The organism is Methylicorpusculum oleiharenae, from assembly GCF_009828925.2.
GTDB classification, from domain to species: domain Bacteria; phylum Pseudomonadota; class Gammaproteobacteria; order Methylococcales; family Methylomonadaceae; genus Methylicorpusculum; species Methylicorpusculum oleiharenae.
The window spans coordinates 5,015,933-5,073,603 of sequence record NZ_WUTY02000001.1 but is presented as its reverse complement, the minus strand read 5'-3'; the positions used below and the strand labels follow the sequence as shown (position 1 = coordinate 5,073,603).

57 protein-coding genes and 1 pseudogene (2 of these 58 running past the window's edge) are annotated in these 57,671 nt (G+C 47.1%); 40 read left to right on the top strand and 18 right to left on the bottom strand.

The genetic code is table 11. The annotated features are described in order from the left end of the window. Nucleotides 1-1,137, bottom strand: partial view of a cysteine--tRNA ligase gene (gene cysS / locus GO003_RS22655; RefSeq protein ID WP_159652365.1) — the 5' portion only. It extends 255 nt beyond the left edge of the window; the window shows 1,137 of its 1,392 coding nt (coding positions 1-1,137); it begins with the start codon at nt 1,135-1,137; the stop codon falls past the left edge of the window. 244 nt (nt 1,138-1,381) lie between these two features. On the opposite strand from cysS, the gene GO003_RS22650 reads away from it, so the two are divergent. The 15 genes from GO003_RS22650 to GO003_RS22580 all read left to right on the top strand — a co-directional run bounded on the left by GO003_RS22650 (nt 1,382) and on the right by GO003_RS22580 (nt 13,669). Then, nucleotides 1,382-1,963 carry a peptidylprolyl isomerase gene (locus GO003_RS22650; protein WP_159652363.1) on the top strand — a complete coding sequence of 194 codons (582 nt, stop codon included), beginning with the start codon at nt 1,382-1,384 and terminating at the stop codon, nt 1,961-1,963. A 459-nt stretch (nt 1,964-2,422) separates the two neighbouring features. Continuing rightward, nucleotides 2,423-3,043, top strand: a complete 621-nt coding sequence (gene ccmA, locus GO003_RS22645; protein WP_159652360.1) for a cytochrome c biogenesis heme-transporting ATPase CcmA — start codon at nt 2,423-2,425, stop codon at nt 3,041-3,043. Between the two features lie 2 nt (nt 3,044-3,045). Further along, complete coding sequence (gene ccmB, locus GO003_RS22640; protein ID WP_159652358.1) at nt 3,046-3,729, top strand: heme exporter protein CcmB; 684 nt, start codon at nt 3,046-3,048, stop codon at nt 3,727-3,729. Nucleotides 3,730-3,734: 5 nt separating this feature from the next. After that, entirely contained in the window at nt 3,735-4,475 is a 741-nt protein-coding gene (locus tag GO003_RS22635; protein WP_269144450.1) for a heme ABC transporter permease, read from the top strand. Continuing rightward, nucleotides 4,472-4,642: a heme exporter protein CcmD gene (ccmD, locus tag GO003_RS22630; protein ID WP_159652356.1), complete on the top strand. Its 171-nt coding sequence runs from the start codon at nt 4,472-4,474 to the stop codon at nt 4,640-4,642. The genes GO003_RS22635 and ccmD overlap by 4 nt, the downstream gene beginning before the upstream one ends. Next, nucleotides 4,639-5,082, top strand: coding sequence for a cytochrome c maturation protein CcmE (gene ccmE / locus GO003_RS22625; protein ID WP_159652354.1), 444 nt, complete (start codon nt 4,639-4,641; stop codon nt 5,080-5,082). The genes ccmD and ccmE overlap by 4 nt, the downstream gene beginning before the upstream one ends. Then, nucleotides 5,082-7,028: a heme lyase CcmF/NrfE family subunit gene (locus tag GO003_RS22620; RefSeq protein WP_159652418.1), complete on the top strand. Its 1,947-nt coding sequence runs from the start codon at nt 5,082-5,084 to the stop codon at nt 7,026-7,028. The genes ccmE and GO003_RS22620 overlap by 1 nt, the downstream gene beginning before the upstream one ends. Beyond that, complete coding sequence (locus GO003_RS22615) at nt 7,028-7,558, top strand: DsbE family thiol:disulfide interchange protein (protein ID WP_269144448.1); 531 nt, start codon at nt 7,028-7,030, stop codon at nt 7,556-7,558. The genes GO003_RS22620 and GO003_RS22615 overlap by 1 nt, the downstream gene beginning before the upstream one ends. After that, on the top strand, nt 7,558-8,010 hold the full coding sequence (locus GO003_RS22610) for a cytochrome c-type biogenesis protein (RefSeq protein WP_159652352.1): 453 nt from the start codon (nt 7,558-7,560) through the stop codon (nt 8,008-8,010). Before GO003_RS22615 ends, GO003_RS22610 begins: the two co-directional genes overlap by 1 nt. Continuing rightward, nucleotides 8,007-9,263, top strand: coding sequence for a c-type cytochrome biogenesis protein CcmI (ccmI, locus tag GO003_RS22605; protein WP_159652350.1), 1,257 nt, complete (start codon nt 8,007-8,009; stop codon nt 9,261-9,263). Before GO003_RS22610 ends, ccmI begins: the two co-directional genes overlap by 4 nt. Nucleotides 9,264-9,892: 629 nt before the next feature. Next, nucleotides 9,893-10,564, top strand: coding sequence for a hypothetical protein (locus tag GO003_RS22600; RefSeq protein ID WP_159652348.1), 672 nt, complete (start codon nt 9,893-9,895; stop codon nt 10,562-10,564). A 167-nt stretch (nt 10,565-10,731) separates the two neighbouring features. Then, the gene (locus GO003_RS22595; protein ID WP_159652346.1) at nt 10,732-11,970 is read left to right on the top strand and encodes an AAA family ATPase; all 1,239 of its coding nucleotides are present in this window, start codon (nt 10,732-10,734) and stop codon (nt 11,968-11,970) included. A gap of 107 nt (nt 11,971-12,077) precedes the next feature. Next, nucleotides 12,078-13,031, top strand: a complete 954-nt coding sequence (locus GO003_RS22590) for a hypothetical protein (protein ID WP_159652344.1) — start codon at nt 12,078-12,080, stop codon at nt 13,029-13,031. A gap of 207 nt (nt 13,032-13,238) precedes the next feature. Then, nucleotides 13,239-13,388 (top strand): type II toxin-antitoxin system HicA family toxin, encoded by a 150-nt coding sequence (locus GO003_RS22585; RefSeq protein WP_159652343.1) that lies wholly within the window; start codon nt 13,239-13,241, stop codon nt 13,386-13,388. Nucleotides 13,389-13,429: 41 nt separating this feature from the next. Next, nucleotides 13,430-13,669, top strand: coding sequence for a hypothetical protein (locus GO003_RS22580; protein WP_159652342.1), 240 nt, complete (start codon nt 13,430-13,432; stop codon nt 13,667-13,669). 89 nt (nt 13,670-13,758) lie between these two features. Here the strand turns inward: GO003_RS22580 and GO003_RS22575 are convergent, their stop codons facing one another. Continuing rightward, a complete protein-coding gene (locus tag GO003_RS22575) occupies nt 13,759-14,007 on the bottom strand; it encodes a hypothetical protein (RefSeq protein WP_159652341.1) in 249 nt (82 codons plus the stop codon). Between the two features lie 452 nt (nt 14,008-14,459). Between GO003_RS22575 and cysM the strand changes: the two genes are divergently transcribed. The 6 genes from cysM (at nt 14,460) to truA (ending at nt 20,934) form a co-directional block, all read left to right on the top strand. Next, nucleotides 14,460-15,350, top strand: a complete 891-nt coding sequence (gene cysM / locus GO003_RS22570; protein WP_159652340.1) for a cysteine synthase CysM — start codon at nt 14,460-14,462, stop codon at nt 15,348-15,350. Nucleotides 15,351-15,477: 127 nt separating this feature from the next. Further along, nucleotides 15,478-17,514, top strand: a complete 2,037-nt coding sequence (locus GO003_RS22565; RefSeq protein ID WP_231089156.1) for a YdbH domain-containing protein — start codon at nt 15,478-15,480, stop codon at nt 17,512-17,514. Nucleotides 17,515-17,526: 12 nt separating this feature from the next. After that, entirely contained in the window at nt 17,527-18,108 is a 582-nt protein-coding gene (locus GO003_RS22560) for a YdbL family protein (protein WP_159653423.1), read from the top strand. 2 nt (nt 18,109-18,110) lie between these two features. Further along, nucleotides 18,111-19,448 carry a 23S rRNA (uracil(1939)-C(5))-methyltransferase RlmD gene (gene rlmD / locus GO003_RS22555; RefSeq protein ID WP_159653421.1) on the top strand — a complete coding sequence of 446 codons (1,338 nt, stop codon included), beginning with the start codon at nt 18,111-18,113 and terminating at the stop codon, nt 19,446-19,448. 95 nt (nt 19,449-19,543) lie between these two features. Further along, the gene (locus GO003_RS22550) at nt 19,544-20,020 is read left to right on the top strand and encodes a L,D-transpeptidase (RefSeq protein WP_159653419.1); all 477 of its coding nucleotides are present in this window, start codon (nt 19,544-19,546) and stop codon (nt 20,018-20,020) included. 59 nt (nt 20,021-20,079) lie between these two features. Further along, on the top strand, nt 20,080-20,934 hold the full coding sequence (gene truA, locus GO003_RS22545; RefSeq protein ID WP_159653417.1) for a tRNA pseudouridine(38-40) synthase TruA: 855 nt from the start codon (nt 20,080-20,082) through the stop codon (nt 20,932-20,934). Nucleotides 20,935-21,268: 334 nt separating this feature from the next. On the opposite strand, the gene GO003_RS22540 is transcribed toward truA, so the two are convergent. The 6 genes from GO003_RS22540 to GO003_RS22515 form a co-directional block, all read right to left on the bottom strand. Continuing rightward, nucleotides 21,269-22,039, bottom strand: a complete 771-nt coding sequence (locus GO003_RS22540; RefSeq protein WP_159653415.1) for a helix-turn-helix domain-containing protein — start codon at nt 22,037-22,039, stop codon at nt 21,269-21,271. A gap of 173 nt (nt 22,040-22,212) precedes the next feature. Beyond that, a complete protein-coding gene (locus GO003_RS22535) occupies nt 22,213-22,476 on the bottom strand; it encodes an RNA recognition motif domain-containing protein (RefSeq protein ID WP_159653413.1) in 264 nt (87 codons plus the stop codon). A gap of 715 nt (nt 22,477-23,191) precedes the next feature. Beyond that, nucleotides 23,192-23,509, bottom strand: coding sequence for a hypothetical protein (locus tag GO003_RS22530; protein WP_159653411.1), 318 nt, complete (start codon nt 23,507-23,509; stop codon nt 23,192-23,194). Between the two features lie 149 nt (nt 23,510-23,658). Beyond that, nucleotides 23,659-25,113: a TrkH family potassium uptake protein gene (locus tag GO003_RS22525; RefSeq protein ID WP_159653409.1), complete on the bottom strand. Its 1,455-nt coding sequence runs from the start codon at nt 25,111-25,113 to the stop codon at nt 23,659-23,661. A 12-nt stretch (nt 25,114-25,125) separates the two neighbouring features. Beyond that, entirely contained in the window at nt 25,126-26,487 is a 1,362-nt protein-coding gene (gene trkA, locus GO003_RS22520; RefSeq protein ID WP_159653407.1) for a Trk system potassium transporter TrkA, read from the bottom strand. 383 nt (nt 26,488-26,870) lie between these two features. After that, complete coding sequence (locus GO003_RS22515) at nt 26,871-28,964, bottom strand: amidase (protein WP_159653405.1); 2,094 nt, start codon at nt 28,962-28,964, stop codon at nt 26,871-26,873. A 934-nt stretch (nt 28,965-29,898) separates the two neighbouring features. On the opposite strand from GO003_RS22515, the pseudogene GO003_RS26715 reads away from it, so the two are divergent. The 6 genes and pseudogenes from GO003_RS26715 to GO003_RS22490 form a co-directional block, all read left to right on the top strand. After that, nucleotides 29,899-30,849 (top strand): annotated as a pseudogene (locus GO003_RS26715) (amidase family protein); the annotation flags it as partial. Nucleotides 30,850-31,035: 186 nt separating this feature from the next. Beyond that, nucleotides 31,036-33,240, top strand: coding sequence for an amidase family protein (locus tag GO003_RS22510; RefSeq protein WP_231089155.1), 2,205 nt, complete (start codon nt 31,036-31,038; stop codon nt 33,238-33,240). Between the two features lie 411 nt (nt 33,241-33,651). Continuing rightward, nucleotides 33,652-33,834, top strand: coding sequence for a CsbD family protein (locus tag GO003_RS22505; RefSeq protein ID WP_159653401.1), 183 nt, complete (start codon nt 33,652-33,654; stop codon nt 33,832-33,834). Nucleotides 33,835-34,054: 220 nt separating this feature from the next. Beyond that, nucleotides 34,055-34,318 carry a CsbD family protein gene (locus GO003_RS22500; protein ID WP_159653399.1) on the top strand — a complete coding sequence of 88 codons (264 nt, stop codon included), beginning with the start codon at nt 34,055-34,057 and terminating at the stop codon, nt 34,316-34,318. Nucleotides 34,319-34,417: 99 nt separating this feature from the next. Continuing rightward, a complete protein-coding gene (locus GO003_RS22495; RefSeq protein WP_159653397.1) occupies nt 34,418-34,567 on the top strand; it encodes a lmo0937 family membrane protein in 150 nt (49 codons plus the stop codon). A gap of 388 nt (nt 34,568-34,955) precedes the next feature. After that, the gene (locus tag GO003_RS22490; protein WP_159653396.1) at nt 34,956-36,272 is read left to right on the top strand and encodes a PQQ-dependent sugar dehydrogenase; all 1,317 of its coding nucleotides are present in this window, start codon (nt 34,956-34,958) and stop codon (nt 36,270-36,272) included. Nucleotides 36,273-36,439: 167 nt separating this feature from the next. Here the strand turns inward: GO003_RS22490 and GO003_RS22485 are convergent, their stop codons facing one another. Next, complete coding sequence (locus GO003_RS22485; protein ID WP_159653394.1) at nt 36,440-36,808, bottom strand: EF-hand domain-containing protein; 369 nt, start codon at nt 36,806-36,808, stop codon at nt 36,440-36,442. Nucleotides 36,809-37,358: 550 nt separating this feature from the next. Here GO003_RS22485 and GO003_RS22480 point away from each other — a divergent pair. From GO003_RS22480 to GO003_RS22470, 3 genes are all read left to right on the top strand, one after another. Further along, nucleotides 37,359-40,256, top strand: a complete 2,898-nt coding sequence (locus GO003_RS22480; RefSeq protein ID WP_159653392.1) for a chemotaxis protein CheB — start codon at nt 37,359-37,361, stop codon at nt 40,254-40,256. Beyond that, entirely contained in the window at nt 40,253-42,124 is a 1,872-nt protein-coding gene (locus tag GO003_RS22475) for a putative bifunctional diguanylate cyclase/phosphodiesterase (RefSeq protein ID WP_159653390.1), read from the top strand. The genes GO003_RS22480 and GO003_RS22475 overlap by 4 nt, the downstream gene beginning before the upstream one ends. 182 nt (nt 42,125-42,306) lie before the next feature. Continuing rightward, nucleotides 42,307-42,591 carry a hypothetical protein gene (locus GO003_RS22470; RefSeq protein WP_159653388.1) on the top strand — a complete coding sequence of 95 codons (285 nt, stop codon included), beginning with the start codon at nt 42,307-42,309 and terminating at the stop codon, nt 42,589-42,591. Nucleotides 42,592-42,755: 164 nt separating this feature from the next. On the opposite strand, the gene GO003_RS22465 is transcribed toward GO003_RS22470, so the two are convergent. The 8 genes from GO003_RS22465 to GO003_RS22430 form a co-directional block, all read right to left on the bottom strand. Further along, nucleotides 42,756-43,718: a hypothetical protein gene (locus GO003_RS22465; RefSeq protein ID WP_159653386.1), complete on the bottom strand. Its 963-nt coding sequence runs from the start codon at nt 43,716-43,718 to the stop codon at nt 42,756-42,758. Between the two features lie 393 nt (nt 43,719-44,111). Continuing rightward, the gene (locus GO003_RS22460) at nt 44,112-44,492 is read right to left on the bottom strand and encodes an EF-hand domain-containing protein (protein ID WP_159653384.1); all 381 of its coding nucleotides are present in this window, start codon (nt 44,490-44,492) and stop codon (nt 44,112-44,114) included. A 250-nt stretch (nt 44,493-44,742) separates the two neighbouring features. After that, nucleotides 44,743-44,994 carry a ferritin family protein gene (locus GO003_RS26475; RefSeq protein WP_331001652.1) on the bottom strand — a complete coding sequence of 84 codons (252 nt, stop codon included), beginning with the start codon at nt 44,992-44,994 and terminating at the stop codon, nt 44,743-44,745. 100 nt (nt 44,995-45,094) lie between these two features. Beyond that, nucleotides 45,095-45,610: a hypothetical protein gene (locus GO003_RS22450; protein ID WP_159653382.1), complete on the bottom strand. Its 516-nt coding sequence runs from the start codon at nt 45,608-45,610 to the stop codon at nt 45,095-45,097. Nucleotides 45,611-45,627: 17 nt separating this feature from the next. Beyond that, complete coding sequence (locus GO003_RS22445; protein ID WP_159653380.1) at nt 45,628-46,005, bottom strand: BON domain-containing protein; 378 nt, start codon at nt 46,003-46,005, stop codon at nt 45,628-45,630. A 415-nt stretch (nt 46,006-46,420) separates the two neighbouring features. Continuing rightward, nucleotides 46,421-47,245, bottom strand: a complete 825-nt coding sequence (locus GO003_RS22440; protein ID WP_159653378.1) for an alpha/beta fold hydrolase — start codon at nt 47,243-47,245, stop codon at nt 46,421-46,423. A gap of 145 nt (nt 47,246-47,390) precedes the next feature. Further along, a complete protein-coding gene (locus GO003_RS22435) occupies nt 47,391-48,743 on the bottom strand; it encodes a PQQ-dependent sugar dehydrogenase (RefSeq protein WP_231089154.1) in 1,353 nt (450 codons plus the stop codon). Between the two features lie 2 nt (nt 48,744-48,745). Continuing rightward, nucleotides 48,746-49,108, bottom strand: coding sequence for a four-helix bundle copper-binding protein (locus tag GO003_RS22430; RefSeq protein ID WP_231089153.1), 363 nt, complete (start codon nt 49,106-49,108; stop codon nt 48,746-48,748). Nucleotides 49,109-49,603: 495 nt separating this feature from the next. On the opposite strand from GO003_RS22430, the gene dusA reads away from it, so the two are divergent. The 6 genes from dusA to GO003_RS22400 all read left to right on the top strand — a co-directional run bounded on the left by dusA (nt 49,604) and on the right by GO003_RS22400 (nt 54,904). Next, a complete protein-coding gene (dusA, locus tag GO003_RS22425; protein ID WP_269144446.1) occupies nt 49,604-50,617 on the top strand; it encodes a tRNA dihydrouridine(20/20a) synthase DusA in 1,014 nt (337 codons plus the stop codon). Nucleotides 50,618-50,656: 39 nt separating this feature from the next. After that, nucleotides 50,657-51,199, top strand: coding sequence for a GTP cyclohydrolase I FolE (gene folE / locus GO003_RS22420; RefSeq protein ID WP_159653374.1), 543 nt, complete (start codon nt 50,657-50,659; stop codon nt 51,197-51,199). Nucleotides 51,200-51,488: 289 nt separating this feature from the next. Continuing rightward, nucleotides 51,489-51,677: a hypothetical protein gene (locus GO003_RS22415; RefSeq protein ID WP_159653372.1), complete on the top strand. Its 189-nt coding sequence runs from the start codon at nt 51,489-51,491 to the stop codon at nt 51,675-51,677. Between the two features lie 4 nt (nt 51,678-51,681). Then, nucleotides 51,682-53,283 (top strand): MutS-related protein, encoded by a 1,602-nt coding sequence (locus tag GO003_RS22410; RefSeq protein ID WP_159653370.1) that lies wholly within the window; start codon nt 51,682-51,684, stop codon nt 53,281-53,283. 183 nt (nt 53,284-53,466) lie between these two features. After that, nucleotides 53,467-54,036, top strand: coding sequence for a transglycosylase SLT domain-containing protein (locus tag GO003_RS22405; RefSeq protein WP_159653368.1), 570 nt, complete (start codon nt 53,467-53,469; stop codon nt 54,034-54,036). A 4-nt stretch (nt 54,037-54,040) separates the two neighbouring features. Then, entirely contained in the window at nt 54,041-54,904 is an 864-nt protein-coding gene (locus GO003_RS22400; RefSeq protein WP_159653366.1) for an HDOD domain-containing protein, read from the top strand. Between the two features lie 29 nt (nt 54,905-54,933). On the opposite strand, the gene GO003_RS22395 is transcribed toward GO003_RS22400, so the two are convergent. Beyond that, on the bottom strand, nt 54,934-55,533 hold the full coding sequence (locus tag GO003_RS22395) for a Maf family protein (protein ID WP_159653364.1): 600 nt from the start codon (nt 55,531-55,533) through the stop codon (nt 54,934-54,936). A gap of 42 nt (nt 55,534-55,575) precedes the next feature. Between GO003_RS22395 and GO003_RS22390 the strand changes: the two genes are divergently transcribed. From GO003_RS22390 to GO003_RS22375, 4 genes are all read left to right on the top strand, one after another. Beyond that, nucleotides 55,576-56,088, top strand: a complete 513-nt coding sequence (locus tag GO003_RS22390; protein WP_159653362.1) for a YceD family protein — start codon at nt 55,576-55,578, stop codon at nt 56,086-56,088. Between the two features lie 15 nt (nt 56,089-56,103). Further along, on the top strand, nt 56,104-56,286 hold the full coding sequence (rpmF, locus tag GO003_RS22385) for a 50S ribosomal protein L32 (RefSeq protein WP_159653360.1): 183 nt from the start codon (nt 56,104-56,106) through the stop codon (nt 56,284-56,286). Nucleotides 56,287-56,380: 94 nt separating this feature from the next. Beyond that, on the top strand, nt 56,381-57,409 hold the full coding sequence (gene plsX, locus GO003_RS22380) for a phosphate acyltransferase PlsX (protein WP_159653358.1): 1,029 nt from the start codon (nt 56,381-56,383) through the stop codon (nt 57,407-57,409). Continuing rightward, nucleotides 57,406-57,671, top strand: partial view of a beta-ketoacyl-ACP synthase III gene (locus GO003_RS22375; RefSeq protein ID WP_159653356.1) — the 5' end (the start) only. Its footprint extends 703 nt past the window's final position; the window shows 266 of its 969 coding nt (coding positions 1-266); its start codon is at nt 57,406-57,408; its stop codon lies off the right edge, out of view. Before plsX ends, GO003_RS22375 begins: the two co-directional genes overlap by 4 nt.

The window sequence follows — 57,671 nt, the reverse complement described above, 5'->3', positions numbered from 1 at the left end:
CAGGGCTTTCGCTTGCTGTAGATCGGCATCTTTGGCTTTATTCAGTTCCCGGGCCAGATCGAATAAAACGGCCAAGGCTACAGGCGTATTGAAATCATCATCCATGGCTTGTTCAAATCGATGCTGATACGTTTCCAGCAGATCTGTTTCTGTGGCGTCAACGCCGCGTAAAGCATTATAGATCCGGGTCAAAGCCGTTCCCGCTTCATCCAGATGTTCATCCGAATAGTTCAACGGACTGCGGTAATGACTGGAAAGAATAAAAAAACGAATCACTTCCGGCCGATAGCTTTTCAGCACTTCTTTGACGGTAAAAAAGTTGCCCAGGGATTTGGACATTTTTTCTTCATTGATACGGACAAAGCCGTTATGCATCCAGTAATTAACAAATTTTTCACCGGTAGCGCCTTCGGATTGTGCGATTTCGTTTTCATGATGCGGGAACTGCAGGTCCATGCCTCCGCCGTGAATATCAAAATGGTTACCCAGGCAGCAGGTCGACATGGCCGAACATTCAATGTGCCATCCGGGTCTTCCCAATCCCCAAGGCGAGGGCCATGCGGGTTCGGTGGGTTTTGCCATTTTCCATAAGACAAAGTCCAGCGGATCCTGTTTGGCTGCATCAACGTCAACTCGTTCCCCGGCCTGGAGATCGGCCAGGTTTTTACCCGATAATTGACCGTAATTTTCGAATTTGGCAACCGAATAAAATACATCGCCATTCTGTCCGACATAGGCCAAACCCTTGTCCAGCAGTTTTTCAATCATGGCGATAATGTCGCTAATGGATTGAGTGGCGCGGGGTTCATGGTCGGGCGGAAGTACAGAAAGAGCGAGTTCATCCTCATGCATCGCGTCAATGTAACGCTGGGTCAGTTCGGCAAAGTCCTCATTGTTTTCCTGGGCACGTTTAATGATTTTGTCGTCAATGTCGGTGATGTTTCTTACATAAGTCAATTCATACCCGCTGTGACGAAGGTAGCGGGCTACCGTGTCAAAAACCACCATCACTCTGGCATGACCGACATGGCAATAGTCATAAACCGTCATGCCGCAGACGTACATGCCGACTTTTCCGGGTTCACGAGGTTTGAATTCTTCTTTTTGACGTGTGAGCGTGTTGTGAATTTTTATCATGAGCGTGATTGAGTTAGAGGTGCAGTCCTGGCCGAAATTTTAAAGCAGTTTAAGTGTTTCAAGGCCTTGGGTCGATACAAAATAATTGAACCACCCGCTTTTTGGGTCATCGGAGTTACCGATATTCAGGCTTTAATGACAGGTTTCAGGCTGTAAATCCAAGCAATTTACCAAGCGGCTACTTCTCTTTCAAGCTAAAAACACATAGAATCGCCCGTTTATCATCCTAATTTGAAGGAAAAAAATGCGTATATTACTCGCTTTTGCGTTGCTTCTTTCTATCACATCAACCCCTTTTGCACAGGAAAAACAGATGTCTCAAACCCAGTCCAAAGTTAAATTAACAACCACGCTTGGCGAAATCACCATTCAATTGAATACAGAAAAAGCGCCGGTTTCATCTGAGAATTTCCTGGCATACGTCAAAGAAGGTTTTTACAACGGAACGATTTTTCATCGCGTAATTCCAAGCTTTATGGCCCAGGGCGGCGGTTTCGATGCAGCGTTTGAGCAGAAAACCACCCATGCACCGATTAAAAATGAGGCCGATAACGGACTTTTGAATAAAAAAGGCACGTTAGCCATGGCTAGAACGTCAGATCCTCATTCTGCTACCGCGCAATTTTTTATCAACCTGAAAGATAACTCATTTCTGGACTATTCAAGCCCGACACAAAATGGCTGGGGTTATGCCGTGTTCGGTGAAGTCATCGAAGGTATGGACGTCGTTGAAGCCATGGCCACGCAACCTACCGGCAATAAAGGCATGCATCAGGACGTGCCCAAAACGGATATCGTGATTGAAAAAGCAGAGCTTGTTGAGTAAACACGGGATAACGCTCGCTCGCTTCGAATTGAGGGGGTATAGGTGATTGATTTCAATCAACCACCTACACCCAATAAAATTACTGGGGGAGAGCAGATACACGGTAGAACACTTGTTATGTCCTCCAGAGCCGCATAACTCTGTTTTGCCAAGGATTGCCATAGCCAAAGTTTCTGGGTGCCGGATCATTAAACCCATAAAGTACCTTTAAGTTTGCCCGTGTCAGTTTGCCGGTTTCTTGAAAAAGCCTTGCTTCGATGCGGGAACTTTGCGCTGTGTCACTGGTCTTCTATGCTCGCTTACCAAGCCTTTTGGGATCATGTGTTTGCCCTGTTCTCAGGTTGTTACAATATCCCTTTACCGTTTGTTTTAAGTTATACTTCCCGCCCCTGTTGTTCATTAACGATTAATTCAGCAGGTTTAGACTCGTTACCAGCTGATTGATCCCTGTCTTAGAATATGAAATCCAATTCAATTGTCTTTGAAGCCCGCCAACTCTCTTGTGTTAGAGATGATCGGGTCTTGTTTGCCGATTTGGATTTTCGGGTCACCGGAGGACAGGTTTTGTTGATTGAAGGCCCCAATGGCAGCGGCAAAACATCGTTACTGAGAATTTTAACCGGTTTACGCCTGCCCGATGAGGGTGAGCTTTTCTGGTGCGGGTCATCACTTGAAGAGCTGGACTCGGCTTTTTATCAGCATATTGCCTATGTCAGTCATGGTAACGGCTTGAAAGATGACCTGAGTGTCGAAGAGAATTTGCGTTATGCCAGAGCGTTTGGAGAATCCACGCTGACGATAGATCAAGCATTGGAAAAAGTCGGTTTGATGGGGTATCAGGATACGCCGGTCCGGTATTTATCGGCGGGTCAACGCCGCCGACTGGCTTTGGCCCGCTTACTCTGCATGAAAAAAAGTTTATGGATACTCGACGAACCGTTTACTTCTCTGGATAAAAAAAGTATCGCCACCTTTGAGCAATTCATTCAATCCCATGTTGCCGATAATGGTCTGGTTGTCATGACGTCTCATCACGATACCGGTTTGCCCGCCGAAATCGTTCAGAAAATAGAATTATAACCATGACCGATTCCTCCACTTTAAACGCGTTTGTCGCGATTGTGCGCCGCGATTTGCTATTGGCTTATCGCCACAGGGCCGAGCTTATCAATCCGCTGGCTTTTTTCGTGTTGGTCGTGACATTGTTTCCGCTGGGTGTGGGGGCTGAAGTCGAGCTGTTGAAACGCATTGCCCCCGGCGTGATCTGGGTTGCTGCGTTGCTGGCATCATTGCTGACCATGGATTCCTTATTCCGCTCGGATTTTGAAGACGGCAGCCTGGAGCTGATGGTGATGTCGCCGCACCCGCTGTCAGTGCTGGTATTGGGTAAGGTTACCGCGCACTGGTTATTATCCGGCGCACCGCTTTCTTTGGTAGCGCCGCTGTTGGCGATGATGTTCAACATGGAAACTGATGCCATCAAAATTTTATTACTGACCTTATTGCTGGGTACGCCGGTTTTAAGTTTGATCGGCGCGATAGCCGTTGCTTTGACTGTGGGGCTTCGAAAGGGCGGCGTATTGCTGGCCATTCTGGTTCTCCCCTTGTATGTGCCGGTTTTGATTTTTGCCAGTAACGCCGTTGATGCAGCTATGGCCGGTTTTCCGGTTTCCGGACAACTGTATATGATGTCTGCCATGTTGTTTCTGGCTATTACTTTGACGCCATGGCCGACTGCGGCCGCATTAAAAATGAGTTTGAGTTAATTATTATGATAATGAGATTCCTGCATAAATTTTCTTCGCCGCCTTACTTTTATTGGTTGAGCGGCAAGATGTTGCCCTGGTTGACAGCATTGTTGATCATCTTGCTTGCCTATGGCCTTTATGGCGGTTTAGTCCTCGCTCCCGCCGATTATCAGCAAGGCGACAGTTTTCGCATCATTTACATTCATGTGCCCAGCGCCTGGATGTCGCTATTTGTTTACGTGGTCATGGCAATCAGCGGTGCTATCGGTTTGATCTGGCATATCAAGCTGGCCGAAATTGTGTCGATCAGCAGTGCTTCCATAGGCGCGGCTTTTACATTTTTAGCGCTGATTACCGGCTCGCTGTGGGGTAAACCGATGTGGGGCACCTGGTGGGTTTGGGATGCCAGACTGACTTCGGAACTTATCCTGCTGTTTTTGTATCTAGGCGTGATCGGTCTTTATGGGGCGATTGAAGATAAAAGAACGGCGGCGCGGGCGGTGGCTATTTTGGCCCTGGTCGGAGTGGTCAATATTCCCATCATTCATTATTCGGTTGAATGGTGGAATACACTGCATCAAGGTGCGACGGTAACGAAATTTGATAAGCCGTCTATTCATCCCGATATGTTGATTCCCTTATTGGTGATGGCCGTTGCGTTTAAGGTTTACTATGGGATTGCATTATTAATGCGTTGCCGCAATGAATTGCTGCAACGTGAACAGAACAACCGCTGGGTTGATGAAATATTGGAGAAACTATGAGCGATTTCTGGCATATGGGCGGCTACGCCTTTTATGTGTGGACTTCCTACGGTATCGGTTTTTTGGTGCTGATGATCGGCGTAATCAAGCCTTTGATGCTGCAAAAAAAAATCTTGCGTGAGCTGGTCCTCAAGCGTCAACGTAATCAAAGAGTCTCAAAATCATGAAACCCATTCGTAGAAAACGTTTATACCTTATTTTATTGATGGTCAGCGGCGTGGCTGTTGGTGCCTGGTTTGGCCTGAAAGCCTTCAATGAAAATCTGATGTATTTTTACTCCACATCCGATGTGATTGACGGTAAGGCGCCTAAAGACCATTTGTTCAGACTCGGCGGCATGGTCGTGGATGGCAGCGTCCAGCGTCCCGGAGACGGCATGACGGTCAAGTTTACCCTGACCGATATGGCGAAACAGGTTGAAGTTGAATACACCGGGATTTTGCCCGATCTGTTCAGAGAAGGGCAGGGCATTGTTGCGAACGGCAAGCTGGGTGCCAACGGCGTTTTTGTTGCCCAGGAAGTGTTGGCTAAACACGATGAAAACTACATGCCGCCTGAAGTTGAAGGCAGCATGAAGAAACCCTATAAAAAGGAGAATGCCCAATGATCGTTCCTGAAATTGGGCATTTCTCACTGATTTTGGCCTTATCCATGGCGCTGATATTGGCCTTTGTTCCTATCATCGGTGTTCAATGCCGCATCGCCAGCTGGATTGCAGTTGCCCGGCCGGTTGCCTGCGGTCAGTTACTGTTTGTCGCACTGGCTTATTACTGTTTGACCTATGCCTTTGTCACACATGATTTTTCTGTCGCCTATGTTGCGGCCAACTCCAACAGTCAATTGCCTTATGTATACCGGATTGCCGCTGTATGGGGCTCTCATGAAGGCTCCTTACTGTTGTGGATATTGATTCTTTCGCTTTGGACAGCGGCCGTTGCCCTGTTCAGTAAAACCTTGCCTGTTGAATTAATCGGCCGGGTTTTAGGCGTTTTAGGCATTGTCAATATCGGGTTTTTAACCTTTGTATTGTTTACGTCTAATCCGTTTTTGAGGCAATTTCCGATTCCACTCGACGGCCGGGATTTAAATCCGTTGCTGCAAGACCCCGGTATGGCGATACATCCGCCTATGCTTTACATGGGGTATGTCGGTTTTTCAGTAGCCTTCGCTTTTGCTATCGCCGCGTTAATGAACGGCAAACTGGACACCGCCTGGGCCCGCTGGACCCGGCCGTGGACCAATATGGCCTGGATGTTTTTGACAACCGGTATTGTCTTGGGCAGTTGGTGGGCTTATTACGAACTGGGTTGGGGCGGTTGGTGGTTCTGGGATCCGGTCGAAAATGCCTCATTCATGCCGTGGCTGGTCGGTACCGCGTTGATTCATTCATTGGCCGCAACAGAAAAGCGAGGCATGTTTAAAAGCTGGACCATTTTACTGTCCGTCTTTGCCTTTTCATTGAGTTTATTAGGCACATTCCTGGTCCGTTCCGGTGTCTTGACCTCCGTTCATGCGTTCGCCAGCGATCCGACCCGAGGCATATTTATCCTGGTTTTTCTGGGCATTGTCGTCGGTGGTTCACTCACCTTGTTTGCGATCAGAGCGCCCAAAATTAAAAGTGAGGGCAGTTTTGATCTTATTTCGAAAGACGCTTTCCTGCTCATCAACAATGTATTGCTGGTTGCGGCCGCTGCGACCATTTTATTGGGCACCTTGTATCCCCTGGTCATCGATGCATTGGGTATGGGCAAAATTTCAGTGGGTCCTCCTTATTTCAACAGCGTATTCATTCCTATAACGGCTCCCTTGGCGGCATTCGTGGGTGTTGGTATTTTGGCCCGCTGGCGGCAGGATAATCTGGCGCGTCTGGCAACGTTAGTCGCTTTACCGTTTGCCTGCTGTGCGTTTGCGGGCCTTATCCTGGCTTTTTTACAAGAATCATTCAGCTGGGGCGCTTTGATCGGCCTGACGTTAGCGGTATGGACCGTTGTTTCATCGGGTATGGCCATTCAAGCCCGCTTACGTAACAAGAGCGACAAATTAGCCGCTTTTTTTCAGATTCCGGCCAGCGTTTGGGCAATGACCGTTGCGCATGTCGGTATTGGTGTTTTTATTGTCGGCATCACCTTAACTTCGAATTACTCGGTAGAGAAGGACATCAGGCTGACATCGGGTGAATCAGTGAGTTTGGCGGGTTATGATTTTCTGTTTCACGGCGTTCAAAGTAAAGCCGGTCCTAACTATGATGCGAGTGAAGGCCGGGTAACGATTTCAAAGGAGGGTAAAGCCGTGAGTGAGCTTTATCCTGAAAAACGGATTTATAGGGCGTCAGGCATGCCTATGACGGAAGCCGGTATTGATGCCGGCGTTACCCGTGATTTATTTGTGGCTTTGGGTGAACCTCTGGACAGAGCCGGGGCCTGGGCTGTTCGCGTTTATTACAAACCGTATATCCGCTGGATCTGGATGGGCGGATTATTCATGGCTTTCGGCGGCTTGATCGGCGCTATGGATAAACGCTATCGAATCCCGGTAAGAACAGGAGAGGCATAATGCGCTTTCTTATTCCGTTAGGTATTTTTTTCGTGTTGGTGATTTTTTTAGGTATAGGCCTGAAACTGAACCCAAGGGAAGTGCCGTCGCCTTTAATCGGCAAGCCCGTTCCCCATTTTCAGCTGGCACAGCTGCATGCTCCCGATCAAACCTTTTCGCCTGAACAAATGAAGGGCAAAGTCTGGCTTTTGAATGTCTGGGCTTCCTGGTGTGTGTCTTGCCGCGCCGAACATCCGGTGCTCAACGAGTTTGCCCGCACCGGTCAGGTTGAAATTATCGGTCTTAACTATAAAGACGAGCCTGCCGATGCCCGTCAATGGTTAGCTCAATTAGGTAACCCTTACACTATCAGTGTGATGGATACAGAAGGTATGGCCGGGCTGGATTGGGGTGTTTACGGTGTGCCGGAAACGTTTGTCATCGATAAAAAAGGCTTGGTGCGGTTTAAGCTGACAGGGCCTGTCGATCCGAATAATCTGCAAACCGAGATCATGCCTTTGCTGCAAATACTTAATGGAGAGGCGGGGTAATGAAAATCCTTTTTTTAGTGGTGCTGCTATTTAGTCAATGGGCCCAGGCGACCATTGAGATCTATGAATTTCAGGATCCTGCTCATGAGCAACGTTACCGGGCGCTCACCGAAGAACTGCGTTGTCTGGTTTGTCAAAATCAGAATATTGCCGACTCTCACGCCGAGCTGGCACAGGATTTACGGCGAAAGGTTTATGAAATGATAAATGCCGGCCAATCCGACGATCAAATTGTCCAATTCATGATTGATCGCTACGGTGATTTTGTTTTGTACCGTCCGCCGCTCAATCCCAAAACCATGATTTTATGGCTGGCGCCGGTATTGACGGTAACTGCAGGGCTATTGGGTTTTTGGTTTTTACTTAAACGCCGCCGTCAAAACGATCAACAACCCAGCGATGCAGATTTGCAGCGGATTAGAGACTTGTTAAAAAAGAGCGACAATCAATGATTCAATTTGGAATTTTTGCAGCTTTGCTGCTGCTGGTGGCCTTATGTCTGATTTTGATCCCTCTTTTGTTGACCCGGGAACTGGAATTCAAAGGCGATGATCAAGCCAATATAGAGCTGGCCAAAAAGAAGTTAAAAGACGTTGAGGACGATTTTGCTGCCGGAATACTGAATCAACAGCAATTTGATCAGGCAAAACGGGAACTTGAAGTCGGGCTTTATCTCGATCTGGATGGCAAGCAATCCGCCAAAGTTTCGGCAAAAAGCGGGCGCTGGCTGGCTATTCCGTTGCTATTTGCGGTACCTCTGGTCTCGTTTTCCTTGTACACCGTGCTCGGCGATTTACGTGTCTTCGACAAAGATGCCTTGAATGCTTTGGCGTCTCCGCCAGAAGCCAGTCATGCTGCCAAGCTGGAAGACATCAAGTCCATGGTCGACAAATTGGCGGCCAAAATGGATAAGGAACCCAACGATGTCGAAGGCTGGATGATGTTGAGCCGCTCTTATAAAGTATTGGAGCGCTATCAGGATGCGGCTAACGCCATGAGAAAAGCCTATGCGCTGGTTGGCGATCAACCCGATGTATTATTGCAAATGGCAGATGCCCTGGCGATGGCGAATGGCGGAACGTTGAAAGGCGAACCCACTGCATTGGTTGAAAAAGCGTTAGTGTTGGAGCCCGGTAATCAAATGGGCTTGTGGTTGATGGGGATGGCCTATGCCGAGAACGATCAATTTCAAAAGGCGGTGGATAGCTGGCAGGAACTGCTGAAAGGTTATTCGCCGGAACAAAACGGATACCAGGAAGTAGTGAAGCTGATCAATCAAGCCAATGCCCGGTTGGGTAAGCCGCCTGTGCAGGCAGAAGCGCCGTCAGTTGTGCCGGGTTCCGATGTTAAACCGGCAAGCCGCAGTGTTTCGGTTAAAGTGACGCTGGATGACAGCTTCAAAGACAAAGTGAATCCCGAAGACACCTTGTTCATCTATGCCCAGGCCGCAACAGGACCTAAAGCGCCATTGGCCATTGTGAAACACCAGGTCAAAGATTTACCGATTCAAGTCACGTTGGATGACAGCCAGGCAATGATGCCGACCATGACGATATCGTCAGTCGATCATATCAAAATCACTGCTCGCATCAGTGCGGCAGGCGGCGCAACGCCTCAAAGCGGCGAGCCATTTGGAATGATTGAAGTTAAAGGCGATGCAGGGACCGACCTCAAAACCATCGTGATTAATAATTCAATCAGGTAAAAGGTCAAGCAATCGAAACCCAACGACCGTTCCTGCTCAGCATTAAGGCTCTGCAGGAACGGCACATATCGCATTCGAAGGCGCTTTTCTAAAAAAGGAAAATGTACAGCGTTCAGCGGAACAACCAAACAAAGGTTATGCACCGGGTAGGTTGTGGTTGACGTTAGCCAACCCAACATTTCAAGACCATGGCGCTATTTATGGCGCTGTTCGCGTTAAAAGTGGGTGTCGCCCGACATGCGACCCACGCGCTAGGGATTTGATAACCTTCATTCCCTGGATTTCATTGCATCCTGGTCAAGTCGGCTATTTTTCCCGAGTTTTCGAATTTGGCGCGCATCAGGTTTCGGTACGGTTAACAAGCCAATCAAGTAATATCATTGGGCAGCAGTCATTGGAAACTAGAACGTCTGATCGGTAGTTGATGAGCCCTTGCGATCTATCGCTCCATCTGTTTCAATGGCTGAAAGTTGATCATGACCGGCCTTTATTACTTATCACCGATGATATACAGAAAAGAAAAATCATATGCTAATCAATAAACTATCGTATAGAAATGCATTTTCAGGTAGATATGCGATTAACTATTTAACTCATTGTTATGCTTTAAAACACCAAGGTGATAAAAAATGGAAACCATTATAATTAGCCTTCTTTTGGCATTCGTGCTTTCAGGGATATCCCAAGTAATGAAGGATCTTGGTGAGTCGCCAATAAATCGTCCCGGCTGGGCAATGCGACCGACCGTTGGCGGAGCGTTTATGGTTGCCATAAGCTGGTTCTCTCGTCCCTTCATAGATGCCTTTTACTCAAATGGACAATTAGGTAGAGCTATTGCGTCCGGGTTATTAGGTGTACTCACGCAATTATCCGTATTAACGATTTTTTTCTGGGGAGCAATAACATTAACCGGCAATTATATTGATTCAACTATTTTGCAGGTCATTGTGGTTGGAGCCATATTGGTATTTGGGGCACCAATTATCTTGCCTATAGCGAGCATTCTTATTATTCCAATAACCTTGATAGTAGCGTTTCCAATTGATTTTGTTTTTCCCCTGAAAGAGTCTAAAGAAGCAAAAGAAGTCGTATGGTGCAAGAATTGCAAACACCATAAAAAATCAAAAAAGTTTGAAGACACTATTTCTGGGCTTTGGCGCTCTGAAGAAATGCCAGATGAGGAGTTACTGCCATGTGAAATTGCATGTGAAGCAGCTGATACATGGAGTGATTATTTTGAAACAACTCCTTCAAACAGAAGTCTTTACCCAAAAGACTGTGAATATTTTGAAAGAAAATAGCATAACAATGGGCTCCAAGGGACGCTCCGCTTCGCGGAACCATCGGGTCAGATAAGGAGCTTGAGCATGTCAAAACGATATACGGTATCAAACGTAACACCATCAATCAGATCAAGCAGGCGCTTAGGCGCTCCTTATCTGACCCTAGCTACTTAAACCAGACACCTATGGATGAAATCTGCAAGACAATCGTTGGTCACTATCTGCAATCAGACCGCTTCAACGGAACTCCTATTGATGATCCATGGGATCGATATGTAATTCGGTGGCACATTGAAGAGGGAAAACTCGAAATCGTTGGCCCAGGAATTTTCCCTAATCCGCATATCAAGCCATTCTCCCATGTCCCTGTAGAACGGCAGATAGAGGAATTTGACTCCAATGCCGATGATTGTTGTTTGTACCCTGGGACACCTCTTTTAGAAGAGGCTGTAAAAGATAGCGATTATGAGGGGCGGCCTTACACCAAGCGGGTTGCTTTAGGTGGAGGGCAATTAGATGGTGTTTATTTTGATATTTCGGTCTTGGAGCAATACCGGAACGACCCTCGATATTATTATTGGGCTGATGACATCAATGGCCAGATATGTATAAAAGATGAACATTACGAATCAAACGAAGTTGACGTACGAGATAAGGTTCTACTCGAAACGTTTGGGTTTGGGTTTAATGATTCATATGAGCGTTGCGTCGTTTCGTTGCTCTGGTACATCTCTACCTTAAGCAAGGAACATCAACAAATCTGGGCGGCGAAAGAACTGCTTGATGGTGATTTTAAGATGCACCCAGATTACTACAGAAACAACATAGTTGGTGGCTGGGGCGAGCGCTTGCCAATCTGCGAAGCATTCGTCATGGAGTTGTCAGTTATCAACGATATGGCCAATAAGATTAAGGCGGAGAACCTATTTAGGAAAGATTACTCTGGAGCAAGGCCTAAGGAGTTCGCCTTCCTCATTCGGCCAACACTTTCTGCTTTTAATTCGTTCGTACTACTTCTAGATCAGATGATGTCAGACAATATCAATAAAAAGTTTTTCGCGGGTGAAATTGTGGACAAATATGATCATGTAAGAGATGACGGAAAGATTGAGGTCCGTAAAAAAGGGACAATAGCAATTCTTGAGGAATGGATTGATCGTTACTTTCGGCCACAAGATGATGGGCCGATTAAGGAAATGAAAGCGGCCTTCAGAAAAGTTCGAAAGTTACGGCAGAAGCCCGCTCATAATTTTCAAGAAGATGTTTTTGATCAAAAGTACATAAAGGATCAACGACAACTGATTCTAGATGCATACGGAGCGGTTCGTACATTACGGCAAATACTAGCCAATCATCCAAAAGTAAAGGCCAACCCTCCTGATATTAACGAACAGCTCTGGAAAGGGGAAATATGGGAAATGTAGCTAACAAGGCCGTCAACTCGGACGCATTTTTCGTTCGCTGCGCTCACTGCAAATGCGCCGGTTACGGCTGGCGTTAGCAAGTCCGGGGCAAGGTAAAAGGAATCCATTTGAGTAACGAACTTGGAAAAGAGTTAGCGGATTCAGTGAAGCGATTTCTGGAGGTGGGCGGCCCATTAGGCGCAGTAATTGTGCTTTCTTACTGCTTTAAAATCGGATATTTTCCGCAAGGGATGACGGTAGGCGATACACTGAGTTTCGTTATTGTCGCTCTTATGTATGGGTTCCTTTTTGCGCTGATAAGCCTATCCTTGTTCTCTGTCGGAAAGCTAATTTTACATTTAATCGGAGCGTTGCTTGGTTTTGTTCTTAAAGACCGGGCTGCCTCTGTGTGGCACCATATTACTGTGATTTGCGGATTTATTCCGCTGCTACCTACATTAATATTTGCCCTGATCGGCGTCTTATACATAGCGATGTATTGGAAAGATAAAGGCCCAAGTGCTATTTGGCTTGCAGTGCCGGTCCTTATCTTGCTCTTCCTGGTCGGTGGGTACGTAATCATGGACCGCAAGCTGGCTTCAGAAGGCGAACGGTTAAAGAACTTTGTTGAGATAGTAGGAGGAGAGAAAAGAATTGAGTCGGAAGCGAGATTGAAACGCTTAAAGGTGCTGCGAGCCTTATTTGTATGGATCATAATCTTATGGCCGATAATCCTTGGCTTAATTTCAGAGCCGTTTATAAATGGTGCGATTCGGTTGAGTCACCTCAGGATTGATGAAGCCGAAGTGTACGTAAAGCAGCCATATTGCGAAATTGCTACTGTGTACTTTGCAAAAGCAAAGCAAAGTGAAAGCGAGAAATTCTGTAAGTTCACCGGTATGGCTGTTTTGTTTCACGGTATCGGCACAAACACGTTATTGGCGACAATGAGTGATCAAGACAACTATCTTGCGGTTCCGTCAAAAGAAGTTGTGGTTAAATCTGTTGCTAACAAGCCGCCGAACCCGAAGCCGGAAAGCGAACAGCCGCTTCGCAGAAGCGCAAATGGCGGCGCGGTTTAGCGGGTCGTTATATTGCATAGGCATGTTGCTACGGGATAGAAAGCTCTTGTGGATTGGGCTGATTCTTTCAGTTAGATTGAGCGAGCAACGCGAACCACGATCTTAGCCGGTTGTTGGACAAGCCCTGTGGTGGCAGTTTGGTAGGCCGGGCAACAGCTTTTTGTTGCCCGACATTTCAGTCTCAAAGTAAATAATTGGAATATAAAAATGCCGCCCAAGATTAAAGAACTTATTCGTGCTTTAGAATTGGCTGGTTTTGTTAATAGAGGTGGCAAAGGAAGTCATAGAAACTATGAACATCCAAACGGTAGTCGCATCACTATTTCTGGGCAACTCTCAGATGATGCTAAACCCTAACAAATTCGCGAGACAAAGAAACTGATTGTGAAGTTAAAATAATGAAAGAAAGTGGCCGTTATATCAAAATTGTTGTGTGGTCTGATGAAGATGGCTGTTTTGTTGGTTCTTGTCCTGGAATAATTGATACTTGCTGTCATGGAGATGATGAGATTCAAGTTTATACCGAGCTTTGTCAGATCGTGAATGAATGGGTTGAAACTATCAAAAATGATGGAAAGTCTTTGCCATCTCCTACGGTGAGCAGGAATTTAGCAAGTAAATTATTGAATGTAGCCTAACCCAATGCTCCTGTGGAACTTCGTTACCATTTAAATAATTGGGTCATAGTAAAACCTGATTCTGAGCCTTGGCAGTCTTATTCTCAAATTCATAGACGAAAATCTCTATCCGCATTTGTTTTTCTGTTTTCGTCAAAAGTTTGCGTATCAACATCAATATCTTCAGTTTTATATTTATTTAAAAATGCTGTTAAAGCCATTCCTGTATTATCTTTTGGTTCTGAAAATTCATAAATAATCGCCACTTTAGCTTTGCCTGCTGGAATGTCATCAGGCAACGATAAATTGAGTTGGTGATTTTTTGGAATTTCAGTTTCTATTTCATAGTAGGCTTGCATGGTTATTCCCTGGATAATTGGGTTTAAAGTCCCTAGGTAAGCACAGTGTGACTTACACGATAAATGTGGCCTTGTTCAATAAATTCAAATAAGGACGACTCAGTTTCATTTTTTTTAATCGCTATGCGTATTTTGATTAATTTAAACACTGATTCTGGACGAACTTGAACACCTAAAACCTAACTCATCGCTCGACGTGAATTATTACTCCAAGTGTTCATCTTGAGTCAAGGAATTCATTCGTTTCACAGATGCAGGAACAATTGAAGGGAAAAACAACGATGTCAATTTTCCAAAAGCACAAAGAAGAATAATTAGTGTCAGAGTAAATTAACCTTTCTCTGTCCTCGGTTATTCCGTATTAAAAGCACAAAAAATTAATCCACCTTTGGGGGCAGGCTAAAGATGTTTTGTGTGATAATGCCTTAACTCCATTGTTATTGGCTGACATCATGAATTATCCAACCATTGAAGCATTTGTGGGCAATACGCCTTTAGTCAAATTACAGCGCTTACCCGGAAATACCAGCAATACCATTCTGGTTAAACTGGAAGGTAATAATCCTGCGGGTTCGGTTAAAGATCGGCCTGCGTTGAGCATGATCAAGCATGCTGAAGAGCGGGGCGAAATCAAACCCGGCGATCGTTTGATTGAAGCAACCAGCGGCAATACCGGTATTGCCTTGGCTATGGCGGCGGCGATTAAGGGTTATAAAATGACCTTGATCATGCCCGATAATATGAGTGCTGAACGGCGCGCATCGATGAAAGCCTATGGCGCTGAAATTATTTTGACTCCGGCCGCCGGCAGCATGGAATCTGCGATTGACTTGGCCAGGCAAATGGAAGCTGAAGGCAAGGGTCGTATTCTTGATCAATTCGCCAATCCCGACAATCCTCGTGCCCATTATGAAGGCACCGGTCCTGAAATTTGGCGCGACACACACGGCGAGGTTACCCATTTTGTCAGTTCGATGGGAACCACCGGCACCATTATGGGGACCTCCACCTATTTGAAAGAGCAGAACCCGGCGATTCAAATTATCGGCGTTCAACCGGAAGGTGAATCCAAAATTCCGGGAATCAGGCGCTGGCCTGAAGCTTATCTGCCCAAAATTTACGAGAAATCACGGGTTGACCGGATCATTGACATTGATCAGCAAACGGCAGAGCAAACCATGCGAGCCCTTGCTACCGAAGAGGGTATATTTGCCGGGGTTTCATCAGGCGGCGGCGTTGCGGTTGCCTTGCGCTTATCGGCTGAATTGGAAAATGCCGTCATTGTTGCCATCGTCTGCGATAGAGGCGACCGCTATTTGTCGACGGGTGTTTTTCCCGGTTAATCTTCATTACTCTTCAAGTGACTGTCGTTAATCATCGAACCCAATGGCTTGGGGGCATCCATGCGGCTCTTTGTTGTTAACAGGTCTGCCGGCATCACGGCTAATTGAAGCTCTGCCAATCAGACAGATGGTTCTCCTTACTCTGATAGTGCTTTTGTTTTTATCGCCTTCCATGACTTACGCGCTTGATAATGTCACCCTCAAACTGGATAGCATTGAACAACAGGGCTGGTCGTTTGAAGGTGTCACGTTGTCATTGTCCGATTTGTCAGAAGCGACTCAACAGCTCAGGTCAACTATTCAATATCTCCGTCTGCCCGAGCCTTTCGATCACATTAAGCTCTTTGATTTACAGTGTTCCGATTTTAGTTGGGGCAATGATGAAATCCATTGCCGAAAAGGTCAGCTATCCATTCAATCATCATCGTTGCCATTAAACGCAGTAGCGGTGTCCTTTCATATTGACCAAGATTCAAGTCAGATCGCGTTGGATGATATGCCGGTCGCGGGCGGCAGGTTGTCCGTTTCTGCAGTAATCAAGCAGGATAACTGGTCGCTTGTAGCTAAAGGTACGGGACTTGATATTAAAACCATCGCCAAATTACAACCCGACGTGGGTTCAGCCATTCAAAGCGGTACCCTGTCTTTTTCGATGACTTCAAGCGGGCAAGGCGGTGAAGTAAAGACGTTAAGCCTCAATACAGCCCTAGAACGATTATCCGCGCAAAGCCAGGATGGTCGTTTTGCTCTGGAAAACCTGAGTTTGAACATGAGCCTCAAAGCAGAACCCGGAGATGAAGCCTGGCGGTGGCTGAGTCAATTGAACTTAACCGGCGGTGCGCTCTACTCCGATCCGCTTTATCTGGATTTTACGGAGCAACCGGCTACTGTTGCGGCGGCCGGTTTTTGGCAACAGGCCAAGCAGCAAATTTTGCTGGATTATCTGCTGATTCAACAGCCGGGTGTGGCTGAATTAAGAGCCGATGCGCGGATCAGTTATCGTAATGCTTGGTCGATTGAATACGCGCAGCTTTTTCTGTCAACTCAAAACCTGGAAAGCCTGTCCGCTATTTATTTAAGCCCCTATTTTGCCGGGACTGCGCTAGAGGGGCTTTCAATAAAGGGGCATATGGATGCGGATGTGGTCCTAAAAGATCAGTCCATAGAATCTGTCCGGGTTAAAAGTGACTCGCTGGGACTCGATGATACGAAACAGCGGCTTAGTATCAAAAAGGGGCAGGGCACTTTTCATTGGACCACCCGAGAAGAGGCGCATCTGCCTTCATGGTTTTCCTGGGAACAGCTTACTATTTACCGGCTACCGATGGGGCCTGCCAAGCTCATTTTTGAAGCCCGCACCAACGCTATAGAATTGTTGACGAAAACCCGTTTTCCTTTGCTGGATGGGTATTTGCGGGTCGACAAGTTCAAATGGCTTACCAAAGAGAATGATGAACCTGATTTTTACTTTGAAGGTGCGGTGCGCAATGTATCGCTGGCGCAATTGTCGGAAGCGTTGGATTGGGCCCCGTTATCCGGCACATTGAGCGGAAACATCCCCGGTGTCGATTATATAAACGGAAAATTGACCGTCGACGGAGAATTGCTGATCCGCGTATTCGATGGAGAGGTGCGTCTTAAAGATCTGGCTGCCTCGGGATTTTTGACCGATTTTCCGCAAGTTTATGCACAATTGGAGTTTGATCGGCTGGATTTGGGGCAACTGACTCAAACGTTTAAAACCGGAATGATAGAGGGTCGTTTATCCGGTTTTGTGCGCGATTTATATCTTGAAAACTGGAAACCAGTCAGTTTTTATGCCTGGCTGGGCACTCCGGAAAATGATGATTCCCGGCATAGAATCAGTCAGAAAGCGGTCGAAAACCTGACCACTTTCGGCGGTGGTGCTACCGACATTGTTTCAAAAACTTTTCTACAACTTTTTGAAACGTTCAGCTATGAGAAGCTGGGTATCGGTTGCTACCTGTCTGACGGCGTCTGCCAGGTGATGGCGCTGGAAGCGACTGAACAAGGTTATTACATTGTTAAAGGCGGCGGTCTGCCGCGAATCGATGTGATGGGATATAATCCCCGGATTGACTGGAACGTCTTGTTGGAAAGGCTGCAGCGGATTTCCGCTACTGACGATGTAGTAATTGAGTAACTGGAGACATCAATGAAACAATTATCTTTTTTAAGCATAGTGCTGTTAACCGCCTGTGTGACCATAAATATCTATTTTCCGGCCGCTGCTGCTGAAAAAGCCGCTGATGAAATTATCAAGGACATCCAAACGACGCTACCGCAAGAAGAGCCTAAGAGTGAGTTGAATGATTGGCAGCACTCTTTTTATAAATCGGTGGATGCCGTTTTAAGTGCTTTCATATCATCGGCCCACGCGCAAGAGGCCAATTTATCGATTGATTCTCCGGAAATCCGCAGATTGACGGCACAGATGCAAAGCCGATTTCCTGGGTTGAAAAGTTATTATGATGCCGGTTTTATAGGTATCGCTTCATCCGGTTTGCTGACGGTAAGAGATGCCGCCAGTATTCCTTTAAAAGACCGGAATCAGGTAAATCGTCTGGTCGCTGCTGAAAACGCCGATAGAGAAAATTTGTATAAGGCTATTGCCAATGCCAATGGTCATCCTGAATGGGCTGCACAAATCAAGTCCACGTTTGCCGCGCGGTGGGTGAGTAACGCGAATTCCGGTTGGTGGTATCAAACGGCCAATGGCAGCTGGAAGCAGAAATAAATATGGCACGTAGACGACCAGCAAGAAAAGTGATGCCGGCAACGCCGGTTAAAACAACGATTGAGTCTATGACTCATGACGGACGCGGCGTTGCGCATGTCGACGGTAAAGCGGTTTTTATCGATGAAGGCCTGCCGGGCGAAGAGCTTGAGTTTGTCTATACCGATATCCGTAAGGATTATGCCGAAGGCAGGCTGGTGAATCTGCTGAGCAGATCGGCGTTTCGAGTTGATGCCGAATGCCCGCACTACTCGATGTGCGGCGGGTGTAGTTTTCAGCATGTGGACTCCGCCAAGCAGATACAAATCAAGCAGGAATTGCTGGAAGAGCAGTTTAAACGGATAGGCAAGCTCGAAATTCCTCAGGTTTGGGAGGCCTTGGATGGTCCGCACTGGGGGTACCGCCGTAAAGCGCGAATGGGCGTCAAGTATGTTGCTAAAAAAGGCCGGGTATTGGTGGGGTTTAGAGAAAAACGCCAGCCTTATTTAGCCGAAATTGAAAGCTGCAAAGTCATGCATCCTCGCGTCGGTATGAATCTGATGGTTTTATCGGAAATGATCGGAGGCTTGACGATCAAGGACAAAATTCCGCAGATTGAAGTGGCCATCGGCGATGACGACTGTGTGCTTTCCATTCGCGTGATGGAGCCGCCGACCTTGGAAGATAAGGAACGCATGCGCCAATTCGCCCATCAGCTGGGCATGAGTATTTGTTTGCAGCCTAAAGGCCCCGATACCATCGTGCCGATAGACGGCGAGCCCGAAGTGATGCCGACTTATGCGTTGCCCGAGCATGATATTGTTTTTAAATTCAGGCCGGCGATGTTTACGCAGGTTAATTATGAAATTAACCGGCTTATGGTGAGCCGGGTAATTGAAGCCTTGCATTTAACCCAGGATGATCACGTGCTGGATTTGTTTTGCGGTTTGGGCAATTTTACGCTGCCCATGGCGCGCAGAGCCGTACATGTTACCGGTATCGAAGGTGACTTGCCTTTGATCAAACATGCCAGAGAAAATGCCCTGTTTAACGGCATTACCAACGCTGAATTTCATGCGGCTGATTTAACCAAAGACATCAGTGAATTCCCTTGGGCCAATCGCCGATACAATAAGATTCTGCTGGATCCGTCCCGAGCCGGTGCGTCCGATGTGTTGCAGCATTTCAAACAATGGCAGCCGGAAACCATTGTTTATGTGTCCTGCAATCCTTCCACGCTAGCGCGCGATGCCGGAATTCTGGTCAATGAGCTGGGTTATAAGCTGATCAAAGCAGGGGTCATGAACATGTTTCCTCAAACCGCCCATGTCGAGTCCATTGCCTTGTTTGAAAAGGGTTAAATAGACAGTAAAAGGCCAGTGCGGTAGTTTTATCCGACATTGGCCCGGAAAATGACAGTATCCCTCTCATGGTAATAACGGCAATCTGATTCATCATGCGTCTTGAGATATCCATCAGCAATCAACAGCTTTACGTGATCGACAACGGCAAAATCCAGTCATCCTACCCGGTTTCAACCGCCAAAAACGGGCCGGGTGAGTTGATGGGCAGTGAATGTACGCCCATCGGAAAACACAAAGTCCGCGCAAAAATCGGTTCCGGTTTACCCTTGAATGCGGTTTTTAAAGCACGCAGGCCTACCGGGGAAATTTATTCACCGGAATTGGCCCGGCAGTTTCCGGAACGTGACTGGATATTAACCCGCATTCTTTGGCTGGGAGGTCTCGAGCCTGGAAAAAACCGATACGGCCAGGTGGATACGGCGTGGCGTTACATTTATATACACGGTTCGCCCGACGAGTTAATGGACGGAATTGCGCGCTCACACGGCTGTATTCGGATGCTGAATGCTGATATTGCAGAATTGTTTGATCTTATACCGCAGGGTATAGAGGTTACTATTTGCGCTTAGCTAGGGCGAATGATGCTGTAATCAATCCACTTATTTGAAATAAAAAAGACGAGGAAGTAATGGTCCGGATGGTTTTGGGCATTGAATATGACGGCAGCGATTTTTTTGGTTGGCAATGGCAGAAAAATGGCCGTTCTGTTCAGTTGGAATTGGAAAAAGCCCTTTCGGCTGTCGCGAATGAACCCATTACTGTGCAATGTGCGGGACGCACCGATTCAGGTGTTCATGCCCTGGAGCAGGTGGTTCATTTCGATACGCATGCCGAACGCGAGATGCGCGCATGGGTGATGGGTGTCAATTGCAATTTGCCTCCCGATGTTCGGGTTTTATGGGCCAAAGTCGCGGTTGACGGATTCAACGCCCGCTACAGTGCAATTGCGCGATTTTATCGTTATGTCATCCTCAATCGTCCGATGAAATCCGCTTTATTGCGCAGCCAGGTGACCTGGTGTTATTCGCCCCTGGATGCTGAAAAAATGCATGAAGCAGCCCAGCATTTGATAGGTAGCCATGATTTTTCAACGTTTAGGGCGCAAGCTTGCCAATCCAAAAGTCCTTGTCGCATCATGCATTTTATTGATGTTTACCGCGAACAGGATCGGGTCATTATCGATATTTCAGCGAATGCCTTTTTACATCATATGGTCAGAAATATTGCCGGTGTGCTGATGACTATCGGCATGGGTAAACAGCCTGTCGAATGGACACGGGAACTGTTGGACATAAAAAAAAGAGAATGTGGCGGCGTCACTGCGCCTCCTTTCGGGCTCTATCTGGGCGGTGTTTATTATCCGGAAGTCTACGGAATTGCAAAACATCCGATATTTTCCAAGTTGCCGGATAATTGCTCGCGTTTTGAGCATGGGAAACCGGCCATTGCTGAATCGGGAAGGGAAGAAGTCCGTGCAGGATAATATGGTTGCACTGTATTGGTGCTGTTTTCGGGTGAATTGCGTCAGAAATGATTCAATATATGGCAGATTTGTGTTCAATTATCCACAGTATGTATGCGATTTACTACTGAAGTGGTCGGGGGATGCCTGTTATGAACGCTAATATCAAGGGCTTTTACTAATTGGCACGGTAACTGCTTTATTGTAATTAAACGTTAAGAAATTGGCGTTGGTTACCTCCTCAGTTGTGATTGTTAGTTAAGGCGTTTGGCGCTTTATCCTTAACCAGGATAAAGCGCTTTTTTTTGTCTGTTGAAATCGCACCACAGATTTCAAACTCAAGTTCATGCCGTGCTTAGCCAACAGGTTCTTCCAAAACGGCTAGACGAATACGGCTGGAAATCGGGCGGCGCATCTGGATGACCGGGCCCAGAATTTCCAGTGACTTAAGTTCGTCACCGGTAAAACTCGGATAATCGGGGTGTAGCGAGATGAGTTCATAATCAATGCCGGAACCGGATTGCGACAAGACACGGTATTTGCTTAGATTGAGCCGCCCGGCACCCGGTTTAAATACGATGACGGGATCGCTGGGTTGAATGGGTGCATCAGGGTCGATGACCAATTGGTCGCCGGGGCGAAATTCAGGCTGAAACGCTTCATCACTCAATCCTAATTTCAAGGCAAACAAGCGAGGTCCCGATTCCGCAAAGGGCAGGGAATAGTCCATGGCCACCCATTTTCCGCTGGGCGAAGGCACTGACTGGTTATTAAGGTAAGTATGAACCAAGTCGCAGTCCCGCGTGGAAAATAGTGGAACCCGTCGAGTGCTGGCCATCAATAGCGGGCGTTCAGTCTTGACGTGAGGGGGGTGTTCGCTACCGAACAGCAAGGTATCGAAATCGGCGCCCAGCTCTTTGGCAATCAGCGGTAAAAAAGTGCTTTTTCTAATTTTTCCTGATTCCAGGCTTTGAATGGTTTGCTGTGCTGCACCAACACGCAAGGCCAATTCATCCTGGCTTAAACCGAGGCGTTCCCGATAGTAACGGACACGCAGGCCTACTGAATCCAAATTTTCTACAGATGAGTCTTGTATGATGGAGTCTATCGGGGATTGGGAAGGCATCCGGGATGATCTTTTCATGTTCTTAAACAGGTCAATAACTACAATTTACAATTCTAATGGTAGTTTGAACTCAAGTACGATAAGCGGCCTTCGACGCGTGAGCTGTGTTGCCTCTGCAACTGCAGCAGAACTAGTTGTCCTTTCACGCGTCTGTTTTGATAGTCCGGTCTGGGTTAACGCCGGCCTCGTCCTGTCTTGGGGCCTTTATCCAGGGCGACATAAATCGTCTTGCCCTCAATGTCGCGGCCATCCAGACCTGCAATGGCCGCGCGAGCTTCGTGCCCTTCCATTTCAACGGTTGCGAAACCACGAGCCTGGCCCGAGAACAGATCCCTACTGACTTCCAGGTCGAATACCTTGCCGTATTCACTAAACAATATACTTAGGCTGGATTCGGTAGTGGCGGGTGGTAAACCGCGAACAAAAAGCTTTACCATGGGCTTGAACTCCTAACTGAAAAAATAACGTTACACAGGAATGATACGCAGACCCGCTTGCGAATATAAAAAACGCAGGGTCAGGTTGGTAATGACGCTATTAAAATATGAAAACCATGTATTTCAAATCATTCTGCCCGGAATTGTACGGGAGAAAATACTATTTTAATAGTAAAAAATAGTTAAAAGAGAATATTGATTGGCGGTAGCGGGTGGATTGGTATTTATTGTGTTATGGAGGTGAAAGGCGAGCAGTATTTCTAAAATTATTTTTATAACTGAAGTTGCTCAGTTTTTATAGGGTTGTCCAGGTTTGTTAGAGAATTTAGTTTGCATTAATAGTTGACGTCGTTCCGGCAATCCCTGCCGGGATGACGCCTCTCCCAAACCTTCAAAGCCTCACGCGAACAGTGCTTTATTGAATGGGTTTGGCACCGGTTACGTAGATCCTATCGATAATTCCAGCAGTCAAGCATAATGGCAGTCCGTTTTTCAAATTATTGGGAAACTTCGGTTTTATAACTATTTAACGTAGGTTGCATGTTTTTTTGCGAGCCAACAATTAACGCTTTGGCCTTGAAATGTTGGGTTGGCTATTGCCAACCGCGACCTTCACGGGCATAACTTTTGTCTTGTTACTTTGCTGAATAGTAACGATTTTTTTGGTGTAAGAATTCGAATTTTGAAATAGCGGGGACTGGTCTTAAGGAATGATCTAGAAAAAGAAAGGCGGCATGGGTCTTGCGCTATTGACTTTCATTTGCGCGTGTTTAAGTGATTCTTTAAAGGCGGCCAGCGATTTTTTGACTGAGTCACAATAATACCGGCTCATTTCGTCACTTTCGGCTTTTTTCAGATGACTTAATGATGTCTCAACCTGCTGTTTGCACCGCTGCAAAATAGTGATATTTTGCTCATAAACGAGGCGGGCGGTCAGATTGTCCTGGCGTGATTTTTGGCTAAATGTATCGAATTCTCGGCAAATGGCAGCGAAGTTTTGGCTTAGAGTGTCTACTTCATTGTTATCGGCCATGTTGGCTTTCCCCCGCATTCATCTGTGTTGAAGCTTGACCGCGAGCATACACCAACGCTCGGAGATTCCCAATTTAAAATATTATGAAAACCTTTTTACTGTAAAAGTGCACGATTATAAGAGAGTGCGTATGCTCGTCAGGCAGCAAACTAATACCGCCAGTACCGTGGTGACAGCAAAACTAGAATCGTAAAAATTTCCAAACGGCCAAGTAACATGGCAAAACAACCCAGCCATTTGACGCCGTCACTCACCGTTTTAAAGCTGGTAGAAACGTCGCCCAGACCGGGCCCCACGTTATTGATGCAGGCGGCAACCGCGGAAAATGCAGTGACTTGGTCTAGTCCAAATTCCATCATCAATAACATGATGATGACAAAGGACACCACATAAAGCCCAAAAAAACCCCAGACCGCACTAATAACCCGGTCCTGTTGAACTTCTTTGCCGACTTTGACCGGAATATGGGCGTTGGGATGAATCAGGTTGAGTATTTCCCTTTGCCCTTGTTTGTAAAGCAGCATCACTCGGATAACTTTAAGTCCGCCGGCTGTTGAACCTGCACAGCCACCGACAAAACCGATAAACACCAGTAAAATAGGGCTGACACCGGGCCATTCGAAAAAATTGGTGGAAATAAATCCGGACGTGGTCATGAATGAAACAATCTGAAACATGCCGTGGAGCATCGCTTCAGATAATGAAAAACCTGAGGTTGAGTCATAATAAAGATGTGCGCCAACCACCAAACCGCTGATTATCATCAATCCTAAATAGCAGCGAGTTTCACTATCCAGTCTGTAAACTTTTAATGAGCCTCTTTGTAAAGCAGCAAAATGTATTGCGAAATTCATACCCGAGATAGCCATAAAAAAAATGGCTATCATATCGAGTGCAGGGCTGTTGAAATAACCAAAACTGGCATCGTGAGTAGAGTAGCCGCCATTAGCGGTGGTTGCAAAAGAGTGACCCACCGCATCGAACCAGTCCATGCCTGCCAAACGATAACTGATAGCACAGGCAATTGTGATGCCCAAATAAATAGACCATAAAGCTTTGGCTGTCCCGGCAATTCGGGGCGTTAATTTGGAGTCTTTAATGGGGCCGGGCACTTCTGCCTTAAATAACTGCATACCCCCGATGCCCAATACCGGCAGCACGGCCAACGCCAATACGACAACACCCATGCCGCCAAGCCATTGCAATTGTTGCCGGTACATCAAAATAGACTTGGGCATATTATCCAGGCCCTCCAAAACGGTTGCTCCCGTAGTGGTAAAGCCGGAGACGGCTTCGAATACAGCATCAGTAAATGTCATATTGGGGGTTTCTGCCATATACAAAGGCACAGCACCCATAGTGCCTAAAATGGCCCAAAACAAGGCAACAATCAAAAAGCCGTCACGATGATAAAGCTGGCGTTTTTCATGACGGAGTGGAAACCACAACAGAACGCCTGATGCAAGGATGATAAAAAAGCTTTTCCAGAAAGTCAGTGTGGCACCGTCCTGGTAAACATAGGAGATGAGCAAAGGGAAAAACAACGTGGTGCTGAACATCATCAGCAACAGACCGATACTTCTCAGAACGACTTTAGTCTGCATAGTGATGAGCCATTAAATGCGATGAAAGTAACTTTCGATGTTCTTGACCAGTTTCTTATCGAGCGCAAACATCACTATATGATCATTTTCTTCAAAGACCGTATTGTGATGGATGGGGATGACTTCCTTGTTTCTAATCAGGGCGCCCAGCACAACGCCGGTGGGCAGTTTAATCTCGTCAACTCTCTGGCCGACTACAGACAAGCCTTTGCTATCTTTATGCGCAATCGCTTCAATGGCTTCCGCACTGCCGCCGCATAATGAACTGACGCGGGCGACATCGCCTTTTCGGACATGTTTAAGAATACTGCCCAGAGTTTCCTGATTTGGCAGTACGACCACGTCAATTTCACTGCCGGCAAGGAGTTTGACATAAGAGCTGTGGTTGAGCAGGCAGATGGTTTTCTTGACGCCCAGTTTTTTTGCCAATGCGGCTGCGATGATATTGGCGCCGTCATTATTGGTAATTGCGCAGAATAGATCGGTTTTGCCGATTAATTCATCGACCAGCAATGTTTCATCTGCGCAGTCACCCTGTAACACGGTCGTGTTTTCAAGTTCATTGGCAATTTTTCTGACTCGGACCGGGTTGAACTCAATCACCTTGACTTGATGATTGTTTTCCAGTGCCATGGCAAGCCGTTTACCAACATGGCCGCCGCCCGCGATCATAATGCTTTTGATAGGGGCTTCAAGCGTGTGAAGTTCACTTAGAACCTTGCGAATTTTGTGTCGTGGTGATACGAAAAAAACCTCATCCCCCTCCAAGACCATGGCCTCGCCATTGACATTGATGGCTTGCCCCTGACGAAAAATAGCGACAACGCGAATTTTGCCGTTGGCCAGTTTTTCTTTGAGTGCGCTGATTTTTTTTCCGGTCACAAAGCCTTCTTTGACGGCCTTGATCGAAAACAATCTTACAAGACCATCGGCGAACGCAGAAATATGGAGAACCCCTGGGAATTTAATCAAATTGTGTATGGCTTCCATGACAATTTGTTCAGGGCTGATAACGATATCAATATCGAGTCCGTTAGGATCGAATAACTCGGGATGTTTCAGAAAGTCGATTGCACGCACTCGGGCGATCGTTTTGGGTTTGCTGTACAGCGTTTTGATGATCTGACAGGCCAGCATGTTGGTCTCATCGCGGTCAGTCACTGCGATGACAATATCCATATTTCTGACGCCGGCCTGTTCCAGTACACTGGGATGCGCAGCATTTCCGATGACAGTGGCAATATCCAAACGTTCTTTTAATGCAGACAGTAATTCAGGTTTTCTATCTATAACAACAATATCGTTAGCTTCATTAGCTAAAGCACCGGCAACAGAAGAGCCGGTAACACCGGCTCCAAGAATAAGGATTTTCATTAAATCAAATTACCTGACCACGGTTAATGGGGCATCGAAAGCGCGCTATGATACATGAATCGCAACTACGCTACAATTTTCGCGCTTTAACAACATTGGGTCCTGAATTTGTCTAATGATAAAGCCACGGCCTGAAATGATTTTCGGGGCATTGTGTTGGCTTGTGAGGGTGATTTGATTTCTAATCGTGATTGCAAGGTTGTGTAGATGGGATCGTATCCATTCGCTTAAGGGAATGGGCATGAATGAACATGCCCACCCCATAAGATTTACTTTTGATTAAGTCGATAAGCAAGTTTCTGAAACCATCCCTGTTGCAGAAGCCTTTTCAATCAATCACCTACGCCCTCTATTCCAAGCGGGCGAGTAGTTACGTTTTTTCATTACAAATCCCTCTCTATTGCGCGAAGCTCTTCATTACTTGGAATGCGAGTCTTAGGTAGCTTCTTTGGCTTGCCGGGTTTGACTTTTGGTTTATCAAGCGGTCCAAAGTCGGGCGGTGGCGTGCGGTGATGCGTTGCCTGTTCATAGGCAGCAGCTATCTTGAACAGCATGGCCTCGTTAAACGGCAACCCGAGGAAATCTATTCCTACCGGAAGTTGTGCCGGAATCGGTCCCACGAGATTTCGATCAGCATCCCGTCCATACACCTCAGTGGTAAATCCTGCCGGAACCGTTATAGCAGGAAAGCCCCTGGCGTTGATGAACGTCCAAATGGAAGAGGGTCTGTCGTTTACGCTGGGTTCCTCGGGAGCTGTCAAGATTGGAGGAGGTACACTGCCGGTTGGGTAAACAACTGCATCCAGTTGCATTTCCGCAAAGCATTGGAAGATAACCGTTTGTAGAGCAAACCGATTTTGCAGAGCGCTTGCATTAGCCAATGTTAAGGCGTTATTCGCATTCAATAGACTCGCTTTTCGGTTCGGGATTACTGGATCATTCCAGTAATTTGCCTTTTCTATCAGCTCCGTAAGGTTTTGGATGTTGGCATCGCCTCTTTCTTTCAAGTAAAGGTTGAAATTATACTTTGCATCGCCGGAGTCGCCTCCCGCAGGCCCCAGATTCCTGATGCTGGGTTGTCCGGTGGCGGTATGCGGGACCAGCAGAGGATCGAAGTACATGTCCACCAAAAGCGGAATGTGATCGGTTCCTGCAGGAAAGACGCCGGGGAACTGAGTGATAAACAGCAGGTTGCGCCATGTCGGAACGACTTTGTCGACACATCCTTGGAACAGCGATCCGCCCGGACCCGGGTCAATAATAGTCGCACCCAGGCCGCGTAAATCATCAATGGCTCTGTCTACGATATCAATGCTTTCGATATCTGCCGGTGAGAAAAGGTCTTTGTCCATGTATTCTCGAATGACACCAATCCGCACTTTTTTGTCCAGCGGTTTACCGTCGGCAAAAGTGGAATAAGGTTTTAACGGCTTGCGACCTTGACTGAATGCAGTCAATTCATCTTTCGGGTCAAAGCCGGCATAGGCATCTAGAATGCGAGCGGTATCCTTAACAGTGCGGCATATCGGTCCGACTCGGGTAGTGATTCCCTTCTGGATCATGCCATCGGCACTGACCAGTTCTCTTGTTGGCGCGATCCCGACCGAGTTGTTGTTCTTGGCCGGTTCCCGGACCGAGGTACCGGTTTCTTCGCCTATAGCGCAGGTAACAAGGTTGGCTGCTACCGCCATGCCGGACCCTCCACTGGAAGCTCCCGGATCACGCTCAGTATCGTAAGGGTTACACATTGTCCCGCCAAACGAGCTCCGCGTTCCCGTAATACCACCGGCAGCGTACTCTCCCATATTAGCCTTGGCTAGAATGATCGCTCCAGCTTCCCGAAGTTGCTTCACAAAGGTCGCATCATCAGGTGGTCGATCATTGGCATAAAAGGCATCCGCGCCCGCCGTAGTCCGCATATCGAAGGTGTCATACTGATCTTTAATCGCCATTACTACGCCGTGTAGAGGCCCTGCCAATTTGCCCGTCTTCGCAAAGTGGGCATCCAGTTCCGCCGCAACTTCAAGAGCATCGGGCATATCAGGGTTATTATCCAAAAGATCCGTCATGCTTCGTGCCTTGCGGCTATCGAAACCGAGTGCAGTTCTGGAATCAGGTCGAAGATTTAAGGTGATCAACGCATTAATCTTGCCCGCGTGAGGGATTGTTGAAATAGGCCCGAGTATTCCTTCAGGTTGATTGACGCATACACCGTTATAGGCCTTGATGCGATCAAGGTATAGATGAACCAGTTCTGTGGTTGTAAGTTGCCTTCTTTTAATGGCTTCATGGATATCATCGATAGTCGCTTCTTCTATTTGAAATTTCGACTTTCGAATTTCACTTTTGCCGCCAGCATTTGCAAAGGCATCATGAGCGGGAATGATTGACGATGCCAGAATATAACCGGCTAAAAGAACAAATTTGTTACGGACCTTAAATAATGACTGCCATCTATTCTCGGAAGATTTATACATAGTGCGACCTCACATAACTTTTTAGCTAAAGTTCAGAGAAAACTCACCATCAAGCGATCGTTTTTTGGAAAACCGGTCTCGATGGTTCAGGGTTGATTGAGCAATATTCGTGCTGAACTCACTCCAGTGCTGCTTTGTTCTCAGGGTAATTAATGTAAGTCATTGCTAATAAAAAGATTTATTTAGTTAACTCACATTGTGATGAGCCGGTATCAGGCTCTTAAATTCTCGTTGACAGGTTTGATTTGAAAATAAATGTTTTTTGTTCTCGCAAGTTAGATTCGTTTAAGGCTTTTTTATTAGTGAAACCGGGTGAACTGAAGCGGATCGGGCCTTCGATGATCGAGGCATTGGGTCGAGTCAATGCTGGGTGGCGTTAAAAATCGATGCTTAACCAAACGGCTACCACCTTCTTACGCGCTATTTTGTGACATTTTTTTCTTTGTGGTTGCATGGGGCTCTTGTGTCTCGATCGGTATTTTTTCTGACGGCGGTGCTCAAGGTGAGGGAGAAGCAAAGTCCATTAATTTTGATTAGCTGGGGCTAAATATCAGGGGATGCACCAGCATGATCATAAGTACGCTTCTTTGTAAAGCGCTTTCCTGGTCTGTATTGTGACAGATATCACAATAACCACTCAAAAATGGCAGATGTACAACGGTATATCCGATCATCCGGTCAATGGCATGTTTAATGAGTGCAATAAATTGATGCTGTAAAAAGCCTCGTGGAATGCAATCACTTGACCATGAAAGTGCACGATCATCATCGGAAAACCTGGGGCTTTTATTTTCCGCGTGATCAAAGCTTCTCCATGATCGTTGGGTTGTAATCCGAATACAGATACTCATGAAGCCATATGTGTTTAGAGATCTAATTTAAAGTTACCTGTCGCAAATGAAAGTTTGCACAAAACAAGTGAGAGGGTAAAACAATGCCAACCGCGAAAACCGCTAGCGTAATAAAGACCGTTGTTTGTGCAACAGTCCCTGATTCGCAAGAGTCCACAGGTGAGGAATTGTCAATCCCGACCAAGCATCTTACTGCAAGCAGATACCTGGCGAAGAAACCTCCGATAACCGCTCAGACGGCCGTGCGGCGGCTATTGGCGGCTTCGGTCTGTTTGTTGGCTCTCTATGACGCTCCAATCGCTGCCGCTGCTGCTCTCGATCTTGAGAAACTTGACGGTCCTACTGCGATCAAGATGATGGAGGACCGTAAACTGACATCCGTAGAGCTCACCAAGGCCTACATCAAACGGATCGAAGCACTGAATAAGCGCGGTCCAGGACTCAACGCAGTCACGCAGTTTAATAAGGACGCCTTAAGAGACGCTGCGCTTTTGGACAAGGAGAGGGCTCAAGGACATGTTCGAGGTCCCGCCCACGGCTTGCCGATACTGCTCAAGGATCTGATTGATGTGAAGGGCATGTATACCTCAGCGGGCAATTATTCGCTTCGCGACTCCTTTCCCGAGTCGGACTCCGGTGTCGTTAAGAAGTTGCGAGAGAGCGGTGTCGTGATTCTTGGTAAAGTGGGTCTATCAGAGTTCGCCAACAGCTTCGGCAATCAACCCTCCGGCTTTTCCAATCTGACCGGTCAAGTGATTCATGCGCTGGATGCCGATCAAAACCCTAGCGGTTCGTCGTCGGGATCGGGAACGGCTGGTGCAGCGGCCTTGTCGATGCTGACGATAGGTACCGAGACTTCAGGTTCTATCATCAGTCCATCTAACGCTCAAAGTCTTGTCGGGATCCGGCCTACTGTCGGCTTAGTCCCCGCTTATGGGATCGCACCTATCTCTGCGTCGCAGGATACAGCCGGTCCGATGACCAAAACTGTGGCCGAAGCGGCGATGACGCTGCAGTCTATCGTCGGGTTTGATCCGGTCAGCGATGCGGCGTACGAGTCTGTTTTTGGCCCGAACTGGTACGAGTCTATCACCAGGGTTCCGGACCAGTTGCCGGACTACATGTCGGCACTTCGGATGGACTTCGTTCAGGGGAAACGCATAGGCTACAACGGTACGTTCCTGGATGGCTCACCAGCCAAGATCGCATTTGACGCGCTCGTGGCTGCTGGCGCAATTATGGTCGAGCGTCCGTCAATTGCGGTAGGGAGCGTGCCTGGCTTGCCCTCCGGCTACCAACAGCACAAATCCATCAACGAATATTACAAGAACCTCGGCCCTGGCGCCCCTATCCAGTCACTGGCGGAAGAGGTTGCCGATAATATCGCCAATCAGCAGGAGGCGCTGAAGTTTGGCCACATCAACCATGTCAATGCCCTGAATAACGGCGATGTTACCCCCGGCGGACCTCAGGAGATAGCTTATCGTGAAGCTATGCCTATAAGGCGCGCAGCCCAGTGGGCCGCCATCAACCGAATGATGAGCAACGATACACCGGACGATCCTAGCGATGATTTCATTGCCATACTCGGTTCTGTGCCTAGCGGTGCGACTGCGGGAACGCCTCAGATCACGATCCCGATGGGCTATAACTTGACCAACAGGCGCGCGATCGGTCTATCGATACATGGCAACGCAAACAGCGAGCGTGACCTGATTGGTGTAGCTTACGTGATAGAGCAGTCCACTATGCTACGCCAAACGGCTTCTGAACTGAACCCAAGCATGTACCGCTGCGCCAAAACTGTGCCACTGCCGCCATTCCACGAGCGGGGCAGCTGCAATCCTGATTACGAAAGCCTCAAGGGGATGGTTAAAACCGCACCGAAGTTGCCTTTCTCACTAGAGACTGAATCAGTAGAAAGCCTGCAGGCGCGCATGACGGTCGGCACGCTGACGGCGCAGCAGTTAACCAGAGCTTACCTGGCCCGAATTGCATTGACCAATGCGGAAGGGCCTGCAATCCAGGCTGTTAGAGAGGTCAATATGGGCGCGTTGGGCGAAGCTGGCCGCCTCGATGCCGAGCGTAAGCGGGGCAAGCTGAGAGGTCCATTGCACGGTATACCGGTGCTGCTTGATGATGGGATTGACGTTTCCGGAATGCCGACAACTGGGGGCTCAATCGCCTTGCAGCATACACGGCCTGCGAAGGATTCCATGATAGTTGCCAAGCTCAAGGCGGCTGGCGCGATTATTCTCGGCAAGACCAATGTCACTGAGCTTAACGGAATATTTGACCCTATCCTGCCCGAGGGTTACTCCTCTCTCGGAGGCCAGGTGTTGATGCCGTCCGATACAGATAAAACGCCAGGTGGTTCATCGGCCGGTTCGGCGGCAGCGACAGCTGCGGGCTTGGCCGCCATGACAGTAGGAATGGAGACCTCGACCGACTCGGCACAGATCATTGCGCCGGCCGGCATTGCAGGTGTTGTAGCGCTTAAGCCGACTGTAGGCCTGGTCAGTCGCACAGGTGTGTTGCCGGTAGCAAGATCGCAGGACTCGCCAGGTCCTATCACGCGGACTGTTTACGATGCCGCAGCCGCGTTGGGAGTATTGGCGGGTAGTGATCCCGGCGACGAAGCTACTTCGGAGATACCGGATGTACCGGATTACCTCTCAGGGCTGTCGTTAGCAGCATTAAGCGGCAAGAAAGTGGCGGTTATTGCATCTACGGCAGGCCCCTACCCTGCTGTGGTGAGCGCTCTCCAGGGGCTGGGTGCCACAGTTGTCGTCACATCAGTTGGGACGCCTAATCCAAATCCGCCCAGTATCGTTATCAGAGAGTTCAAACGTGATTTGAACAGCTATTTATCAACCGTTAGAGGCAGTGGCGCCAAGTCACTGCAGGCAATCATTGACTACAATGACGCTCATCCCGTCGAGGGGCTGAAGTATCAGCAGAGCGAACTTATTAGTGCTCAGGAAGTGAATTTATCCGATCCGGTCGTAAATTCCATTTACGAGTCTGAAAAGGTGTTGGGCCAAGTCTCCAGCCAGGAACTGATTGATGCAATCCTGACTAACGGGACGCCCGATGATACTACCGATGATTTCGTCGCCATTGTTGTACCTAGCGGCAACACGCTGGTTGGAATCGCCGACCGCGCAGGTTACCCGGTCCTCACCGTCCCTGCGGGCTATGGCACGGGCAACGCGGGCCGTAACCCGATAGGTGTCACGTTCGTTGGCACGGCTTTTAGCGAGGATAAACTTCTTGCTGCGGGCTATGCCTTTGAGCAAGCGACGAATGTGCGGCTCGCGCCAAGTTTTACAAACCCTAGTATGTGGCGCTGTGTAGCAGGAAGCACGTTCTACTCTCCGTATAAATGTCACCCGGGTGACCTTGAGAGCGAGCAGGTGTTTTAGTATGAAATGCCGCCACAAGAAAGGTCTATTGACCTGACTTGTGGCGGCTTAAACTAAAATCGAACCGATGTTAACAAGATAAGCCGTCATTCCAATGTTTCGTATAAATTCCGAATTCAGCATGAGCAATTTAAAAGGTTCTGCTAAACCGACGACATTGTGCCCAAACTTTACCTGGTTTTTTAATCATCCCTGCGAATTTGAGAAGCTTTTCCTAAGCTTCAGTACTCTCTAAGCTCTAATTCCTCTAACTTCTTTTAAGCCTATTTCTAAATTTTTCGGTCTTTAGGTCCCCGCTAATGTGCGCTGGCGTACCGACTGCGTCCAATAATTTGAGTATTGTTTTAATCGAGTGATAAGCAGTCTCAGACTTCACTCAATAACAACTAAAACAATTATCAGGAGTACCCCATGAACAAAGATCAAGTAAAAGGCCGAGCTGAAGAAGCGAAAGGCAAAGTCAAAGAAGTCATCGGCAAGGTAATCGATGACGATGAGTTGGAAGCCGAAGGCACTGTCGAGAAAAACGTTGGCAAGGTTAAAGCCGGTTTTGGCGATCTTAAGGAAGATATTAAGAAGGCAGTTGACGACTAACCGTCAGTCCTTGAGCGACGCGCAGGACAGATTTTTGGACCATGAACGACTGCCCTTCGCCAAGCTCATCTCAAGCTCAGAGCGAGCGGATCTCCATTATTACCCGGCAAAATAGCATGCTTGAGTACCCGCTCTGCTGATTAGCTAGGTTGAGCTGGAAATTGAAGGCTTACAGTTTGGTAGTCATTAGTTTCCCTAACCTCATTTACAGGAAATAATTATGAAACTCATCTTAAAATTGGCCGGTATTATTCTGGCTCTTTCCTCGTTTGCCATTTATGCCGAAGAAAGCAAAACTGAAGCCCCCGTTAATGAAGATCAAGTAGAGGGCCGCATCGAAGAAACCAAAGGCACAGTCAAGGAAGTCACCGGCAAGGTACTGGATGACAAACGCATGGAAGTAGAAGGCAATATCCAAAAGAATTTAGGTAAAGCTCAAAAGGGCTATGGCGATATCAAACAGGATATTAAGGAAGGCCAATAATTGCCGCTTTGTTGAGCTTCCAGTCAACACGGGTCACCGCCCTTTGGCTTTAACGGTTCATCTAACGCCGTCAATCGACGGCTTTTTAGGGAGAAATATATGTTAATCAATCTTGCAATTATCCTGGTCGTTCTTTGGGTATTAGGCTTGGTGTCCTCATACACTGTGGGCGGATTTATCCACATTCTGTTGGTTATCGCACTGATCGTCGTTGTGCTTAATGTCATACAAGGACGAAGAGCACTTTAGGATTAGGTCAGCAACAACCATCCGAAAATTTCTGCAGGGGCGAATTTATTTGCCCCTGCAAGATTACGTGAAAACTTAAGTTTCTCTGTTTTTATAGGGATGCCCGGGCTTGTTGGGCAATTATATTTACATTAATAGTTGCCGTCGTTCCGGCAGGGATCGCCGGAATCCAGAAGTCATGGATGGCAAAGGCAGTGGTACGTCCTTGTGTCCTGAATCTCGGCAATAACCGCCGAGTTGAAGCTCAGCCAAATGTTCAACGCCTCGACTGCGCAGGTTGTATCGAGATCTGCATGGCCTGCACATCCTAATGCACGTTAATTGACGGCCTGTCCGAAATGTCGCAAATTGATCAGCGCTTAGTATTAAAAACAGGAGTTCTGACGTTATGTCTCCAAGGTTCGTAATTTTATTTACCCTGATAGCGACAGTGCTGTCGGCTTGCGGGGATACTGCTCAATTGCCGATTTCAGCGGGCATCGGTCCTGATCCGCAACTGCCGCCACCCAATCCAACCCTTATTCCCACCGTCAACATTGCAAAAGCAGTGGGCTGGCCGAAGAACGCTTCACCCTTTCCTGCGCCTGGGCTGTCTGTAAATGCATTTGCCACTCATCTCGATCACCCGCGCTGGATTTATGTGTTGCCTAATGGCGATGTTCTTGTTGCCGAGACCAATGCGCCTGATCAGCCAGTCGATGGGATCAAAAGCTGGTTGGTTAAGCTGGCAATGAACAAAGCCGGAGCAGGGCGGCCCAGTGCCAATCGCATCACCTTGCTGCGCGATGAGGATCGTGACGGTGTGGCGGAAACGCGTACGGTATTTTTCGAAGGACTTAATTCACCTTTCGGCATGGCTCTGATCGGTAACGACTTCTATGTGGCCAATACGGATGCATTGATGAAGTTTCACTATAACGGCGGTGAAACCCGGATAACTCAAAATGGCGTCAAGGTTCTGGATCTGCCGGGTGGTCCAATCAATCACCACTGGACCAAAAATGTGCTGGCTAGCCCGGATGGATCACGGCTCTATGTGACGGTGGGGTCAAACAGCAATATAGCCGAGAACGGCCTGGATCAGGAAGTTGGCCGTGCCGCAATTTGGGAAGTCGATCCTGTGCAAGGTAGTTACCGGCTTTACGCATCCGGTCTGCGCAATCCCAATGGTCTGGCTTGGGAGCCTGATGGCAGAGTACTCTGGACTGTGGTTAACGAGCGCGATTTACTTGGCAGCGATCTTGTTCCGGATTACCTGACATCGGTTCCCGACAGCAGTTTTTTCGGTTGGCCATACAGTTATTTTGGTCAACATGTGGATGAACGGGTTGAGCCTCAGCGGCCCGATCTTGTCGCCAGTGCGAGAGTGCCAGACTATGGGCTGGGTTCCCATACCGCTTCACTAGGTCTTGTTTATGCTAGAAATTCAACTTGGCCGTCGCCCTTCGATAATGGTGTATTTATCGGTCAGCATGGTTCGTGGAATCGCAAGCCAAGCAGTGGCTACAGGGTTCTATTTGTACCTTTTAGGGACGGCAAACCTAACGGAAAGCCGATTGATGTGTTGACGGATTTTGTCAGCAAAGATGGAGAAGCCTTCGGCAGGCCGGTGGGTGTAGTGCTTGATAAGCAATCAGCCCTGCTGGTCGCCGATGACGTTGGCAACATTATCTGGCGGGTAACGCCGGTCAGACTCCAACGGTAGCCACTTCAAATAACCCGACCCGGCCGGGTTATTTGAGCGGATGATGTCTGCAAATCAAGCGATTGACACGCTTAAATCACGATCGATTCTGAACAAGCATCCGTCGATTTACATCAGCGGACTAAAGAGGGGGCTAATTTATCAAAAGTTGGGTCTTGCTCGATGAGTTAATCGACTTCGCCTGCCCGTTTGGTTTCCATTTCAAGGTTTTGGTATTCATGCTGTTCCAGTTTTCCATCATTACCGGCATCAACTTTGTCAAAAGTTTGCAATAAATAGGGAAAATTTTGTAATTCTCTTTTGGTGACGTAATGATCGCCATTCGTATCGGCTTCAGCAAATGTGGGTAATTTTCCTTTGCCATCTCCTGCGTTTTCCGCAGCATTACTTTGCGAGTGTAGACTGTTAGACGTTGATTTTTCAGCATTAGCTGGATTGATAACAAGGGCCATGCCGAGACCCATTACGACAGCTATCGGGATAATTTTGGATAACTGACTGTTTTTATACGGCATTGTGCGATTTGAGTTTTTCATAATGATTACATTGAGTTGAGATTAAGCAGGTTCATTTAGAACTTTGTTTTAATGACCTGCTTTGAATGCTTTGTGTTTACCCGTCCTCTGAGTTCTTAAGGATTGTAAACACACTGCGCGATACGGGCTTGACCCTCTTGATTTAAAACGCTGGATTGTCAATATAAGAATTGATCGGCTCTTTTGACATCAATTTATCAAGTCCGGATCCACTATAGATTACAGGGATGACTTGAGTCGGTACGGTGACTAACATAAGGCCTGTTCACTGTGCCTGGTGGCATTGACCGGTTATAATCACCTGTGATTTTTCGTAACAAATGGAAGCTTTAGTACCCTTTGTTTTAACCCTGAATTTAGGATTTTAATAATGACTGAGAATTTTCTGTATCCGTTAAGATTCATTTTTCCTGGACGAGGCTTTTCGTTAACATCAGGAGACAGGAGGGTGTAAAATGGATCTGAAGAAAATCCGGTTAATTTTCGAGGTGATTTTCCAAACCGGAAAAATTAACCCTGCCAAACGCCCTGTCTGAACAGTTCATCCATTATGGAATCTAAAAACACAGAAGACCTTTTTCCCATCGTAGGTATAGGGGCTTCTGCCGGTGGCCTGGAAGCTTTGGAGCAATTTTTCCGTCATGAGCCTACCGATAGCGGTATGGCATTCGTATTAGTTCAGCATCTTGATCCCAGCCACGTCAGTCTGCTGACTGAAATTCTGCAGCGCAACACGTCCATGCCGGTGTTCGAGGCGCAGGATCAACTCCAGGTGGCCCGCAACTGTGTGTATGTCATTCCGCCGAACAGAGATCTGGCCATCTTTCATGGAAAATTGCAACTGAGTCTGCCCAATGAACCTCGCGGGCAGCGTATGCCGATTGATGCTTTTCTGAGGTCATTGGCAGAAGACCAGGGGGAAAAAGCCGTTGGCATTATCCTTTCCGGTACGGGCACCGATGGCACATTGGGTTTGCGCGAGATCATCGGTGCGGGGGGGCTCTCTCTGGTACAGGAACCGGCCACTGCAAAATATGACGGCATGCCTACCAGTGCGATTAATGCGGGTTATGCCACCCATGTGCTGCCCGTCGATAAAATGCCGGAAGCGTTGCTGAAAGGTGCCGACACGACTGAAGTACGCGCTGAAATGCCCAAAGCCTTAAAAAGCATAAACCGGATACTGATGCAATTGCGCACTATCACCGGACACGATTTTGCGTTGTATAAAAAAAGCACTATTGGCCGACGCATTGAGCGCCGCATGTCACAAAACAATATTGATGATGCCGATGTTTATGCTCTTTATCTCAAGGAGAATCCAGCCGAGGTACATATTCTGTTTAAAGAGTTGCTGATTAATGTCACCAATTTCTTTCGCGACACAGAGGCGTTTGCTGTTCTTGAAAATGAAATACTTCCCCAACTGCTCGAAGACAAACCGGATAATTACCTTTTTCGGGTCTGGGTTGCGGGTTGTGCGACCGGTGAGGAGGCCTACTCTATGGCCATCCTGTTGCGCGAACGGATGGAACAGTCACGCCAGGAATTCCGGGTGCAGATCTACAGTACTGATCTGGATGATGACGCCATCGCAATTGCTCGCGCAGGCTTTTATCCACCCAATATTGCCCAGGATGTTACGCCGGAACGGTTGCGCCGCTTCTTCGTCAAGGAAGATGCCGGGTTCCGGGTCAAGAAGGAGATTCGTGAGATGATTGTGTTCGCTACCCAGAACGTGATCAAGGACCCGCCTTTCACCAAACTCGATCTGCTCAGTTGTCGTAACCTGATGATCTATCTGGAAGCTGAAATGCAGAACCGCTTGGTTCCGATGTTTCACTACGCTCTCAAACCCGGTGGAGTGCTGTTTCTGTCTCCATCGGAAAGTATTGGTAATCATACCGAGTTATTTTCATCACTCAATCGTAAATGGAAGCTCTACCGTGCCACTCATTCCATCAAATCTTCTCGGGCATTGATGGCGCATGTCGTGTCCTGGGCCTCAGAATCTAGCGATAAAGTCCCAGAGGAAACCATGAAAAAAATAACTGAACCCAATTTTGCCGAACTTACCCGTCGGCTTCTCGTGCAATGCTTTGCTCCCGCTTCAGTGGTTACGGACCTAAAGGGCAATATCCTATATGTGCATGGTGATACCGGCAAATATCTTCGTCCGGCTCCCGGGCAGGCCAGTCTCAACGTGGTTGACATGGCTCGTGAGGGCCTGGAACTGGAGTTGCGCACTGCCATTCTTGGCGCAGCAAATGAGGGGGTGTCTGTTCTGGGTCATGAAGTACAGATTAAAACCAACGGCGGGTTTTCGACAATCAGTCTCAGTGTGCGGCCTTTACCCGATCCCAATGATAGTCATAATCTGTTATTGGTTAGTTTTCAAGAGGTTGTCATTCCGGAGGTCAAATCGAAGCGCAAACGCATCGCAAAAACAGCCGAACTGGGACGAATTGAAGAACTGGAGCGTAATCTTGCCTACCTGAAAGAAAGTCATCAAGCACAGAATGAAGAGCAACAAGCTACCAACGAGGAGCTGAAATCTGCTAATGAAGAAATGCAATCCACCAATGAAGAATTGCAATCCACCAATGAAGAATTGGAAACCTCCAAAGAGGAACTGCAATCGGTCAACGAAGAACTCATCACGGTAAATTCAGAACTGCAGGCCAAAATTGAGCAGCTGGCCGGTATGCAGAATGATATGAAGAATCTTCTGGACAATACCAATATAGGCACCGTGTTTCTGGATGATCACATGATTATCCGGCGCTTCACGCGTGAAGCCACTCGTATTTACCGGTTAGTGCCTTCTGACGTGGGCCGACTGTTGAGCGATATCAAGTCTGATCTGGATGGTGAATTATTATTGGGCAAGGCACAGGCAGTGCTTGACTCGCTGGTGCCGGTTGAGCTGGAAATGCGCGCCGACAGCGGTGCCTGGTATCTGGTTCGAATTCAGCCTTACCGTACACTGGATAATGTGATCGAAGGCGTCGTGCTTACTTTTACCGACATCAGCAAGCGTATCGAGGCGGAGACCCGGATGCAATTGGCAGGGGAACTTGCCGAGAACATTGTCAATACCATTCGCGGACCGCTGCTGGTTCTGGATGGCGAATTACAGATAGTGTCTGCCAACCACGCCTTTTACCAGTATTTTCAGGTCATAGCCGCGGACACTATTGGCCGCAAGATTTACGAGCTGGGTAATAGCCAGTGGAATATACCTGCTTTACGCGAATTACTGGAAATTATTTTACCCCACGATCAGAGCGTTGAAGGCTATGTTGTAGAACATGATTTTCCTGCCATCGGGCACCACAAAATCAGTTTGAATGCTCGCAGGCTGGCGGGCAAGTCAATTGAATCGTCGTTGATTCTGTTAACAACTGAGGATATCGGCGACGAGCTAACCAAGGAGAGCAAAGTATGAATCAAAAATGGGATGGCTGTGAGCGTCGTCAATCTCTCAGAGCAAAGGCAGAAGCCATGGTGCACAGTGTGTCGCCATCTGAACTATCGGCTCAGCCTTCTGATGTCTTGCTGCATGAGTTGCTTGTACACAAGGTTGAACTGGAGATGCAGAATGAGGAATTGCGCAATGCTCATCTCAAACTGGAGGAAGCGCGGGATCGTTACATCGATCTCTATGAATTTGCCCCGATTGCTTATATTACCGTTAATCGGGACGGTCTGATTAGCCAAACAAACCTGACCGCTTGCGGATTGCTGGGGATGGATCGCGCTCAATTGATCAAACGCCGTTTTTCACAATTTGTTGATAACCAGGACAGGGACCGCTGGTATCGCTTCTTCCTGAATATGATGAAACAGGCCAAAGGTGACAAACAAGAGATTGGATTGTGCATGAATCATGCTGATGGGACTGTGTTTTATGCGCTTGTCGACTGTCTGCTGCGGGAGGCCGAGGATGCTCAGCCACTCTTGCGAATTGCGCTAATCGACATTTCGCAACAAAAGGCCGCTAACGAGCAGATTGAACAACTGGCTTTCTTCGATCCATTAACTCATTTACCAAACCGGCAGCTCTTTAAGGATAGATTACATAAAGCGCTGGCTTCCAGTGCCCGGAACAAGCAGTATGGCGCGTTGTTGTTTATCGATCTTGATAACTTCAAAATGTTGAATGACTCGCTTGGGCATAACAAGGGTGATATGTTGCTTCAGCACGTCGCCCGGCGGCTCGTGAGCAATGTTCGCGAGAATGATACTGCTGCTCGTCTGGGAGGCGATGAGTTCGTCATTATGCTGGAGGACCTGGGTGTGTGTCCTGAGGATGCGGCCATTCATGTCAAGGCTGCCGGTTTAAAACTATTGGCCGCGTTGAATGAGCCTTATCTGCTCGAAGGGTATGACTATCGTTGCTCATCCAGTATGGGTGCCACGCTGTTTGTCGATCATTTAGTGGAAGAAGATGAATTATTAAGGCATGTTGATATTGCCATGTATCAAGCCAAACTTAATGGGCGCAATTCCCTGTGCTTTTTTGATGAGAAGATGCAGGCGGTGGTCACTGAACGCGCGGCTCTGGAAGCTGATTTACGTGTAGCCTTGGCGCAGAATCAATTACAACTGTATTTTCAGCAACAAACCAGCCTCGATGGTCAGGTGTTCGGCGCCGAAGCCTTATTGCGATGGCAGCATCCGGAGCGAGGATTGATACTTCCTATGGAGTTTATTCCATTAGCGGAAGAAACCGGACTGATCAGGCCGATTGGGCTCTGGGTGCTGGAAACAGCTTGTGCTCAGCTTAAGGCCTGGGAAAAAAATGCGCAAACGCAACAATTAAAATTGGCAATCAATGTCAGCGCCAACCAGTTCCATGAAGTTGACTTCGTTGAAAAAGTCAAAGCGGTGTTGGCAAAAACGGGCATCCGTTCCAATCTTCTTACTGTGGAACTTACAGAGAACGTCATGCTCAAGGACATTGGCGATACCGTCGCCAAAATGCTGGCGCTCAAAAAACTGGGCGTCAGTTTATCGGTGGATGATTTTGGCACCGGCTATTCATCACTGTCTTATCTGACGCAATTGCCTCTTGATCAACTCAAAATCGACAAGAGCTTTGTCCGCAATATCGGTGTAACGCAATCAGACGCCTTGATTGTTCAAACCATTATCGGCATGGCCAATAATTTAGGTATGGAAGTCATCGCCGAAGGTGTTGAAACAAGCGCGCAACGCCTTTTTCTGGAACAACAGGGTTGCCGTCTAGGCCAGGGTTATCTGTTCGGCATGCCGGTTCCGCTGGAAAACTTTCAGGCGCTTCTGGCTCGATAACCGATCAAAATTCTTTAACCTGAAGTTTCCCAATTTTTATAGGGTTGTCCAGGCTTATTAGAGAGCGTTGTTTGCTTTAATAGTTACCGTCGTTCCGGCAGGGATTGCCGGAAACCAGAAGCCATGGATGGCGAGGGCTGTAGCACGTCCTTGTGCCCTGGATCCCGGCAATCCCTGCCGGGATGACGCCTCAGCCTTTACGTGAAAGTGCTTTATTAAATGGTTTGCGACTGTTTACGCAGACTCTATCGATAAGTCCTGCAACTCAAGCAGAATGGCAGTTCATTTTTGAAATTATTGGGAAACTTCAGTCTTTAACTTATACACATCGTAGATCGAAATTCGGCACAGGGGTGCCAGTCAAAGGACGCCTTAAATACATCCATGTAGGCTCCTATGCCAGCATTCATGCTGGCATAGCCTTTGCCGAACAACCCGTTGCCTCTTTAGGCACTGACGAAATTTGAATCCAAGATTCAAAGCGGGTGGGTAGTTTTACCAGCATCAACTCTTAAATTAACGTCTAACGCACGAATAATGCAATCAGAATGATGATGGGGATTGGAATGCCAAGGAAATACAAGAGTATTGAGCGCATTGTGTTTATCCTGTCAGTGGTTGGGTTGTGTAATTACAAATCGCGCTGCCGACCACCAAAAATGGCCGAAAAGCTGGCAACGAAAGCACCAATAAGCAGCGAGATGAAAAGCCACAGCGCTGCATAGGCGGAAGCTTTGCGGGTTTTATCAGCCGCTTCTTTCGCCGCGGTTTCTGCATCTTGTAATTTAGTTTGCAGGCGTGCATAAGTATCAATCACACGTTTCTCAGCAGCCTGCTGGGTTAAGCCAGTGCGGTGAGCAACTAGCTGACCGACATAGTTAATGTCATCAGCAGACAATTGTCCATTGTGGACCGTATTCATGAAAATGCGGGTCACTTCAGGTGCTGATCCGGCAGGCCATTGTTTCTCAAAGGCTCCAGGCATTGGCATAGGGTTATGCTCGGGTTGACCGGCAGCATTGATGTCTCTTCGAAACAGAAAATCCACGAAGTAGCCCATTACTTGATTGTCAGCATCAGATTTTGCTTTCTCAGACCCAACAACCCCCACCCCCGTGGCTACGCAGCCAGCTACTGTAGCACCCGCCTGAATGCCACCGCTGACGATTGACCCAATGACTGAAGTCAGTAGCGCTGCGGTAATAAGCGCCGCAATCGCCCAGGATAAAAAACCATGCGCGGTATCACGAAAATAGACCTCGTCTAATTGCGTATCAACCCACTTTGTTCTTAGTCTGCCGGCAAGGTAACCCCCCATTCCTGAGGCAACAAGTTGGGTGAAGGTCAGCCAGATGATAGTCGATACGCCGAAGGTCATGGCACTGACGCCGCTGTATGCCCATGGCGAGATTGAGGACAAACCCAATCCTGTTCCTAACATTAACAGAATCAGCCCCAGAGCTGCTGTAGCAGCGGCTCCTGCGATGATGGCTCCCCACGACACTGCGCTTGTTTGGGAGTGGATAGGTTCTTGATAGACGCCTGGTAGGGGGCGCCCGAGTTCGTCTGTGGCTACATTATTGGTAAGAGGCATAAATGATTTCCCGTCAGTTAAGTTTATTAGAGAGTGTCAGAGTCAACGGACTGCATCTGAACGCCTTCGTAAATAGCGGTGACTAATTTGCTGCACGGAGGCTAAGTGATATCGGTAACAATATCTTAATTTATGTCACAGAAGGTTTTTTCGATTAGCGGGTCAATGCGTGCTGATGAGTTGAATCCAACTCACGTCATTACCCTGTTTTTTTAATGCCTTAGCCTGCATTTTGAATCTACACGCAGGACTAAAATGGGTCTGTACGGCGGCGCACATAGAGAAAAACGCATCACATCAGCCGCTGATTTTAGAAGGAGCTGGTAAACTTATAGAAGTTGAGTTAGTCGCACCTCAGTTATATAACCTATTGATTTTGTAAGATTAGAATTACTACTTATCTTCGCGTTTATTACGTTCGATCTGTTCGTTGGGAGAAATATATTTCCCCTTTTTATACTGTTCGACATTTTGAGGATGGTCAGTTTTTAAAGACTCTTCTCTTTGCACAACCGATTCCAGCTTGGCAAATTCTGCGGGTGCTAAACTTCCGTCCAGGTCGGCGTCCAGTATGTCCCAGTATCTAGATACATACTCATTACTTAAGCCTTCGTCTCGACTAATTAAGTCATCGTGATTATTATCAAGCGTGCTAAATGCCGGGCAATTTTGTTTGCTCTCACTTTTTGTGGATGAGTTTGTTGGTTCATTCGCCCAGGCTGTCGAACAGGTAAACAAGAGAGCCAATAAACTATATGGTAAGTGATTAATCATGAGTGTAACTCCATTGATAGTAAAAAGGGTTGTAAACAGACTAATAGATCAGTAATAAAGCCATCGTCTCAAAACCTAAGCCGCGTCTAACAGTAGATCTAACGTGCGAATATGCGCTTTTTGAGCAGGCAGCAGCTTTGTTTCAATCAATGAGCGAAGATCGGCAGCTAGCTGGGTATCCTTTAAAGCTTCTTCATAACTTTTTTCTCCTTCGTGCAGCGCTTTTAGAACGGACTGTTGGCCAAGAATATTAGTACCTCCCAGAACTAATTTTGCCCATGTGCCCCAAAAGCGCCTGACCCTCATCGGGCGTGCCTCCAAGACCACGGATTTGTGTCTGGAGACTGGCAACTGCAACGATATGCTCCTTATAAATGGGCATTAATTGTTCTGCTTCGCCTAGACTGACATCTTCTTTAAGCTTGTTTAAAGCCTGTTGATAGGTTTCCGTCGCTGCTAATTCATCTTTCAATAATTTGTTGATTGCTTCAATGTTATGCATGACAGATTCCTTAAGTAATTATTTAATGATAACGTTTACTTAGCCATATATCAGATGAAGAGTGAAGCGCATCATTTAAAAGTGATGCGCCTCTCTCTGATTAGATAGAGGCTTCCTCAGTCGAGGAAATATCCTCTGCATCTGCTTTCTCGAAAATATCTTTCGCCTTATCAATCTCATCTCTGGTTCTCGCCAGGACAGAAATCAAGGCGCTGCCCCCCTTGATTTTTCCTTCATAGCGCTTGGCTTCATACTCTGGAATGCCCAAGCCAATTAATCCGCCAGCCAAACCACCTGTGGCCGCTCCGACAGCTGCACCGCTCAGTGCCGACATAATAGGACCTGCTGCGATTAATGGTCCAACACCTGGAATAGCCAAAGCGCCAATCCCGGCTAACAAACCAACTACAGCACCCGTGCCTAAGCCCACAGTGCCACCAATAGCCGTCCCTTCCGGTGCTTTAGTGTGCTTTTCATGGGCAAAATCCTGAGTCGTGGATTTGTCGGGAAAAAGCACCGATATAGCATCGTTTGAAAACCCCGCGGTGCTCAGGTGGCTAACAATGCTCTCTGTTTGTTCGAGATTTTGGGCGATACAAAAAACTGATTTATTCATGACGTTCTCCTGGGCCTTTAAGGCGCTTTATTTTCTAGTTGATTATCTACCTTTACTACACCGCTCGTTTCCTCGGCGATTTTTTGTAGTTTCGTACTTTCAGTTTCAGTTTCAACAGGGCCGCGCAAAGTCACTACGCCATTACGGGTGATAATTTTTATATTCTGTGCATTGACTGATAGCGACTCATCTTTAATCACAGCTTGCCGTATTGCAGCCGTGATAGTGATATCGCCTTCGGTTTCCTTTTGATCTTCCGGAGTTAATGTAGCGCTATCCTTGTCGCGAACATTGATCTCGGTATTTTCCAATGCTGATTCGGCTTGTATAGGGCTGGTCATCATTAGTAGACCGGCTGTTAGCGTAACCATAACTAACGAAAATTGTTTAAACATAGTGATCTCCGACTGATGAGTGTTGTTTTCAAGATAATGAAATGATGTCTTTGCTCGACCAAAGCTGATGGTCGCTTGCAGCACTCGTTTATTTGTCTTTGTTAAGTGCGTATTCTGAATAATTATTTAGTCATTGCCAGATAGCAATGGCTAAAGCGCAAAAGGCTAGCTCCCTGCACTCGGTTTTTAAGATATACCTAGATCTAACCGTGTTCTGTACGGAAGCGAACAAAGGTGGAGTTGGTTTGCACGAATGTTGTTTCAATAATGTGGGTCGCTTTTAAGCTTTCAGAGTATCTGCTCACCCTCCAATTATAGTGGGTGTAGGTGCTTGATTGAAAAGGCTTCTGCAACAGGGATGGTTTCACGCGTCCTATGAAATCAAGCGCCTACACCCTCGATTCTAATCGGGCGATTAGTTACCTTTCAGAAAGGCCAATAAGTTGGCATTGAGCTTGTCTTTATGCGTGTCTGCGAGACCATGAGGGCCATCAGGGTAAATCATTAACGTCGCATTCTTAATCAATTTGGCCGAAGCGTGAGCCGAGGCATCGATCGGCACAATCTGGTCGTCATTGCCGTGAATGATAAGGGTAGGCACATCGAATTTCTTGAGGTCTGGAGTAAAATCCGTCTCGGAAAAAGCTTTGATACAGTCGAGCTGGTTCTTTAAGCCGCCCTGCATGCCCTGTAACCAAAATGCATCGCGGACACCTTGACTGATCTTGGCCCCAGGTCTATCAGTGCCGTAGAACGACGTGGTGAGATCCTTGAAAAATTGCGAACGATCAGCGGTTACGCCGGCACGAATCTTATCAAACACCTCGATTGGCAGGCCTGAAGGATTGGCGTCGGTCTTGAGCATCAGCGGCGAAACAGCACCCATCAATACCACCTTGGCAACGCGTTGAGACCCATGGCGGCCAATATATCGGGCAACTTCACCGCCGCCGGTAGAGTGGCCAACCAAAGAAATGTCATTTAGATCCAGTCTTTCGATCAGCTCTGAGAGATCGTCGGCATAGGTGTCCATGTCGTTGCCATTGTAAGGCTGACTGGAACGACCATGACCACGACGATCATGAGCAATACAGCGATAGCCATTGGCTGCCAGGAAGACCATCTGACTTTCCCAAGCATCAGAGCTGAGCGGCCAGCCGTGACTGAAGACTACGGGTTGACCAGAGCCCCAGTCTTTGTAGTAGATTTCTGTGCCATCTTTGGTAGTGATCGTGCTCATGATGAAATTTCCTGTTTAAGTTGGTGCTTGGATTCAAGTTATAAGTGCAATCCGCGGTGTGAAATAGTGCTTACAATAAACAATTAATAGTTGAGCTTATTCGAGAACTCTTGGGGCTTTGCGCCGAACCCGCCTAATGCTCTGTCTACTTCGTTTGATTTGGCTCGATACTGTTGGTTATAGCCCTCGTCACCCGCCAGATCACATTGCCAACATCATCGGCAACCAACAAGGCAGCGTTTTTGTCGAGCACGACTCCAACCGGCCGACCGAATGCCTCGTCATTATTACTAACAAATCCTGTCAATACGTCGATCGGATCGCCAACGGGTTTACCGTCTTTGAAAGCTAAAAAGATAACTTTATAACCACTGCGCGGTTCGCGGTTCCAGGATCCGTGCTGGCCGATGAAAACGCCATTGCTGAATGGCGCAGGCCATTTGGAACTATTGGAAAAGACGAGGCCGAGTGAAGCGGTATGAGTTCCGAGTGCATAATCCGGGACTCTGGCTTTAGCTATCAGGTCAGGGCGTTGCGGCTGCACGCGTTCGTCCAGATGTTGGCCGTAGTAGCTATATGGCCACCCATAAAAACTGTTATCGGGAACGGAAGTCAGGTAATCGGGCACCAGATCGCTGCCGATTTCATCGCGTTCATTAACGACTGTCCACAGTGTGCCACTTTCCGGCTCCCAGGTGAGGCCATTGGGATTGCGGAGGCCGGATGCAAAGATGCGGTAGCTTCCGCGCTGCGGATCCACTTCCCAGATAGCGGCACGGCCGATTTCCTCGTCCATACCGTTTTCGGCGACATTGCTGTTTGATCCTACCGTCACATACAAGCGCTTTCCATCCGCACTCGCCAAAATATTCTTGGTCCAATGATGATTGATTGGACCACCCGGTAGGTCCAGGACTTTGGTTCCTGGTTGTGTGATTCGGGTTTGGCCTTGTCTGTAGGTAAATCTCACCAGCGCATCGGAGTTGGCAACGTAAAAATCGTTGCCAACCAATGCCATGCCAAAAGGCGAATTGAGTCCTTCGATAAACGCCGTGCGCGTTTCCGCTACACCATCCCCATTGGTATCGCGCAGCAGTGTGATCCGATTGGCGCTGGGTCCGCCTGCGCCAACCTTATCCAATACCCATTTCATGACCCAGCCTTTGATGCCTATTCCGTCTTCCGGTTTGGGTGGTGCATTGGTTTCGGCGACCAGAATGTCTCCGTTGGGCAATACATATAACCAGCGTGGGTGGTCGAGTCCGGTAGCGAAAGCGTTAACGGCCATCCCCGGCGCCGCTGTGGGTGTGGCATTTTCTGGCCAACCCACGGGTGCCGCGATGTTAATCGTAGGGATCAGTGTCGGATTCGGTGCCGGGAGTTGGGGTTTTGCGCCAACTCCGGCCGCGAACGGTAACTGGGCAACTTCACCGCAGGCAGTTAAAATAAAAGCAAGCGCTGAGAAAGTTAAGTAGCGTCTTGAATTCATCAGTGTCATGACTAGTGCTGGGTAGTTGCCATTTTCCGGCAACTTTCGGCACAATTTAAACAGGCTTCAACGCACTCATCCATTCCACCAATCTTTTTGCAACTTTCTGCGCAGGCTTCACAAATCTTGGCGCAGACTTCACAAACAAGCGGATGAAAAGAAGAACTGCTGAGCTGAAAATTTGCCGATGTCTGACAAATTTCGGCACAGTTCAGCATCAGGCGAAAGTGCTCAGTTTCAACATGCTTCCCCCCGGCTTTAAGGCAATGGTTCATTGCGGTTTGCAGGCAGGCTTGATGACACTGGTTACAGGCTTCGATACAGTCTTGCATCGAATGTTCAGCGCTTGTGTGGGCATAAGCTGGTTGATTCATGGCGTTCTCCAGGATAAAAAGAAGGCAATGACCAAAAATGAACAAGTCGTTTCGGTCAAGGACTGGGCTTCAAGTGATACTTGGATCGCTTAAAAACCTTGCTGAAACTCTAGCTTCATAGGTAACTTTAGTCGGTACGCTAACGCTCATTTCTGTACATTTGGATTTTCAGGTGTTACCAAAATGTCATCATCAACCAAGCCATGGCACCTGAGATTTCGACACCATGACGATTCGAGCCATCGATCTAAAGCCATGACAATGCTGGGAATTCTATAATTATTGCCTATAGACCAAAACATCGCAGACACCGCAATTTGTCTGGACAATGAGCGCCGCTTTAGTTGAGAACTGTAAGTTGAAGCAAGCCGATCGCTGGCTTTTGGTAAAGTTGCAACCAGGGATCGACAAAATCGATCCAATATTTTGTGCCTTTGACACTGTAAAATAGATAACAATATCTAGGAAATGTTTAAAAATTACGATCAATCTCGCATGTTGAATACTCTAGACCAAGCTACCCACACTCCAGAATTCAGTAAAATCAAGACTCACAGGTTCTGCGTAGCTCCAATGCTGGATTGGACTGATCGGCATTGCCGATACTTTTACCGGTTGTTATCCAAACATGCTTTTTTGTATAGCGAGATGGTCACTACCGGTGCGTTGATTCACGGGGATAGGCATCGCTTTCTTCAATTTGACAGGGCTGAACATCCGGTCGCACTTCAGTTGGGAGGCAGTAATCCCCATGATTTGGCGGTATGTGCTTCAATGGCTGAGGATTACGGTTATGCCGAGGTGAATCTCAATGTAGGCTGCCCAAGTGACCGGGTTCAGAATGGCAGGTTCGGTGCCTGTTTAATGGCCGAGCCTGATTTGGTGGCCGAATGTGTTGATGCGATGAAGAACAAGGTTGCTTTGCCGGTGACGGTGAAATCCCGGATTGGCATTGATGATCAGGATTCCTTTGAGGAACTTGTTCATTTCATTGGCACTGTGGCGGCGGCCGGTTGTTCTGTATTTATTATCCATGCCCGCAAGGCGTGGTTAAAAGGGTTGTCGCCCAAGCAGAATCGGGAGGTCCCGCCCTTGGATTATGAGCGGGTTTACAAGATTAAACAGACGTTTCCGCATCTTGAAATCATTTTAAATGGCGGAATCACACATTTTGATCAGGCAGATGAGGTATTGCAGAAAGTCGATGGCGTTATGGTCGGCAGAGAGATTTATCATAATCCTTATCTTCTGGCGGATGTGGATGCGCACTTTTATGATGTTGTTTCTGAAAGGCCCCGTCGGGAAGCCGTTGTTCAAGCGCTGATGCCTTATATTGAAAAACGGTTAGCTGAAGGGGTTCGTCTTAATAGCATCGTACGGCATGTCCTGGGTTTATTTCATGGTGAACCGCATGCCCGATCCTGGCGCCGACATCTGAGTGAAAATGGCCCTAAAAATGGGGCGGATCTGAATGTCCTTTGCAATGCATTAGCTTTAACTCGAGGTTAAGGTATACTGGCAAGCCATTTTTTTAACTGAGATAAAGCAATGGAAGAGTATTTTTCCAATATTATAAAGGCGATAGGCGAAGACGTTAACAGAGAGGGATTGGTTGATACGCCTGCCCGCGCGGCCAAAGCCTTTAAGTTTTTGAATAACGGATATGAAAAAAACTTGGATGAAGTGTTAAACGGTGCCATTTTCCAAGCGGATACAGAGGATATGGTCATTGTTAAAGACATTGAGCTTTATTCCTTGTGCGAACATCATTTGTTGCCTTTTATCGGCAAGTGTCATGTCGGTTATTTACCGAAAGGTAAAGTCTTGGGTTTGTCGAAAGTGGCAAGAATTATTGACATGTACGCCAGACGCTTGCAGATTCAGGAAAAACTGACCAAACAAATTGCTGATGCGGTAGAAACCGCGATTGACGCCAGAGGCGTTGCTGTGGTTATTGAGGCAAAGCATTTATGTATGATGATGCGCGGAGTAGAAAAGCAAAATTCAATCATGACCACGTCGGTGATGACCGGGATTTTTAGGGAAGAAATAAGTACCCGCTCCGAATTTCTAAATTTAATTAATCGTTAAAACTAACCCCAGCAAAATAATAAAGAATATAAACAGCTTTTTGCGGGTTTAACTTTTCTGGCAATGTTGTTGCCGTCCCTCAGCAGCTTAAAGTTTAAAGAAGTAATGAAGGCCGTTTGTCTGAATTTAACTCCCTCCAATTGGACTTGGGTTAATTGGGAAGCAGTCTTGAAAAGAGTGATGCCATTATTGACAAGCAAGCGTTTGATTGATGATAGCTTTGCCCTGTATTGATTTTATCGGCTTGCAACACTGAGCATTTGAATCCAATTGACGCGAGGTATCGGCTATGAGTACCAATATTTCAAATTGCCCGGTTTGCAGGTTGATGCGAAGCTTGGCCTTTAGCGGCTTGGGCATGGCTATCGGCGGGGGCATCGCTTTTTTATTAGGGGCTTCAAGAGACCAGAGTCTTATGGCCGGCATTGTGACTGCGGCTGTTTTAGTATTTGGCATAGTCGATAAAAAAAGGAAATAATGCAATGAATCAAACAATCTTAGAGAGCTGGACAGATAAATGGCCGTTTGTAGCATCGACAGCGCCTTCCCAAACCGGTGAAGGCGTTATAGATCAGGGGGCTTTTAAGTCAATTGAGATTGAAGAAGTCTTTGGCGCGGTTAATCACGCTGAAACACTGGTGGGTCAGTCCGTTCTTTACCGTTCTTTGGTTCAACCCTCCAGCAATAAAGAAGAAATAGCGGCAAAGCAGGAGGCCGTTAAAGAGATACAGGATAATCCGGCGTTAAAAGAGGCTTTAGAGCGAATTTTGCAGCGTGCCGCCGAACACGAAAAGCACCTTTATTTGTTGTTATTCGGCGAGTTTCTGGGATCTTTCGGAACGGCGAGGGAAGCTCATGAAATCGAGGGTTACGGCTATTTGCAATACCGTCGCGGTGTTCGATTCTTGCTTGAATTGGTCGATGAGCTGCGCCAAATAGAAGGTGTGAGTAGTGCTTACCTCCAGAGTCTTCTGGAAAAGATTAAACAATTTGAAGAATCCCGTTCCTATTCATTGATGGTGGGACCTGCTTACATTACTGAAAGAGGCATCAAGTGCAAGGAAGAGAGAAAAGGCGATTTTACGCCCGCGCTGATTTTTAGACCTACTCTGTTCAAGCCGCTGCTGATTGCTCTATTTTTTGCTTCAGTGTGGGCCATGGCGCACTTTTTTCCTACGGATATGTTCAGGGTTTCGGCAGAATCCATTCCGGTCGCATCTATATTTTTCGTGCCCATGCTGCTGGTTTACTTACCTGTGGTGGGCGGCTTTGACCGAGATAGTTGCATCATTCCATTAAGAAATGAGTTCAAAAATTCGCAAGCTTTAGCGCAAGCCCTAGACGCACTGGGTCAATTTGATGAGTTAATGGCGTTTATCAAGTTTGCTAATCACTTTGGCAGTCAAACCGTATTACCTGAGCTGATTGACGCGGAACATCATCGCATCAAGTTGATCGATGCTAAAAATCCGGTGCTGGCCAAAGAAAATCCTGATTATGTAGGTAATGATTTTCAATTGGAAGAAGATAAGCTGGTGCTGGTAACCGGTCCCAACAGCGGCGGCAAAACTGCATTTTGTAAAACGATCACCCAAATTCAACTGCTGGCGCAAATTGGCTGTTATGTTCCCGCTAAAGAGGCGGTGCTTACTGTAGCTGACAGAATTTTTTATCAAGTGCCTGAAATCAGTCATCTTGAGGATGGAGAAGGCCGTTTTGGCACTGAGCTAAAAAGAACGAGGGATATCTTTTTGGCGTCAACAGCGAAAAGTCTGGTGGTTCTGGATGAGTTATCCGAGGGTACTACTTTTGAGGAAAAGCTGGAATCTTCAACTCATGTGCTTAACGGGTTTTATCGTAAAGGCAACAGCACTATTTTAATTACACACAATCATCAGCTGGTTGATGATTTTGTGGCCAGAGGTGTCGGGTTGCCACGGCAGGTCGAGTTTGCCAATGGCGAGCCTACCTATAAGCTGGTCGAGGGTATTTCAAGAGTCAGTCACGCAGATCGTGTTGCTAAAAAGATCGGTTTTTCAAAAGAAGATATTGATAGTTATCTGGCCGATACGAAGCCTTCTTGACTCTTTTTCACGCGCAGGGATGCGCTCAGAGGAATGTCTGATAAGAAGCGGATCTTTTGCCGGAATAGGAGGGGGCGAATAGACATTTTTCCAGTCTGTTAAGAAAATCTCAGTCAATCAGTTTTGTGTAACTATACTTACGCCAATGTTTTTAGGTTAACTGCTGTTTATTAGGGTTAGATAATGCAAAAGCTTATAACTTTATCGATTTCGGTTTTGATGTCAGTTGGCGCTCATGCCGATATTTTCAAATATACGGATCCGTCGGGTCATGTTTATTACACAGACCACCCCGAGCATCAGCTTTATAAGCGGATCATCAGAACCCGGCCTGAAAGTTATGCAAGAGCGTTACCGCATCTTAAAGTCAACAAGCATAAATACAGTCAGCTCATTGCTGATGCCGCATCAAAGCATGATATTGATGAAAAATTGCTCCATGCTGTGATTCAAGCTGAATCAGCCTATCATGCCCAAGCTGTTTCTTCAGCGGGTGCGGTGGGTTTGATGCAATTGATGCCTGCTACTGCTAAACGTTATGGTGTTACCGATCGCTCTGATCCGGAGCAAAACATTAATGGCGGAACCCGCTATCTGAGTGATTTATTGAAAATGTTTAATTTAAACCTGCCTTTAGCCGTTGCTGCTTACAACGCCGGTGAAAATGCGGTAAAAAAATACCATAACTCCATTCCCCCTTATCCCGAAACTCAAAACTATGTAAAGCAAGTGTTAGCTCTTTACGGACGCTAGACTCATGCCTCAGTTAACAGCCAAAACACTAATCAAGGGCGCTTTGGATCTTTGCTCCTTGCCCGATATTTACTTTCAAATCAGGGAGATGATTCGCGATCCCCGCTTTTCAATGAACGACATAGGATTGGTTTTGGCCAAAGATCCAGCACTAAGTATTAGGGTGTTAAAAATTGTCAATAGTTCGTTTTATGGATTTCCGGCTCGCGTGGATACCATTTCAAGAGCCGTTACCATCATTGGTATTGATGATCTGGAAAGTTTGATTTTGGCAACATCCGTTGTCGATACGTTCAAGAAAATCCCATCCGAAATTATCAATATGACTGATTTTTGGATGCGTAGTGTAAGTTGTGCCTTGATTGCTAAATTGCTGGCTAAAAAAAGCGCCATTTTGCACAGTGATCGTCTCTTTCTTGCCGGTTTGTTGCATAACATCGGGGCCTTGGTGATTTATCAGAAATTACCCGAAAAGGCGTGCCGTATTTTGATGCTGGCGCAAGGTGACAGATGCCTGATTACCGGTTTGGAGCAAGAAATTATGGGTTTCAACTATGCCGAGGTAGGTGCGGAGTTAATTCATGATTGGGGTTTGCCTGACTCATTGGCGGAAACGATACGATGGCAGCTTAATCCGTGTGCTGCCCAAACAAACAAGACGGATGCCCATTTGCTTTATCTGGCGGTTAAATTAACGGATATGGTCGATATGGATACGAATGTCGAAGAGGTGCTGAGCGCGGCGCCCAATTCGACATTACAGACGTTGGGGTTGAATGAATTTCAGGTAAAGCAAGTCGTCACTTTGGCGGTAGATGAATTTAAATCGACCTTTGATCTTTTGTCGCCAGGGAAAAAATTTCACTGATTGATGATGATAATTGGTTAAAGCTATCCTTAAATCACTGAAACATAAAACTTCTCAAGTAAACCAATCAACTTGATTAAAGGCAATCCAATCAGTGCATTCGGGTCATCGCCTTTTATTTTTTCTATCAAAGCGATTCCCAGTCCTTCCGATTTAAAGCCGCCCGCGCAGTCAAAAGGCTTTTCCAGTTCTACATAATTGATGATCGATTTTTCGTTCAAAGGTTTAAAAAAGACCTGGCAAAGGTCAATGGCTTGTTCTTTTTGCCCGGATTGGCTATCCAATACGCAAATCGCCGTATAAAACAGGACTGAGTTTCCCGAGCAGGCTTTAAGTTGGTTTATTGTTTCAGCACGATTACCCGGTTTACGGAGTTGTGTACCGCCCAACATGGCGACTTGATCCGAACCGATAATCAAGTGTGCAGGAAACTGTTCCCGTAGCGCTTCGGCTTTTAATTTGCTTATGCGCAATGCGGCCATTTCTGGGGCTTCCATGGCTAAAAATTGCTCATCAATATCAGGTGCAACAGCACTGAAATTTAAATGCAGTTTGGTTAACAAAGCTTGCCGGTAAGGTGAGCTCGATGCAAGGATAAGAGGCGGGTGTTTTTTAAGAAAATATGACATAGGTTTGACGCAATTAAGGATTACAGATATTATTGCAAAGTTATGTTAGATCGATTGCCCGAATATATAGAACCTTTAAGTTTCGCTGATAAGCGAGGCGAAGTAAAAGGTAAAATAGCGCTCAGTAAATTAACTCGATTGTCAGAAATTTTAGCTGATAATTCGGGCGAGGTTACGGCTGAGCTTTTTTTTTATAGGGATGGCAAGCTGGCTGTCGTGGAAGGGCGCGTTAATACAAACCTGCATATTATTTGTCAGAATTGCTTACAGCCCATGGAATGGGTTGTAGATCGTTCAGTCAAGCTAGGGATTGTTAGCTCGCTTGAGCAGGCAGACAGGCTTCCGGAAGACATTGATCCGTTAATGATGAGCGATTCCAAGATTTTATTGAATGATATTATTGAGGATGAACTTCTGCTGGCTATACCGGACTTTCCGAAGCATGAGTGGCAATGCTATAGTCAACCCGTTAATAGCGATATTCAGAGCGATTCAAGTGAAAACAAGCAGTTGGACTCTAACAATCCTTTTTCAATTTTAGCCAAACTTAAATAATAGTGGAGACCCTAGATGGCAGTTCAAAAAAGTAAAGTGACACGTTCAAGACGCGGTCAAAGACGTTCTCATGATTCTTTAACCAGCAAAACATTATCTCAAGACCCTTTGACTGGTGAAGTTCATTTACGTCATCACGTTACCCCCGATGGTTTTTTTAAAGGCCGTCAAATTACTTCAAAACGCGAAGAAGATTAATCGCGAATTCCCCTTTACTGATTGAACATAGAGCCGAACCTTGTTGTCCAGGTTCGGTTTTTTTCATTTACATTCCCCTGGAGTCAATGTTGGCGTGAGTTTAACTATTTCAATCGATGCAATGGGCGGAGATCATGGTCCTGCAGTTACCATTCCAGCATCATTGGATTGCTTGAAAAACAATCCAAACTTAAAGCTGATTTTAGTGGGTGACGAAACACTGTTAAAAGAACAGTTGGCCCAAGCACTGATACTTTATCAAGACAGACTTTTTATTCAGCATGCCTCTCAGTGTGTCGGGATGGATGAGTCGCCTTCCAAAGCACTGAAAAATAAAAAAGATTCATCCATGCGCATTGCCATTGAGCTGGTGCGCGACGGGCGGGCAGACGCCTGCGTCAGTGCCGGCAATACCGGTGCGCTGATGGCAACGGCCCGGTTTGTACTCAAGATGATTCCCGGCATTGAAAGACCCGCCATTATTTCAACGATGCCGTCTATTTTCGGGCATACCCATGTGCTGGATTTGGGCGCCAACGTTGATTGTACTGCCGAACATCTTTTTCAATTTGCGGTGATGGGCTCGGAAGTTGTCAAAGCGGTTGAGAATATAGAAAGCCCAAGGGTCGGCCTCCTCAATATCGGGGAAGAAGAGGTCAAAGGGAACGAACAGGTTAAAGCGGCCGCTAAATTATTGGAAAACTCACCACTAAACTATATCGGTTATGTAGAAGGCAACTCGCTGAATGCCGGCACTATCAAAGTCGATTTGATTGTGGCAGACGGATTCGTCGGGAATGTGGCGCTGAAATCGATAGAAGGTGCGGCAAAAATGATAGGGACAACACTTAAAGACGCATTTAATAAGAATGTGTTTACTAAGCTGTCCGGATTACTGGTCTACCCGGTTTTAAAAGCATTCAAGCAAAAAATCGATCCCCGGATGTATAACGGAGCCAGTTTTTTGGGGTTGAGAGGGCTGGTTATAAAAAGTCACGGGGGTGCCGATGTCGTGGCTTTCAAAACAGCGATTCATTTGGCTCAAATTGAGGTTGAAAAGAACGTGATTAGAAGAATCAGCGAAAGAGTCGAGACGATTCTGACCAAGAGAGACAATACATGACACGCTTTTCAAGAGTAATCGGCACGGGTGGCTATTTACCTGAGCATATCAGGACCAACGAAGATATTTCGAAGATGGTCGATACCTCCGATGGCTGGATCTACGAGCGTACAGGTATAAAAAGCCGGCGGATTGCAGGGCCTGAAGAATCGGCCGCTAGTATGGCCGAAGTAGCGGCAAGGCAGGCGCTGGAGTCGGCAGGTACCGATCCGTCAGAAATTGATTTGATTATTGTTGCAACCGGCACCCCGGATCGTGTTTA

Coding starts and splice junctions, on each gene's coding strand:
- GO003_RS22445 (WP_159653380.1), bottom strand. CDS start 46,005: ATGTTTAAACAATTTTCGTTAGTTATGGTTACGCTAACAGCCGGTCTA.
- GO003_RS22525 (WP_159653409.1), bottom strand. CDS start 25,113: ATGCAGACTAAAGTCGTTCTGAGAAGTATCGGTCTGTTGCTGATGATG.
- GO003_RS22435 (WP_231089154.1), bottom strand. CDS start 48,743: ATGACACTGATGAATTCAAGACGCTACTTAACTTTCTCAGCGCTTGCT.
- GO003_RS22575 (WP_159652341.1), bottom strand. CDS start 14,007: ATGCAAGCCTACTATGAAATAGAAACTGAAATTCCAAAAAATCACCAA.
- GO003_RS26475 (WP_331001652.1), bottom strand. CDS start 44,994: ATGCATAACATTGAAGCAATCAACAAATTATTGAAAGATGAATTAGCA.
- dusA (WP_269144446.1), top strand. CDS start 49,604: ATGTTGAATACTCTAGACCAAGCTACCCACACTCCAGAATTCAGTAAA.
- GO003_RS22465 (WP_159653386.1), bottom strand. CDS start 43,718: ATGCCTCTTACCAATAATGTAGCCACAGACGAACTCGGGCGCCCCCTA.
- GO003_RS22580 (WP_159652342.1), top strand. CDS start 13,430: ATGAAAGAAAGTGGCCGTTATATCAAAATTGTTGTGTGGTCTGATGAA.
- GO003_RS22440 (WP_159653378.1), bottom strand. CDS start 47,245: ATGAGCACGATCACTACCAAAGATGGCACAGAAATCTACTACAAAGAC.
- GO003_RS22450 (WP_159653382.1), bottom strand. CDS start 45,610: ATGAATAAATCAGTTTTTTGTATCGCCCAAAATCTCGAACAAACAGAG.
- GO003_RS22560 (WP_159653423.1), top strand. CDS start 17,527: ATGAAACAATTATCTTTTTTAAGCATAGTGCTGTTAACCGCCTGTGTG.
- GO003_RS22615 (WP_269144448.1), top strand. CDS start 7,028: ATGCGCTTTCTTATTCCGTTAGGTATTTTTTTCGTGTTGGTGATTTTT.
- folE (WP_159653374.1), top strand. CDS start 50,657: ATGGAAGAGTATTTTTCCAATATTATAAAGGCGATAGGCGAAGACGTT.
- GO003_RS22390 (WP_159653362.1), top strand. CDS start 55,576: ATGTTAGATCGATTGCCCGAATATATAGAACCTTTAAGTTTCGCTGAT.
- GO003_RS22490 (WP_159653396.1), top strand. CDS start 34,956: ATGTCTCCAAGGTTCGTAATTTTATTTACCCTGATAGCGACAGTGCTG.
- GO003_RS22460 (WP_159653384.1), bottom strand. CDS start 44,492: ATGATTAATCACTTACCATATAGTTTATTGGCTCTCTTGTTTACCTGT.
- rpmF (WP_159653360.1), top strand. CDS start 56,104: ATGGCAGTTCAAAAAAGTAAAGTGACACGTTCAAGACGCGGTCAAAGA.
- GO003_RS22500 (WP_159653399.1), top strand. CDS start 34,055: ATGAAACTCATCTTAAAATTGGCCGGTATTATTCTGGCTCTTTCCTCG.
- GO003_RS22415 (WP_159653372.1), top strand. CDS start 51,489: ATGAGTACCAATATTTCAAATTGCCCGGTTTGCAGGTTGATGCGAAGC.
- GO003_RS22585 (WP_159652343.1), top strand. CDS start 13,239: ATGCCGCCCAAGATTAAAGAACTTATTCGTGCTTTAGAATTGGCTGGT.
- GO003_RS22635 (WP_269144450.1), top strand. CDS start 3,735: ATGATAATGAGATTCCTGCATAAATTTTCTTCGCCGCCTTACTTTTAT.
- GO003_RS22540 (WP_159653415.1), bottom strand. CDS start 22,039: ATGCCTTCCCAATCCCCGATAGACTCCATCATACAAGACTCATCTGTA.
- GO003_RS22410 (WP_159653370.1), top strand. CDS start 51,682: ATGAATCAAACAATCTTAGAGAGCTGGACAGATAAATGGCCGTTTGTA.
- GO003_RS22515 (WP_159653405.1), bottom strand. CDS start 28,964: ATGTATAAATCTTCCGAGAATAGATGGCAGTCATTATTTAAGGTCCGT.
- ccmA (WP_159652360.1), top strand. CDS start 2,423: ATGAAATCCAATTCAATTGTCTTTGAAGCCCGCCAACTCTCTTGTGTT.
- GO003_RS22475 (WP_159653390.1), top strand. CDS start 40,253: ATGAATCAAAAATGGGATGGCTGTGAGCGTCGTCAATCTCTCAGAGCA.
- GO003_RS22505 (WP_159653401.1), top strand. CDS start 33,652: ATGAACAAAGATCAAGTAAAAGGCCGAGCTGAAGAAGCGAAAGGCAAA.
- ccmI (WP_159652350.1), top strand. CDS start 8,007: ATGATTCAATTTGGAATTTTTGCAGCTTTGCTGCTGCTGGTGGCCTTA.
- ccmD (WP_159652356.1), top strand. CDS start 4,472: ATGAGCGATTTCTGGCATATGGGCGGCTACGCCTTTTATGTGTGGACT.
- trkA (WP_159653407.1), bottom strand. CDS start 26,487: ATGAAAATCCTTATTCTTGGAGCCGGTGTTACCGGCTCTTCTGTTGCC.
- GO003_RS22595 (WP_159652346.1), top strand. CDS start 10,732: ATGGATGAAATCTGCAAGACAATCGTTGGTCACTATCTGCAATCAGAC.
- truA (WP_159653417.1), top strand. CDS start 20,080: ATGGTCCGGATGGTTTTGGGCATTGAATATGACGGCAGCGATTTTTTT.
- GO003_RS22480 (WP_159653392.1), top strand. CDS start 37,359: ATGGAATCTAAAAACACAGAAGACCTTTTTCCCATCGTAGGTATAGGG.
- GO003_RS22550 (WP_159653419.1), top strand. CDS start 19,544: ATGCGTCTTGAGATATCCATCAGCAATCAACAGCTTTACGTGATCGAC.
- ccmE (WP_159652354.1), top strand. CDS start 4,639: ATGAAACCCATTCGTAGAAAACGTTTATACCTTATTTTATTGATGGTC.
- GO003_RS22535 (WP_159653413.1), bottom strand. CDS start 22,476: ATGGTAAAGCTTTTTGTTCGCGGTTTACCACCCGCCACTACCGAATCC.
- GO003_RS22610 (WP_159652352.1), top strand. CDS start 7,558: ATGAAAATCCTTTTTTTAGTGGTGCTGCTATTTAGTCAATGGGCCCAG.
- GO003_RS22485 (WP_159653394.1), bottom strand. CDS start 36,808: ATGAAAAACTCAAATCGCACAATGCCGTATAAAAACAGTCAGTTATCC.
- cysM (WP_159652340.1), top strand. CDS start 14,460: ATGAATTATCCAACCATTGAAGCATTTGTGGGCAATACGCCTTTAGTC.
- GO003_RS22495 (WP_159653397.1), top strand. CDS start 34,418: ATGTTAATCAATCTTGCAATTATCCTGGTCGTTCTTTGGGTATTAGGC.
- GO003_RS22405 (WP_159653368.1), top strand. CDS start 53,467: ATGCAAAAGCTTATAACTTTATCGATTTCGGTTTTGATGTCAGTTGGC.
- GO003_RS22470 (WP_159653388.1), top strand. CDS start 42,307: ATGACGCCTCAGCCTTTACGTGAAAGTGCTTTATTAAATGGTTTGCGA.
- rlmD (WP_159653421.1), top strand. CDS start 18,111: ATGGCACGTAGACGACCAGCAAGAAAAGTGATGCCGGCAACGCCGGTT.
- GO003_RS22565 (WP_231089156.1), top strand. CDS start 15,478: ATGGTTCTCCTTACTCTGATAGTGCTTTTGTTTTTATCGCCTTCCATG.
- GO003_RS22650 (WP_159652363.1), top strand. CDS start 1,382: ATGCGTATATTACTCGCTTTTGCGTTGCTTCTTTCTATCACATCAACC.
- GO003_RS22430 (WP_231089153.1), bottom strand. CDS start 49,108: ATGAATCAACCAGCTTATGCCCACACAAGCGCTGAACATTCGATGCAA.
- GO003_RS22530 (WP_159653411.1), bottom strand. CDS start 23,509: ATGGCCGATAACAATGAAGTAGACACTCTAAGCCAAAACTTCGCTGCC.
- GO003_RS22400 (WP_159653366.1), top strand. CDS start 54,041: ATGCCTCAGTTAACAGCCAAAACACTAATCAAGGGCGCTTTGGATCTT.
- GO003_RS22395 (WP_159653364.1), bottom strand. CDS start 55,533: ATGTCATATTTTCTTAAAAAACACCCGCCTCTTATCCTTGCATCGAGC.
- ccmB (WP_159652358.1), top strand. CDS start 3,046: ATGACCGATTCCTCCACTTTAAACGCGTTTGTCGCGATTGTGCGCCGC.
- GO003_RS22600 (WP_159652348.1), top strand. CDS start 9,893: ATGGAAACCATTATAATTAGCCTTCTTTTGGCATTCGTGCTTTCAGGG.